The following is a 55134-nucleotide window of genomic DNA, read 5'->3' as shown; positions in this document are numbered from 1 at the left end:
TGAACCGTTTCGAATCGCCTTCGGCGACCCACCGCAGGTAGGCGCCGGCAAAGCAGTCGGCCTGTTGCTCGGCGACCAGGGTGGGCGTGCCCTTCTTGTTGAGCTTGGACAGTTTCTGAATCGCATGCCCGTACTCGTGGGCCAGCACCATCGTGATCGCCATGTCGCCGTTGGCATGGCGCAAGGCGGGTAGCAGTACCCCACGATCCCACCCGATGGTGTTGTCGTCGTCGCAGTAGGCGGCGTTGATCAGGCCGACGGTGGACTCGTCGCAGAATTCACCGCTGTACGAGTCGGAGTCCCACGAGACGAGCTCCTTCACGGGTGTGAATTCGCCGTCGAAAGTACCGCTGTAGGCACCTTTCCAATATTCCTCGAGGTCGCTCACCGACTGTGCGGCGATCTCGTCGTCCTCGCCGCCGTCGGTGTCGGTGACGCGGCGGGACGGCTCCTCGGCGTCCGAGCGCAAGCCGCTGGGTCCGTCGACAGCCTGTAGGCCCCCGACCTTGAACGGGTCGTCGAACACCGAGACAGCCTTGCCCGAGATGGTGGTGCCACACCCGGCCAGCACCACCGCGGTGCCCGCGACGGCGAGCAGACGAGCGAGGTGTCGTCGTCGGTGCATGAGGGCCACCCTCCCCGAGGTGTCAGACCGGCGTATGTCGAAATTTGCTCCCACAATAGTGCCGTGCCCCCGCGCGCTTACCGATCCCAACTCACGACGTGGCACCGTCGCGTAGCCGCTGAAGTGCTTGTTTGACGCGCACCGGATCGGTGGTCGACCAGAACGGTGGCAGCGAGGCGCGCAGGTAGCCGCCGTAGCGTGCGCTGGCCATTCGCGAGTCCAGCACAGCGACGACGCCCCGGTCGTCGGCCCGGCGCAACAGTCGGCCCGCCCCTTGAGCCAGCAGCAGGGCGGCGTGTGCGGCGGCGACCGTCATGAACCCGTTGCCTCCCCGGGCGGCGACGGCCCGCTGCCGCGCGGTCAGCAGGGGATCGTCGGGACGGGGGAACGGGATGCGATCGATGAGGACCAGGGACAGCGACGGACCCGGCACGTCGACGCCCTGCCACAGTGACAGAGTGCCGAACAGCGATGTCTCCGGATCGGCGGCGAAGCGCTCGACGAGGGCGGCGGTGCCGTCGTCGCCCTGGCAGAGGATCGGGGTGTCGATCCGCGCCCGTAGCGCTTCGGCCGCGGTCTTGGCCGCACGCATCGACGAGAACAGTCCCAGCGTGCGGCCACCGGCCGCCTCGATCAGCCCGGTGATCTCGTCCAGTTGCTCGGGCGAGCCGGCGGTGTCGCGGCCCGGTGGCGGCAGGTGCGCGGCGACGTAGAGGATGCCGGACTTGGCGTGCTCGAACGGTGAGCCGACGTCGAGGCCTTTCCAGGTGGGCCCGTCGCCGAGTCCCCACGCGCCGGCCATGGCATCGAAAGAGCCGCCGACCGTCAGCGTCGCTGATGTCAAAACCGTTGTCGCGCTGTCGAACAGTCGCGTTCGCAGCAACCCTGCCACCGACAGCGGCGCCACCCGCAGCACCGGTCGCTGTGTCGATCCGCCGGTCGCTCCGCCCTTGATGTCCTCGTGATCGAGCCACACCACCTCGGTGCGGTCGGGGATCGCCGGCACGAACGAGTCCAGCACCCGTGCGGCGGTATCGCCGATATCGGTGAGCGCCGCGATCGCTTCGTTGCGGGCCGCGGCGGCCTTGGGGTCACGCGGCGACGGGTCGATGTCGCCGCGGGCGGCGGTGGCCGCGTCCCGCAGGGTGGTCAGGTAGGTGGCCAGTTCGTCGTCGAGATAGTCGAGCCGGCCGGGCTGGGCGTCGTGGATCGCCGACGAGAACGTCGCGACCGCCGCTTCCATCCGCTGGGCGAGCTGCGGGTTGACCAGCCGGGCGATACGCCGGGTGGCCGCTCCGAGCGGGGCCGGGGTCAGCTCGCCGGTGGCCACCGACGTCACCCGGTCCACCAATTCGTGCGCCTCGTCGACCACCAGATATTCGTGTTCGGGCAGCACTGCGGCGTCGGCGATCGCGTCAATGGCCAGCAGCGCGTGGTTGGTGACGATGATCTCGGCTCGCCCGGCCTCGGCCCGCGCGCGTTCGGAGAAGCAGTCGCTGCCGTACGGGCAGCGCGCCATGCCGAGGCACTCCCGCGCCGAGACGCTGACCTGCGACCAGGATCGATCGGGCACGCCGGGCGTCAGTTCGTCGCGGTCGCCGGTCTCGGTCGACGACGCCCACGCCGTCAGCCGGGCGACATCCCGAACCAACGCGGTGGCGGCGACCGGCTCGAACAGCTCCTCCTGAGCGGCGTCGCTTGCTTCGTCGCTCGTTCCGTTGTGGATCTTGTTCAAACACAAGTAATTTCGGCGCCCTTTCAGCAGCGCGAAACGCGGCCGTCGAGGTAGGGCGGCGGCGAGCGCGTCGACCAGCCGGGGCAGGTCGCGGTCGACGAGCTGGCGTTGCAGGGCGATGGTCGCGGTGGACACCACGACGGGGGTTTCCTCGGCGACCGCCCGGGCGATCGCGGGAACCAGGTAGGCCAGCGACTTGCCAGTGCCGGTGCCGGCCTGCACCGCCAGATGTTCGCCGCCGGCGAAGGCCTGTGCCACCGCCTCGGCCATCCGCACCTGGCCCGGCCGCTCGTTGCCGCCCAGCGTGGCCACCGCCGTCGCCAGTAACTCGGTCACCGGCGGGAGATCGGTCGCGTTCACCGCGGCTGCACCGGCACCTGACGGGTCGGGATCGCCGGCTCACCCGCCGACAGGGCCAAACCCTCCCACGGCAGGCTGTGAAGTCCGCTGACCACCAACTCTCGCGCAGCGGCCAGGCCGGGCGCGGGTTGGTGGTCAGCGGGCCGACCGCCCCGCATCAGCGGCACGGTCAGCGTGCGGGCGGGCTCGGTCACCTCAGGCGGTGTGGACACGGGGTGGACGACCTCCTCGATGATCGTGCCCGTCGGCCGGGACAGGCGCAGGGCCGCCTTGCGGCCGCCATGGGATTCCTTGTGGCTGCTGCGCTTCTGCACCGGAAGGCCGTCCACCTCGACGAGCTTGTAGACCATGCTGGCAGTGGGGGCGCCGGAGCCGGTGGCCACCGAAGTCCCGACACCGTAGCTGTTGACGGGATCGGCGCGCAGCGCCGCGATCGAGTATTCGTCGAGATCGCCCGAGACCACGATCTGGGTTCGGGTCGCGCCCAGCCCGTCGAGCTGAGCCCGCACTTGCCTTGCCAGGACACCGAGGTCACCGGAGTCGATGCGCACGGCACCGAGTTCGGTCCCGGCGACGGCGATCGCGTTGGCTACGCCCGCCGTGACGTCGTAGGTGTCGACCAGCAGGGTTGTTCCGACGCCGAGGGTGTCGACCTGCGCACGGAACGCGGCGCGCTCCCACTGATCCGGGCCATCGGCTGCCGACGCGTGCAGCATGGTGAACGCGTGCGCGCTGGTCCCCAGGGCGGGGATGCCGTAGCGGCGGCTGGCCTCCAGGTTGGAGGTACCGGTGAAGCCGGCAATGTAGGCCGCGCGGGCCGCGGCGACCGCCGCATATTCATGGGTGCGCCGCGAACCCATCTCGATCAGCGTGCGACCGGCGGCGGCGCTGACCATGCGGGCGGCCGCCGAGGCGATCGCGGTGTCGTGGTTGAGGATCGACAGCGCCAGCGTCTCCAGGAGTACGCATTCGGCGAAGCTGCCGGTGACCGACAGCACCGGGGATCCGGGGAAGTACAGCTCGCCCTCGGCGTAGCCGTCGATATCGCCGGTGAAGCGGAAGTCCCGGAGGTAGTCCAGCGTCGCGGGGTCGAGAAAGGACCGCAACGGCTCAAGGGCCTCATCATCGAAGACGAACTCGCCCAAGGCTTCCAGGAAACGCGCGGTCCCGGCCACCACTCCGTACCGGCGCCCGTCGGGCAGCCGACGCGCGAACACCTCGAAAGTGGTCCTGCGTCCGGCCGAGCCATCGCGCAACGCGGCGGCCAGCATGGTCAGCTCGTATTTGTCCGTCAGCAGGGCGGCGGTCACAGCGCAACCGTATCGGCCGCCCCACGGGCTGGATAGCGATTGATCCCGCTCGCTATCCTTAGGCGCATGGGCTCGCAAGCAGCTCCGACCCGACCGGACACCAGTGAACAGCAACGAACGGATTCCGTCGCTGCCCTGGACAGCCCCTGGGTCACGATCGTCTGGGATGACCCGGTCAATCTGATGAACTATGTGACCTACGTGTTCCAGAAGCTCTTCGGCTACAGCGAACCGCACGCAACCAAGCTCATGCTGCAGGTTCATCACGAGGGCAAGGCGGTCGTTTCGGCGGGAAGCCGGGAGTCCATGGAAGTCGACGTGTCCAAACTGCATGCCGCCGGATTGTGGGCGACCATGCAGCAGGACCGCTGAGCAAGGCCAACGAGTCCATCGGTCAGGATCAACGTGCGCAAATGGAAGCGGGTCGACACCGCTGACGGTCCCCGCTTCCGTTCGGCACTGGCTCCGCACGAAGCGGCGCTGCTGAAGAACATGGTGGCCTCGGTGCAGGGCATGCTCGACGAGCGGGAGGCCTCGACGCCATCGGATCCGCTGGAGCAGATCACCGGTATCCGCGCCGGCAACCCGCTCCCGCCGGAGGACTCCACCATGCGGCGGCTGCTGCCGGATTTCTTCAAGCCACAGCACGATCACCCGGCCGGCTCGGCGGCCGCCGAAAGCCTCAACAACGCCCTGCGCAGCCTGCACGAGCCGGAGATCATCGACGCTAAAAAGGCTGCGGCACAACGTCTTCTGGATACACTGCCCGACGGCGGAGGCAGGTTCGAAATCACCGAGGGCGATGCCAACGCGTGGATCTCCGCGGTCAACGACGTGCGGCTGGCCCTGGGGGCGATGCTCGAGATCGGGCCGCAGGGTCCTGACCGGCTGCCGCCCGATCATCCACTGGCCGGCCATCTCGACGTGTACCAGTGGCTGACCGTGCTGCAGGAGTATCTGGTGCTCGGGTTGATGGGCAAACCGATCCGATGAGTCGCGGCTCAATCACCGATGTCGACGGCATCTTGGTCGGTCATCACGGTCGCCTCGACGCCGACGCCACCCTCGGATCGGGCTGGGCCTGCGGCACCACCGTGATCGTCGCCCCTCCCGGGACGGTCGGGGCGGTCGATGTTCGGGGCGGTGCACCCGGCGGTCGTGAGACCGATCTGCTCGACCCGTCCAACAGCGTCCGCCACGTCGATGCGGTCGTCTTGACCGGAGGCAGCGCTTACGGGCTGGCCGCCGCCGACGGGGTGATGACCTGGCTGGAGGAGCGGGGCCGCGGTGTGGCGATGGAGGGCGGCGTTGTTCCGATCGTTCCGGCCGCGGTGATTTTCGACCTTCCGGTCGGTGGCTGGCGTTGCCGGCCGAGCGCCGAGTTCGGGTATGCGGCGGCACAGACGGCCGGTGTGGACGTGGCGGTCGGCACCGTCGGCGCCGGGATCGGCGCCCGCGCCGCCGTGCTGAAAGGTGGTGTCGGCACCGCGTCGACCACACTCGATTCGGGCGTCACCGTCGGCGCGATCGTCATCGTCAACAGCGCCGGAAACGTCGTTAGCCCGGCCACCGGACTGCCCTGGATGACCCACTTGACCGAGGAGTTCGGGCTGGTCAACCCGCCAGCCGAGCAGATCGCCGCACTGAGCGCCCTCGATGCGGAGGCCAGTCCGTTGAACACGACCATCGCTGTGGTGGCCACCGACGCCGCGCTGTCACCGACGGCGTGCCGGCGTTTGGCCGTCGCGGCCCAGGACGGCCTGGCGCACACCATCCGCCCGGCGCACACCCCCCTGGACGGGGACACCGTCTTCGCGTTGGCCACCGGCGCGGTCGAGGTCCAGCCAGCCGCGGATACCCCGGCACAGATGGCGCCGGAGACCAAGCCGCTTGCGGCGATCGGCGCGGCCGGGGCGGATTGTCTGGCGCGCGCGGTGCTGGTCGCGGTGCTGGCCGCCGAGTCGGCTGCCGGAATACCGACCTACCGCGACATGTTGCCTGGTGCGTTCGGCGCATCTGGCCGCTGAGCTCGATCACAGGAGGAAACGCCACCGTGCTGGTGATCCGTGCCGACCTGGTCGACGCCATGGTCGCCCATGCCAGGACCGACCACCCCGACGAGGCGTGCGGAGTGCTGGCCGGGCCAGCGGGGTCCGGCCGGCCCGAGCGGCACATCGCGATGGTCAACGCCGAGCGGTCCCCGACGTTCTACCGGTTCGACTCCGGCGAGCAGCTCAGGGTGTGGCGCGCCATGGACGAGAACGACGAGGCCCCCGTCGTCATCTACCACTCGCACACCGCCACCGAGGCCTACCCCAGCCGCACCGACATCGCGTATGCCGCAGAGCCCGATGCGCACTATGTCCTGATCTCCACCCGGGATCCCGACGGGCACGAGCTGCGCAGCTACCGGATCGTCGACGGTGTGGTCACCGAAGAACCCGTCACCATCGTCGATCAACACCAGAGCTGAAGAAGGAGCCACCCATGTCCGTTGAGGTATCCATCCCGACCATCCTGCGAACCCACACCGGCGGCGAGAAACGCGTTAATGCCGACGGCGAGACCCTGCAGGCCGTGATCGCGGACCTGGAGGCCAACTACGCCGGGATCGCCGAGCGGTTGGTGGATAACGGAAAGCTGAACCGGTTCGTCAACATCTACGTCAACGACGAGGACGTTCGCTTCTCCGGTGGGCTGGCCACCGAGATCGGCGAGGGTGATTCGGTGACGATCCTGCCCGCCGTGGCAGGCGGCTGAGCGGGAGGCCACTTGACCCGGTATGGCTCGCTGGTCCAGGCGGTCGGAGACACCCCGTTGGTCGGGTTGCCCCGACTGTCGCCGCGCTGGGATGAGTGCGATGACGGTCCGCACGTGCGGCTGTGGGCCAAACTCGAAGACCGCAACCCGACCGGATCCATCAAGGATCGACCCGCCCTGCGGATGATCGAGCAGGCCGAACGCGACGGCCTGCTCACGCCGGGAACGACCATTCTGGAGCCCACCAGCGGCAACACCGGCATCTCGCTGGCGATGGCGGCGCTGCTCAAGGGCTACCGGTTGATCTGCGTGATGCCGGAGAACACGTCAGTCGAGCGCCGGCAGCTCCTCGAGCTCTACGGAGCCCAGATCATCTATTCGCCCGCCGAGGGCGGCTCCAATACCGCGGTCGCGCGCGCTAAGGAACTGGCCGCCGAACACGCCGACTGGGTGATGCTCTACCAGTACGGCAATCCGGCAAACGCCGACGCGCACTATTACGGCACCGGGCCCGAGTTGCTGGCGGACCTGCCCGAGATCACCCACTTCGTCGGCGGCCTGGGCACCACCGGCACCCTGATGGGCACCGGCCGCTACCTGCGTGAGCACGTTCCCGGCATCGTGATCGTCGCCGCCGAACCGCGCTACGGCGAGGGTGTTTATGCGCTGCGCAATATCGACGAGGGATTCATCCCCGAGCTCTACGACCCGGACGTGTTGACGACTCGCTTCTCGGTCGGCTCGGTTGACGCGCTGCGCCGCACCCGCGAACTGATCCGGATCGAAGGGATCTTCGCCGGCATCTCCAGCGGCGCGATCCTGCACGCCGCGTTGGGAGTGGCGGCCAAGGCCGTCAAGGCTGCTCAGCGCGCTGACATCGCGTTCACCGTGTGCGACGCGGGGTGGAAGTATCTGTCCACCGGTGCCTACGCCGGTAGCCTGGACGAAGCCGAGGAGGCTTTGGAAGGCCAGCTCTGGGCGTAGACGCGGAGGCGCCGGTGAGACACAGATGACCCAGCCATTGGGCTATTCCGCGACCCCACCGCCGCCCAAGAAGCCGGCGGCCTGGAAGGTCGGCGGCGCCACCATCGTGTCGTTCGTGGTGTTGCTCTACGTCATCGAGCTCGTCGACCAGCTCTCCGGACACTCACTGGACCGCAACGGCATCCGGCCGTTGGAAACCGACGGCCTGTGGGGCGTGGTCTTCGCGCCGCTGCTGCATGGCAATTGGCAGCACCTGGCCGCCAACACGGTGCCGGCTCTGGTGCTCGGTTTCCTGGTGACGCTGACCGGCATGGCCCGCTTCGTCTGGGCCACCGCGATCATCTGGATCGTCGGCGGCCTGGGCACCTGGTTGATCGGCAACGTGGGTTGTGGGCTGGAGACCAATCACATCGGCGCTTCCGGGCTGATCTTCGGCTGGTTGACGTTCCTGCTGGTGTTCGGTTGGTTCACCCGGCACATCTGGTGGATCGTGACGGGCATCGTCGTGCTGTTCGTCTACGGCAGTGTCCTGTGGGGGGCGTTACCCGAGTTGAACCGCTGCGGCGGGGTGTCCTGGCAAGGGCACCTGTGCGGGGCCATCGCCGGGGTGCTGGCCGCCTACTGGCTGTCCGGCCCGGAACGGAAGGCCCGGGAACGCAAGAAGGCCGGCCAGTTTCCCGGGCTGACATCATGAGCGACCGTTTCGCGCCGATCGGCATCTTCGATTCCGGAGTGGGTGGGCTGACGGTCGCTCGCTCGATCGTCGACCAGTTGCCCGACGAGGACGTGATCTACGTCGGCGACACCGCCAACGGGCCGTACGGTCCGCTGAGCATCCCGGAGGTACGGGCACATGCCCTGGCCATTGGCGACGATCTCGTCGAACGCGGGGTGAAGGCTCTCGTCATCGCCTGCAACACCGCGTCGTCGGCCTGTCTGCGCGATGCGCGCGAGCGTTACGACGTACCGGTCGTCGAAGTGATCCTGCCGGCGGTACGGCGGGCAGTGGCCACCACCCGAACCGGGCGCATCGGGGTGATCGGCACCCAGGCCACCGTCGCGTCCGGGACCTACCAGGACGCGTTCGCCGCCGCCCGCGATGTCGAGGTCACGGCCGTGGCGTGTCCGCGGTTCGTGGACTTCGTCGAGCGTGGCGTCACCAGCGGCCGTCAGGTGCTCAACCTGGCCGAGGGGTACTTGGAGCCGTTGCAGCGCGCGCAGGTGGACACGCTGGTTCTGGGCTGTACGCACTACCCGCTGCTGTCCGGGCTGATTCAGCTGGCGATGGGGGATTCGGTCGCCTTGGTGTCCAGTGCCGAGGAGACGGCCAAGGACTTGCTGAAAGTGTTGACCGAGCGCGATCTTCTGCGGCCGCATGAGGACGACGGCCGCTCCGCCGGCCACTACGCGTTCGAGGCGACAGGCGATCCCGAGGCGTTCACCGCCTTGGCGGCGCGCTTCCTGGGGCCGGCGATTACCGGGGTCCACCCTGTTCAGCGTCACGTCGGCGCGGCGAAGTGATTCTCATGTCGAAACCCGTGATGTTTTCCTCTTGCGGCATCCGGGCATGGCAAGCTAGTGACTGTGCGAATCACCATCCTTGGTTGCTCCGGCAGCGTTGTCGGACCTGATTCGCCGGCGTCCGGTTACCTGTTGACCGCACCCGACACGCCCCCGCTCGTTCTCGATTTCGGCGGCGGGGTGCTTGGTGCGCTGCAGCGCTATGCCGACCCCAATGACGTCCACGTCCTGCTGTCGCATCTGCACGCCGACCACTGCCTGGATCTGCCGGGGTTGTTCGTGTGGCGTCGCTACCACCCGACCCCGGCCAAGGGCCGCGGGGTGATGTACGGCCCCAGTGACACCTGGAGCCGGTTGGCCGCGGCCTCGTCGCCGCTGGGCGGAGAACTCGATGACTTCTCCGACATCTTCGAGATCCACCATTGGCAGGACAACCAGCCGGTTCAATTCGGTGCGTTGACCGTGCTGCCGAGGTTGGTGACCCACCCGACCGAGTCGTTCGGCATGCGGATCACCGACCCGACGGGCACCACGCTGGTGTACAGCGGCGACACCGGTGTGTGCGAATCGCTTGTCGAGTTGGCCAGCGGCGCAGACGCCTTTTTGTGCGAGGCGTCGTGGACTCACGCGCCGGACCGTCCGCCGCATCTGCATCTGTCGGGTACCGAGGCGGGACAGATGGCCACGCGAGCCGGCGTCGGTGAATTGTTGCTGACCCATATCCCGCCATGGACCTCACGTGAGGACGTGATCAGCGAGGCCAAGGCGGAGTTCGACGGCCCGGTCCACGCAGTGGTGTGCGGGGAGACCATCGACGTCCGTCGGCACTGAGTCTGTTGCCGGCGACCGTGCGTGTCGCCACGCCGACACGCCGCCGTGGCGGGCACTCCGCGCACCCTCGACCGTTCTGATCGCTCGGACTCAGGTGTGATTGCCGAACCCCTCCTCGGGCCACTGGCCCGCATCGTCGCTCGGCTAGTGTTGCGGCGTGTCCAGACGACAAGACGGCAGGCTTGACGACGAGCTGAGGCCGGTCACCATCGCCCGAGGCTTCACCTCCCATCCGGCCGGCTCGGTGTTGATCACCTTCGGCGAGACCCGGGTGATGTGCACGGCCAGCGTCACCGAAGGCGTGCCGCGCTGGCGGAAAGGATCGGGGGAGGGCTGGCTCACCGCGGAATACGCGATGCTGCCCGGCGCCACCCACACCCGATCGGATCGCGAATCGGTGAAGGGTCGTCTCGGCGGGCGCACCCAGGAGATCAGCCGGCTGGTCGGCCGCTCGCTGCGGGCCTGCATCGATCTGGCTGCCCTCGGTGAGAACACCGTGGCGATCGACTGTGATGTGCTGCAGGCCGACGGCGGGACCAGGACCGCCGCGATCACGGGTGCCTACGTCGCGCTTGCGGATGCGGTCACGTATCTGGCCGCGGCCGGCAAGCTGTCCGATCCACGCCCGCTGTCGTGTGCCATCGCCGCCGTCAGCGTCGGCGTGGTCGACGGCCGGGTTCGGGTCGACCTTCCCTACGAGGAGGACTCGCGCGCCGAGGTGGATATGAACGTCGTCGCCACCGACACCGGAACACTCGTCGAGATCCAGGGCACCGGGGAGGGGGCGACGTTCCCGCGCTCGACGTTGGACAAGATGCTCGACGCCGCCTTGGGCGCGTGCGAGACCCTCTTCAGCGTGCAGCGTGAAGCGCTCGAATTGCCCTATCCCGGTGTGCTGCCGGAAGGCGCACCGGCGAAGAAGGCGTTCGGCTCGTAGCTATGCGACTACTCGTCGCCAGCCGTAACGCCAAGAAGCTGGCCGAACTGCGCCGCGTCCTCGACGCCGCCGGAGTGTCCGGTCTGACCCTGGTGTCGCTCGACGATGTGCCACCGTTCGACGAGGCTCCCGAAACCGGTGCCACGTTCGAGGAGAACGCCTTGGCCAAGGCGCGCGACGGGTATGCGGCCACCGGTCTGCCGACCGTCGCCGACGATTCCGGGCTCGCCGTTGCCGCCCTCAACGGAATGCCAGGTGTGCTCTCGGCGCGCTGGGCCGGTACCCACGGTGACGATGCCGCCAACAACGCATTGCTGCTATCCCAGTTGCGAAACGTGCCCGACGAACGGCGTTCGGCGGCGTTCGTGTCGGCGTGCGCGCTGGTCTTCGGCCCCGCCGACGCCGACAGTGCGGTCGCGCGTGGTGAGTGGCCCGGGGTGATCGCCCGGGAGCAGCGGGGTGCTGGCGGCTTCGGCTATGACCCGCTGTTCGTCCCGGACGGGGAGACCCGCAGCGCTGCGGAGCTGAATCCCGAGGAGAAGGATGCGGCGTCGCATCGCGGTCGCGCGCTGGCGCTGCTGATCCCGTCGTTGCGTGCGCTGTCCTGAGCATCAGCAAAATTTTTCTAGCGCATCTAATGTGTCATGATGCTCGGGTGGGTCGTCATGCGGTCCGGGCGGCGCACCCCGGTGTCCTGATCGCCGTTCTGGCGGCTGCCGGCATCAGCGTGTCGTTGATGCAGACGCTGATGATCCCGCTGATTCCCGAACTTCCGACGCTGCTGCATACCAGCGCGTCGAATGCGTCGTGGGCGATCACCGTGACGCTGCTGACGGCGGCCGTGACGACGCCGGTGTTCGGCCGACTGGGCGATATGTACGGACCCAAACCGATCCTCATGGTCTGTGCGGCCACGTTGACCGTCGGATCGTTGATCGCGGCGACGACCAGCTCGCTGCTGCCTTTCATCGTCGGCCGTGGGCTACAGGGCCTCGGCATGCCGATCATCCCGTTGGCGATCAGCGTGTTGCGCGCCGCGGTGCCGACCGACCGGGTCGGCTCGGCGATGGGTTTGATCAGCGCGTCGCTGGGTGTCGGCGGTGCGTTGGGTCTGCCGTTGTCGGCGGTGATCGCCGAGAAGTCCGATTGGCACACGCTGTTCTGGTTTGCTGCCGGACTCGGGATCTGCTCGGTGCTGCTGTTCTACTTCCTCGTGCCGCAGATCCCGGCGACCTCACACGACCGGCTCGACCCGCTCGGCACGGCATTGTTGGCGGCCGGTTTGGTGACGCTGTTGCTGCCGATATCCAAGGGCTCGACGTGGGGGTGGACCAGCACCACGACGGTGTCATTGTTGGTCACCAGTCTGGCGGTGTTCGCGGCCTTCGCGCTGTGGCAGTTCCGGGTGTCCTCGCCGATCGTCGATCTGCGCACGACACTCAAACGACCGGTTCTGACCACCAACGTGGCCTCGGTCGCGGTCGGTTTCGCGCTGTTCGCGATGTCGTTGATCGGACCGCAGATTCTCGAGCTGCCCGTCGAGACCGGGTTCGGGCTCGGCCAGTCCATGCTGCAGGCGGGTCTGTGGATGGCTCCCGGAGGTCTGGCGATGATGGTCGCCGCGCCCATCGCCGCCCGGATCGCAGCCAGGCGCGGGCCGAGGTTCACGCTCGTCGTCGGGGCGGTGACCATCGCGGGCTCGTACGTGGCGGGATCTTTCCTGCTGACCGGCCCGGCTCAGGTGATGGTGTTCAACACCTTCATCAGCTTTGGTGTCGGTTTCGCGTTCTCGTCGCTGCCGGCGTTGATCAACGCTGCGGTGCCGGTATCAGAGACGGCCGCCGCCAACGGAATCAACGCGCTGGCACGCTCCCTCGGAACGTCGATCTCCAGTGCGGTCATCGGGGCGGTGTTGTCCTCGATGACAATCTCGTTCGCCGGGCACCTGGTGCCCTCGCTAACCGGATTCCGCGTCGCACTGCTGGTGGCGGCCGGTGCCGCGGCGCTGGCGGCGGTGATCGCGATGACGCTGCCGACACCGGCCGCCGCCGCGGTCGAGGACTGGTCGCCCGAGGAACTCGAACTCGAGGGCGATCCGATCAGAGGTTGAACCGGGTCTTCAGTTCCCGGGTCTGCACCTGCTCGACGATGATGCCCAGCAGCGGGATGGTGCCGGCCAGCAGCACACCGATGGTCTTGGCGATCGGCCAGCGCACCTTCACCGCGAGGTTGGCGGTGAACAGCAGATAGATGAAGTAGACCCAGCCGTGCACGATGCCGATCCAGGTCGGCGGGTCGTCGACCTTCACGATGTACTTCACCACCATCTCGTAACACAGCGCGATCAGCCAGATACCTGTTGTCCAGGCCATCACCCGGTAGCCGTTGAGGGCTTTGCGGATCGTCTCGATCGGGACGCCCGTGGAGGCTTCGGGCGACTCGGGTGCACTCATGCGGTGGTCCTGTTCTGATCGTCTTCAGCCTTGTCGGCCCGGGCGAGCTCGGCGAGGTAGTTGTTGTATTCGCGCATTGCGGGATCCAGCTCATCGGAAGTGGTTTGGGCCGTGGGACGTTCGGGAAGCAGTCCGGCGGGAATCTCGGTGACTGATCCGGTGGCCGACGGCGGCGGTGGCGGGTCGTCCTCGTAGTGGATGAACTTGCGGTAGGCGTACACGCAGAACGCGGCGAACATCGGCCACTGCAGCGCGTAGCCGAGGTTCTGGAAAGTGCCCGACGTCGACTCGAATCGGCTCCACTGCCACCAGCCCAGGGCCAGGCAACCGCTGGCGGCGATGATCACCCCGATGATCAGCGCGAACCTGCGGCGACGGGTCGTGGACACACCACGACGGTACCCTGCCAGCGGTTATGGGTTCACCCGCGCGTGACGCTCAGCATTTCGGGCCGACGAATTCGTCCAGGCGTGCGGTGGCCGCTTTGCGGTCGATCGAGACGACGTATTTGGTCGAGCGGGTCCACGTGATGCCGAGTTTGTCGAGGGTGTCGGTGAACACTCCGAGGATGTCCTCGGAGTGGTTGGTGAAGTGATAGCGGATGCTCGTGACGCCGCGGTCGTTGGCTATGACGCGGCAGCCGTCGCTGTGGATGAGGCCCCGAATGAAATCCTCGGGCGCTTGGTCCACGAGTTCTTGCTGCCACGGCTCTAACTTGATTGGCCTTCGGTGCTTGAGGCCGGGCCGTGCTGAGGGAACAGGCATGGCCAGTGTTTCGAGTAGAGGCAGACGTTGACGCAACCTTGGGGGTGCCGACCTATCCAGGCGTGCTGTCCGGGCATCACTGCGTCGATGGCCGCGCGGCAGCTCTCGATGATGCCCGGGTATTTCTTGTCCAACGCAATTCTCAACCGCCAAGCGCGTCCGGCGTTCGATATGCAGCCGTCTCCGAGGTAGAGGCCGAGCAGATAGGCGTATGCCGTTACCGGGAGCGTGTTGAAGTCGTGTGCCGTCCCGCAGGGCGCGTCAGCAGTCGGGCGCCGACTCATTGCGGGCGACTGGTGGCGCCAGTCCTTGATCGTCGCACGGGGTATGCCCGTGCGACGAGCGATCTCGCAGTCGTTGACACCAGCGGCTATGAGCCGCTGAGCATCCGCGAACTCTTCATGCGAACGGATCGTGCCGACCTTTCTGCGCTGCGGTCGACGCTAGGGCTGCCCACCGACAGATTCGGGGCGGCGTTCGCGGTAGACTCAGCCGTCTTGCGGGCGTGGCGGAATTGGTTTACGCGATGGCTTTAGGTGCCATTGCTCGAAAGAGCATGGGGGTTCGAGTCCCCCCGCCCGCACAATTTCTAGGAACTGTCGTACGTCCGGGTTAGCGTCGGGTCACTCAAGACCGAGAACATCACGTTCGACACCACCGATCCCGAAGGCCTGGCCGCGTGGTGGGCACGTGCGCTCGACGGTGAGGTAACCCCGATCGCCCCACCCTTCTTCGTCGTCGTCAGCCGTCCTGGAGGGCCGGGCCTGGCCTTCCAACAGGTCCCCGATCCGACGCCGGGGAAGAACAAGGTGCACCTGGACTTCTCGACCGATGACGTCGAGGCAGAGGTCGCGCGACTGGTCGAGCTCGGCGCGACCGAGACGGGGCGCAACAATTTCGGTGACTTCGCCTGGGTCGTGCTGGCCGACCCCGACGGAAACGCGTTCTGCGTGGCGCCGCACACCTAGCGGTGCCCGTTCGTCCTGGTTCGGCTAACTGCTTGTAGGGCTGACCACTCAGTATTCCAAGCCGGGTCAGGAGCCCCGGCCCTGCGGGAAGTAACAGTATGAATGCCGCTGCGCTCTAACGGAATTGGCTCCGAGGCAGGGTTACGAAACCGAAACGGCGTAGTCACATCTCGACATCGAGCCGTTGTTCAGAAGCCGGCCGATCTGCTGGGCCGCTCCGGGCGCGCGACGTGAGCTTGGTGTGGATCACCATCGTGACCTGCGCCACAGGCGCTGTCGTACCGGACACAGCTAACGATAACGACAGTGCAAAGCTACTAGCTCAACTAACTTTTGAACTCTAAGGTCGGTCTCAGGTACTTGTTGGAGATCGGAGCTACGGTGATTGAGTTGGGCAAAGTCGTATACGTCGGTTTCTGCGTAATCGCGGCGCTGTGGCTCTGCCTGACGGCCGAAAGTGAATAGCACGCACCGAGAGCGAGCAGGAACATCGATGAGCGATTCCATGATGACTTCGGTCGATCTGATCCGCTACGCGATTGCCGATCAGGTGCGTGAGCTCGGCGGGGATGCTGACAAGATCGACCAGATCGCGATGTCCGCGGCGTATGCCGTGTTCATCGGCGCAGCCGCCGACGCCCTCCGGCCTCGCTAGGTCCACAGTTCGCCACGCCGGTGGCCGGATCGATTGCTTTTGGCCCGACTTTTCCGGCGCGATAGCCACCATTTCTCAACCGTGGAATTTCTCCGTTTCACTCTTGCGGGTTCGATCGAGATTCGCTGCGTCGCACGTCATTAATGAGCAGGGCTCGACGCTCGGCTCCGCGGGTATCGCCGTGGGCTCAGATCATCTCCTTGGCGGTGAGCCACCGCATGATGGGCCAGCCGGCGAACACCGGCAGCCAACAGGTCAGCACCCGGTAGAGCAGCACTGAGGGCACGCCCACTGCCGCGGGCACGCCGAAAGCGGCAAGCCCGCCGATCAGTGCCGCCTCCACCGCGCCGACACCGCCGGGCGTCGGCGCCGCCGACGCGAGAGTGCCGCCGACCATCGTCACAATCGTGACGGTGACGAAGTTGGTGTCGCCGCCGAAAGCTTCGATACTGGCCCATAGCACCAGCGCTAGGCCCAGTGTGGTTGTGGCGCAACCTAATACGATAATCGCCAACCGCTTGGGCTCGCGGATGAGATCGAGCAGCTCGCCGCCGACCTCCTGGACCCTGGGGCGCACGGACGTGCCGAGCCATCGGCGCGCGCGCGGCACCAACAGGAATGTGCCGAGCATGCCGAGCGTGACGCCGCCGACCAGGTACAGCAACGTGGTGCTCGGCACGAAATGGGACAGGTCCGCGGTGGCCCCGGCGGCGACGCTGAAAAAGATCAGCAGGGTCACATGGGTGATCACCTGTACGGACTGTTGCAGCGCGACAGCCGCGGTGGCCCGCAGCGCGCCGAGCCCGCCCTTCTGCAGGAACCGTGTGCTCAGCGCCAGGCCGCCGACACCCGCCGGGGTGGTGGTGGCGGCGAAGGTGTTGGCGAACTGCATGATGAGCAGGTTGCCGAAGCTGACGAGCCCGGAAGCGCACGCCCACAACGCCGCCGCCGCACCGACGTAGGTCAGCGCTGACACCGCCAGCCCCAGCAGCGCCCACCACCAGTTCGCGCTGCGCAGCTCGGTGAAGAAGGTGGGCACCGTGCTGATGAACGGATAGGCGACATAGACCAGGGCGACCAGCAGGACCAACTGGATCACCTGCTTGCGCGTGAACCGGGTGATGGTCTCGGACTTGATCTCGTCGGCCCCGGTCTGCCGCTTGACCTCGTCCCGGGCGGCAGCCATCACGGACTTGGGATCGTTGACCGACTTGCGGATTCGGGCCGGCACCGCGGCCCTGATCAGCCGCGGCGACGCAGTGAGGACGGTCTCCTTGCCCAGCGTGTCGACGGCGGCGCGCACCGCCAATTCGGCCCCGAACCGATCGGCCGTCGTCACGAGCAGCTGCGCGATATCGGACTGCAGCTGTTCGTCGGTCGCTCCGTACTCGGAGTTGCCGAAACCGCCGAACATCACCTTGCCGGCATCGATCGTCATCTCTTTGAACCGCAGATCACCATGGGCGATCTGGTGCTGGTGCAGCACACCGAGCGAACCCCAGATCGCGGTCACCGACGTCTTGTCGGCTGTGCTGCCGAGCGGGGCGCCGACCGGCGGGGTGTGTGCATACAGTGTCCAACTGCGCTCCAACGCCGCGACCGCCATCGTGGTGGTGTTGGACACCCCGAGGTCACCGACCGCGATCGTCATCAGTGCCCGATGTTCGACGGCGCGGCGCATCGACGCCTGCAGGGGAGCGGTCTCGGTGTCGCGCAGAATCAGCCATCGCCAGAACTGGCGCAGTGCACCGCCGCTGCGCTGATTGGGCCCGTACATCTCGACGACCGCTCGCGTGCCGGCGTCATCGGCGGCCACCAACTCCAACGGCCCGGCGCCGGCCGGGCGGACCACCGTCAGCGAGGTGACCAGAAATCCCCGCCGAGACAGCGCGCGCACCGCCCCGTCGAGCGGGACTTCGAGGCCCGGCGTGCCCACCACCCAGACGGTCAGCGCGCCGACGAACCAGCCGACCGCAAGTCCGAGCAGCGATCGGGCCGGGACGACGGCACTGACGACCAGATGAATCGGCACGAACGCCAGCAGCAGCGTCCACCACCAGCGGCGCCAGCGTGACGGCAGCCACGGCCCGGAGACGGTCAGGACGGCGGCGAGCATCGCGATCCAGCGGGGATCGTCGAGGAACTGCGACAGGGTGGTCGACAGCCGTTCCGAGAGATCGAAATGCCAGCGTGGTGCGGCGATACCGTTGCCGGTGATGGACAGGGAGAACACGGCGAGGAACCCGGCCGCCGCGTAGGCCGCGAACAGCTTCCACTGCCGCGCGGCGATCAGCCCGATCAGGATGACGAACGGCAGCGCCAGGATCGCGACACCGTAGGCCAGGTACACCAGGTTGGACTGGGTGGGTGTCAGCACGCCGACGATCCGCGACACCGATTTCTCCAGCCCGACCCAGTCATTGCGGGTGATCAGCGAGCTGGTGATGATGACGGCCAGCACGACGGTCGCCACACCGAGGCGCACGATGTCGTTGGTCCGGTGGGTCAGCGGGAGCAGCACGTCGCCGGAAACGGCAACCTCGCGCCCGTCAACTCGCATCGGGAAAACCTATCCCGAGTTGTCGCGGAGAAGTCTCATTGACCGGTCTCGATGTGGTTGTCGGGCTTCTGACGCCCAGCGGCTCAGAGAAAGCCTGCGTAGCCGAGCAGGGCGGCCGCGCCCACCACGATCAGCGGGTTGGTCTTGGTCCGCACGAAGATCAGGGTCGCGACACCGGTGATCAGATAGGCCCGCCAGTCGTGGTCGGCGGCCCGGCTCATCACCAGTGAGGTGGCCAGGATCAGCCCCACGGTCAGCGGAGCGAAACCCTTCTCCACGGCGACGCGCAGCTTGGACTTTTGGGCCTTCTGCCATGACACGGTGATCAGGTACATCAAGGTCGCTGCGGGCACCACCATCGCCACGGTGGCGAGCACGCCGCCGACGATGCCGCCGATGACGCCCGCGACGCCCAACCCGGCCGCGTAGCCGACGAGCGTCACGATGAGGATGCTCGGCCCCGGTGCGGATTGTGAGATCGAGAAGATGTCGGCGAACTGGGAATTCGTCAACCAGTGGTGTTCGGTGACGGCCTGCAGGTGCATGTCGGGTAGCACGGTGTTACCGCCACCGATCGACAGCAGTGACAGCGAGCCGAACATGCCGATGAGCACGAGGAAGGTTTTCATGCCTCGGCACGCTTCCTGCGGGGCCACGCCCAGATCAGGCTCAGCGGTGCCAGGATCGCCAGCGTCTGCAGCAGCCCCCAGCGCAGCAGGCCGTTGAGCACGAAGGCGGCCAGGAAGAAGGCGATCGGCATCACGCCGGTGAGGCACTTCTTGCCGGTCTGGATCACCATCGACAGAGTCAGCGCCACCGCGGCGGCCGACGCGCCGTGCAGGGCTCCCTTGACGGCGGGCACTTCCTTGAAGGTGAAGTAGACGAAGCCGAGCACGAGGATGATCGTCACGGGCATCAGGCACAGACCGATCAATGCGGCGATCGCTCCAGCGAGGCCCTTCATCTTGGATCCGACGAAGACCGCCAGGTTGACCTGATTGGCACCGGGCACGATCCGGCACATCGTCATGGCGGACAGGAACTCTTCCTCGCCCATCCACTCCTTCTCGACGACGACGACTTCCCGCGACCACGCCGACAGCCCACCGCCGAACGACGCCAGCGCGATGTGGTTGAACGTGCGGGCGATCTCCAGCAAGGAGACCTTCTGCAGGGTCGGCCCCGGCTCACTCATGGACTAGGTCTTTGTCATGGGGGAAGTCGTCCTCGACGGGACGGTTCTGTTCCAGCGGGTCCGGCGGCTCGTAGTGGTTGGACAGCTGCCAATCACTTTTGAAGACCTCTTTGAGTCGCGTCACGACAGTGGGGTCGTCGGTGGTGATGCCGAGCTCGCGGCGTAGGTCGAAAGCACTGCGGTCGATGTTCATCGATCCGACCAGAACCTGCTTGCCGTCGACGATCAACAGCTTGGCATGCACCCTGAGGTTCTTCTGCTTGCGTACCTCGACGCCGAACCGGCGCAGCGTCCGCAGTGAGGCGAACGTATCGAGGATGTCCCATTCGCTGATACCGTGCCTACCCCCGCACAAGACCCGCACCCTAACCCCGCGGTGGGCGGCGGCCGCGATGTGGTCGAGGATGACGGCGTCGACGTACTTCGGGTGCTGGATGTACAGCTTGTGCTCGGCGGTGTCGATGAACCGCGCCATGTGGTAGCGGGAATTGGAGTTGCTCCACAGCAGACCTTCATATCTGGGCGGTGTGAAGTCGCGGTGCTCCCAGTCGGCGTCGAACACATCGATGATCTGCGCCACGTGCAAGGGGTCGTGGGTGATGATCCCGTAGTCGCGGGTGAGCGTGAAGTACTTGGTCATCAGGTTGTAAGTGGCGACCATCGCCGCGTTCTCGTCGACAACGATCGACTTCTCATGCGTCACATAGAATTTGGGACTCGACCATCTGACATCGATGCCGGCGTCCCTGAACGCCTCGTAGCTCTCGTCGTTAGCCCGGTCGCCCCCCGAGCGCTGCGGATTCAGCATGATGCGCACGTCGACGCCGGCCTTCTTGCGGTCGATCGTGGCCTCCATCAAGCTGGGCTCGGTGAAGGTGAATTGCTTTATCAGAAGCGATCTTTGCGCGCTCATGATGAATTCGTGGACTGGGTCCAAACCGTCGTCTGGTTCGACGATCACGCACGGGGCGTTAGCGGGCATAAGTTTCGGATGCTAGCACCAGGAAGCCCCTGGCACTTTGCCGTTGGATCAACGTTCGGTTGATCTTCGCCGGGGCTATCGCGGCGGCTGGGGCGGGGTGTGTCCAAGGCCGGGCGGGAGATACGTGCCGGGCCCGGGCGCGGTGCCGGGCAGTGGTTGGCCGAGCTGTTCGTCGGGAACCTGGCCCAGTAGCGCGCCGGTGAGGTCGCCGCCCTGATACATCTCGTGTAACCGTCGCAGAAAGGCCAGCCGGCCGGTGCTCGGGTCGGCTGGCGACGGGCCCATGCCGACGTCGGCGACTCCCCGTCCGGGGGCGGCCGGCTCGACGTTCTGCGGGAGCAGGTATTGACCGGCGAAGGCCCGGAGGTCGGGCGCGGTGACGGTGGTTGGCTCGCCCGGCGCCGAGGGCACCGCGTTCTGGCCAAGCAGCAGCCCGGGTGCATACCCGGCCAGATCCGGTATTCCCAACGGGCCGACCGCTTCGGCGCCGTTCTGACCCAGGGCGGTACCGATGCTCGACGGCGGTGAGATCGGTTCGACCGGCGCAGCGGAGTCGGCCAGGGCGGGTGCCGAATAGGCCACGGCAACCCCGAATGCCAGGGCCGTGAGCGTGCCGACCGTCAGGCAGCGACCCCGTTCGGCCATTCTGGCGTCTCCTTCGACTCGACCTCGTCACACCGTAGTACGTGAGGGCGAGCCTTGTTGGCCGGTCCGCGGAGTGCGGCTCATCCCGGCGGCGGGATGACCCCGGCCGGGTCGGGCAGGAACTGTTCTGGTCCTGCCGGGATGTTGGTGCCGGGTGGCGGGGCGGTACCGGGGAGCGGATCGCCGAGCTGGTCGCCCGGCATCCGGCCCAACGCGCCGTGCAGCAGCGCGTGCACACCCTTCATCGCGTCGACGCGGGCGAACGGGCCGGGCGGGGTGCCCTCGGTCAACAGATAGGGCGACTCCAGGTCGGGCGTCGGCATCCGGTAGTTCTGCGGCAGCAACAGCTCGACTGGGGCCAGCGGATCGCTGGGCGGGGGTGCCGACAGACCGAACACCATGTTCGGGTCGGACAGCGTGTCGGCGATCGTTGTCAACAGCTGGTTCTTGGTCTCCGAGGACAGCGCGTACGGCGATTCCGGTGCCGGTGCCGCCGGGGGTGGCGGCAGCGCCTGCGCGTCGGCGGCCGGCACGGGGACGGGCTCGGGCAGCACCGGACCCGGATCGGCGGTCGCGGTGGCCGTTTCGGCCAGCGCGGCCAGCCCGAGTCCGGCTAGTGCCGCAGCTACGGTCAGCGAAGTGCGCAGGGCGCCAACGGGATAGCGTGCCATGTCGATCAGAACACCTTGGTGACGCCGTAATACGCGACGATGTCGTCGTCGTCGTCGGTCGAACTGGTCAGCACCGCATACGAACGCAGCGATGACGCCCCGACGCAGTTGTCCACCTTGACGTGGATATCGCGGAGGGTGATCCGCGCCCACGTTCCTTTGAACGACTTCTTGTCGACCGCGACGTTGGTGATGGTGCCGGGCCGTGGCTCCACTTCGACCTGCCCGGTGATCGGAAAGGAGATGGTGCCCGGCGCGCCGATGCCGCTTTGGCCGATGTTGGTGGAGCTGATGCTGACACCGCCCTGGCCGTTCAGCTTGACCTTGTCCATCTCGATGCCGCAACCGATCTGGTAGCCGACCTCCAATGTCCCGCCCGCCACCGATCCCGTCGTGTTGCCGAAGAAGGTGCCTCCCACCAGCCAGTCGCGTGAGGACAGGGACGTCGTCAGTGGCGCCACCGGCAGCTGCGTCTCGTCCTTGGCGGCCACCGTCAGCGTCCGGCCGTCCGGGGTTTTCGCTACGCCGGGCACCTCGGACGGGACGACGCCGTTGTCAAGCGGCGGGGCGGAGTCGGCGACCTCGGCCAGCGGTGCCGCGGCTGGGTCCGCCGGTGGCGGCGGATCGGCGGAGGGGTCGGCCAGCGCGACCGGCGCATTGCCCGCCGCGATGACCAAGGACGTCACTGCCACCGTGGCGAGCCGATGCAACATATCGTGTCGATGCCTCTCTCGAGAAGGCCGCTGTTCGACGGGGAGCGCGACCGCTGGGCAGGACGTGTCGGGCCGATTCACTACACGGCCTTCGTCACGCCGAGGTAGGTCACCACGTCGTCGGTGTTGTCAGTCGAGCTGGTGAAGGTGGCATAGGACCGGATGAACGATTGACCGGCACATCCGTCGATCTTGACCCGAAAACCGGTGATCGACACGCGAGACTTGGTGCCCTTGAACGACTTCTTGCCGATCGGCACGATGTTCACCGTCCCGGGCTTGAGGTCGATCTTGATCTGCTGGGTCACCGACGGGGAGATGAAGACCGGGAGGATGGTGCCGGAGACGAAGGGGATCCCCAGCCCCGGCGTGATGCCCGCAGACGTTATCGATTCGATGTCGTCCTGGATGATGCCGCAACCGATCTGATATCCGGCCTCCAGGGTGCCGCCGGCCAACTTGGTGGTGCCCGATCCCGACACCTCCCCGACGAAGGTGCCGTCCACCAGGTACTCGCGGGACCAGGGGGAGTTAGTCAGCGAAGCCACCGGCTCGATGGATTCGCCGCTGGCCCCCACCGACAGTTTCCAGCCGTCCGGGGTGGTCAGATTGCCCGCCGTTCCGGACGGAAGGGGGGCGTTCGGCGGGGGCAGCGGGGGTGCGGCGTCGGCGGCCGCGACGACGTCCGGGTCGGCGGGCGGGTCGGCAAGGCACTGGGGGGCCGTCCCGGTGGCGATCAGCAGGCATACGCCGAGCGGGACGGCAATCCGAGGCAACATGGCCGACAGCCTCTCTGTGTATGGGTTTGGGATCTGATCGTGACGCCTTCGCGATGTTTCGGTTTGCAGGTTTCGTACCGGCAAACGGATGACCAACTCCAGTCGCCTGTTTGCGGTCCAACGTGGATCGGCCGACGCCAGGCGCCCGCCGGCCCGCGGCTCGCCCGGTAGTGTCGGCCCGGTCGATCCGGTAGCCGAAGATCGAGGAGACATTCGTTGAGCCGCTCACACCCCTGCGCCAGGCGGTTTGGAGTGGTCGTGCTGGCGGCGCTGCCCATCATCGCCGCCACGCCGGTCGCATGGGCCAATCCGGCCGAACCCGACGTAACCGACCCCTCGGCGCCGACCGCGCCCGACCAAGGTCCGGCGCCCGCCGCCCTAGCGGCAGATCCCGCCGCCTCGAGCAGCGTAGTTTCAGACGCTTGCCGGCAGTTCGGTTCGGCCCTCGACCTCGCCGCGTCGAACTACGAGGATTTCGCCTATGCCACCGCTGGCAACGGGAACAGCGTCGACTATCAGAACCCGGAGGTCTGGCGATCCAATGTCATCGGCCGAACCGCCTTGCGGGAGGCCGCGCACGCTGCGCTGACCGCGTCGCGGAGCCCGGGGCTACCGCCGGACGTGGCTGACTCCATGCAGACCTGGTCGTTGCACGCGACCAAGCTGCTTCTGATCATGGGGCTGCGCGGTGGTGGCGACTCACTCAACTCGGCGGCAAGCGACCTGAACACCGACGCGCGGAACGCACAGATGGCCTGTGCGCTCGAAGGGGCGAATTGACGCCCGGCGTCACGAACGCCAAGCGCAGCCCCCTCGGCGCCGGACGCGCCCAGGGGGGTGCACTATGTCTAGCCCGGCGCTCAGCCGCCGGCGCCGCCCGCACCGCCCTTGCCGGGGATACCGCCCAGCGAAGCGCCGCCGAGATGTCCGGGCGCGCCGGGATTCACGCCGCCTTTTCCGCCGCGGCCGCCGTCGCCGCCGTCGCCGCCGATCAGGACGCTCGTCCCGCCGGTGCCGCCGGTGCCGCCGGTCCCGCCGGTGCCCGCTACGGGGCCGTCGCCGCCGTCGCCGGCCGTGGCGCCCTTGCCGCCCTCGAGGCCGCCGAACTGGCCGTGACCGCCGTTCCCCCCGTTGCCGCCCTTCGTGGTGCCGGACCCGCCTTTGCCCCCGTGGCCACCGGAGCCGCCTCGGGTGCCCGCGAGTCCGCCGTGGCCGCCGTGGCCGCCCGCACCGCCTGCGCCGTCGGCTGACGCGCCGCCGGCACCACCGGTACCCCCGTTTCCGCCGCTTACCAATATCCCGCCGGTGCCGCCGTTGCCGCCGTCGCCCCCGGCGCCGCCGTCGCCGGCACTCCCGGCGCCGCCCGCACCGCCGGCACCGCCGTCGGCACCCGTGCCGCCAACCAGACCGCCCCCGCCGCCGTTGCCGCCGTCGCCCCCGTCGCCGCCTGTGGATCCGCTGCCGCCCGGTCCGCCGTCACCGCCGGTGCCTCCGGGTTCCGAACCCCATAGTCCACCGGACCCGCCGTCACCGCCGTTTCCACCCGCACCGCCGGGTCCGGTCGGGTTGTCGTAGCCGGCGCCACCTTGTCCACCGGTGTGGGTTTTCTGTCCGGGGTCGAGCAGCGGCATCAGGGCCGAGTGGCCGGCGTCGCCGCCGTTGCCGCCGGCGCCGTTGTTGACGCCGGTCACGTTGTCTCCCCCGTTGCCTGCCCCGCCACCGGTGCCGGAGAAGAGCCCGGCGTTGCCGCCGTTGCCGCCGTCGCCGCCGTCGATACCGTCACCGCCGTGGCCGCCGCCGGCCCGGAAGGGCGTTCCCTCCTGGTCGGTGCCACCGAACAGGCCGCCGCGGCCCCCGTTGCCGCCGTCGCCGTTGTTGACGCCGGTGATGTTGTCACCGCCGTCGCCACCGTGACCGTAGAGGAAGGCGTCGCCGCCGCTTCCGCCGTTGTAGCCGTTGCCCCCGTCACCGATGAGCAGGCCGGCCCGACCACCCTGACATGCCGCACCACTCTGGCAGTAGGTCGACTTGTCGACATCGACCTCGCTGAAGCTGTAGCCGTCGCCGATCAGCAGGCCGGCGTTCGGGTTGTCGGCGGTGCCGTTGCCGACGAAGATCCTGATGAAGTCGGTGATCGGGTTGGCCGTAGCCGATGCGAACACGCCCGTCGCGGTCGCCGAGGCGGTCCCCGACACCGAGCTGAGGTTGTCGCAGCCGGCCGAGCCGAGCGGGCATTCGACCGACGTCAACGCAAAGACGGGACTGGCCACGGGTTTGGGCGCGTTGGTACCGGCGAGCAAAACTCCCGCGCCAACCATCGCCGCCCCCGCGACACCCGCCGTGACGAAGGCAGGTGCGGCGACGCGTGGTGACTTCTTGCGATGTTCGGCCACGGGTGAATCCCTTCGCGAAGTTCCTGCCGGTGAGTCCGGCAAATTTGCGTTGCGAACCGAATCCAAGGAGATGAGCGTTTCCCGCGACTTGCAGCCATCCGGCCCTGCACCGAACATCAGCCAAACGCCGGATGAACTCGAGTTTGCCCGGAATCTGCGAGCGTGACCGCGGTTACCGGCAGAGCTCGGCGATCCGGCTGTTCGCGGTTTCGGCGTCGCGAAGCCGGGTGGATTGGGTCGGGTCGCTGTTGGGTACTCCGGCCAACGCGTTCATCGAAATGTCCTGCAGCCCAGCCGCAAACGTGCGAATCGCGTCGGCCAGGTCCGCCGGCGTTCCGGGATTCAGGTGGGCCAGCAGGTAGGTTGCACCGCCGGACATGGCCAGTCGGGCGTTCGCTGCCACGCCCTGCACCTCGGTGCCCGCGTTGGCGTGGGTCTGCAACGACACCGCCGAACTCACCGTCCGGTAGGCGTCGCAGGCGTTGGTCTTGGCGTCGCCGCCCTGCGGTGCGTTGGCGGGTGAGGCGACCGGCGGTGCAGGCCGCAGCAAGGCCCAGCCAGCCGCGGCCCCGGCGATCAGCGAGATCACCAGCGCGGCGAGGGCGATCCAGCGCCACGCACCCGCTTGGCCGGCGGGTGTTTGATTCGACGCGTCGTTGGCCTCCGGCATGACGACGATAGTAATCACGCGCCCCAGCAATCCCTCAGGGGCGTAGTCTGGCTGTGGAAAGGCTGTGAGGTGATGATGACGTGGATCGGGCAAGTCGTCGCGGGCGCGATGCTGGCGACGGGGTTGTTCGTCGCCGCGCCGGTCTCGGCTCAGAGCTGCCCGCCTGGACACGTCAACAACGAGTACACCGGCCAGTGCTATCTGCAAGGAAGTGCCCCCACCATCAACGGTGTTCCGTGCGTGGCGAGCAATCTTGGTCTGTGCCAATCGTTTAGGCAGAACCAGCAGCCGCCGAAACGCCCCTACACCTCGATCGGGTGAATTGATCCCGCTGAGTTAGGCTGGGGCGCAGGGATTTCTGCGGCTACGTCCGCGTCAGGACCTTCGTTATCAACCGCTGCATCCAGTTGGGGCTCACCTGTGACATAGCGGCGAGCACGCTGGTTTGGCGGCCGACGGGGTAGTGCACCTTGGTCAGCCGACGGCGGCGGTGGGTGGCCGCGTAAACGGCGGCGGCCACGTCCTCGGGTGAAAGGTTGACACCCAGCGACTTGGTGCTGCCGGTCTCCACTCCATCGGTCATGGCGGTCTTGACGAACAGCGGCCACATCGCCAGGACTCTGATGTCGTAGCGCCGCCATTCCAGTTCGAGCGCCTCCGTCAACGCGCGAAGTGCGAACTTGGTGGCCGAGTAGGTGGCGAGCTCCGGTTGACCGTAGAGCGCCGAGGCCGAGCACATGTTGACGACCTGTGCGTGTGCGGTATCGCGCAGGTAGGGGAACGCCGCGTGCAGTCCTGCCAGCGCACCGTAGAAGTTGATGTCGATCATCTGGCGGTGTACCGGCAGCGGGACGTCGGAGAACGCGCCGGCAGTCAGTACGCCGGCGTTGTTCACCAGGATGTCGAGTTTTCCTGCCGCGCCGGTGAATTCGCGCAGCCGTGCGGACCAGGCGGCGGCGTCGGTGACATCGAGCGCGCCGATCGTCACGTCGCCGCCGCGCTCGCTGATCTCGTCGCGCAGCACACCCAGTCCATCGAGGTCGACGTCGTAGGCGCCGACGCGATAGCCCTGGCGGGCGAAGTTCAGGGCGGTGGCCCGGCCGATACCCGCAGCGGCTCCGGTGATGAAGACGCCAGGACCACTCACGTCACACGACCTTCAGCTTCGGCGTTCCGACCGCCGGCTCGGCCGCGATGCGGTCGTTGGCCGCGGCCATCGCCGTGTCGACCCGCACAGCGGCCGTCTGACATGCCGATGTGGCCTTGCGGCCCAGGCCGTCGAGGTCGTCGGCGGCGTTGCGCAGGTACGCGGTGAGCGTGACGCGCAGCCGTTCACCGGTGCGCGCGATGCGGTTGCGGAACCGGTCGTCGAGCGTCACGGTGAGGTAGGGCAGTTCGAGCTTGATCATGGTGCGCCTCCAGAACCTTCTCAGTCGAATGTAGACGCTCTGCTCGCCGATGCCGAGACACGCACGGCCGTGGGTCCGCGCACGGCGTAGTTGGTGCCGAAGTCGACGGGTGCTTGGACCTGCCAGTCCGGCAGTGCGTCGAGGAGCTGCTCGAGGAAGATCTGGGCTTCCAAACGGGCGAGGTTCATGCCCAGGCAGCTGTGCAATCCGAAGGCGAAGCCGAGGTGGGACAGTTTGGGGCGGGATACGTCGAATTGATCGGCGTGCTCCCACCGGCTGGGATCGCGGTTGGCCGCACCCAGAAGCAACGTGATGCGCGCGCCGGCCGGGATGGCGACCCCGGCCACGGTGACGTCATCGGCGATCACATCGCGGAACACCGAGTGGGTGATCGTTTCGTATCGGTGCACTTCCTCGACCGCTGCGGCAATCAGCGATCGGTCCTCGCGCACGGCTCGGCGCTGCTCGGGATCCTCACCCAGTGTCACGACGATCTGGGCGAGCAGTTTGGCGGTCGTCTCGTTGCCGGCGAATACCAGTTGGGTGTTGCCGGCGACCACTTCCTGCTCGGTCATGTGGTTGCGTGCGTACTGGTGGCGAACCATCGCCGCGATCAAACCCGGCTCGTCCGCCGCGGAATGCCGGAGCCGGGTTATTTCCTCGCGCAGGTAGGCGTTGAGTTCGGCGGTCGCCCGCTGTCCGGCGGCGATCAGATCCTGGCCACGTTGCCCGGGATTCGTGTACCCCTCCGCGGAGGCGCCCATGGCATCGCTCCATGCCGAGAACTGGTCGACCATCGTCGCCTCGATGCCGAGCATGCGTGCGATCACCTCGGTGGGGATGCCGCGGGTCAGCTCGGAGACGATCTCGACCGTGTCGCCGTCGCGCAGTCGCGCCAGCACCGGCTCGAGACGACGGCCGATGATGTCGGCGATCATCGGTCGCAAGCCGGCCAGGTCCTTGGCCCGGAAGTCGTGCGACCAGATCGCCCGGATCCGGTCGTGGTGCGGGCCGTCGTAGAACTCCATGGTGGGCCCGCCGAAGACGCCCGCCTGCTCGGCTTGCCCCTTCTCCGACCCGAACCGTTCGGTATCGGTGAGGATCATCTTGGCCGGCGCGAAGTCGCTGACCATCCAGCGGTTCACCCGCTCGTTGAAAACGACCCCGCCGCGGGCCCGGATCTCCTCGTAGCGCGCCCACGGCAGCCGGACGAAAGCCGGGTCGGAGGTGTCGAACGCGAGCAGCGGGGGGCTGAGCGCGGTCATCGGGCAGATGGTCCCTGCATTGACAACATTGTGCAATTCTGTAACGCGTGACTGCTGACTTCAAGGACCTCGGCGCCGAACTGTCCAACTGGGGCCGGTGGGGTCCCGACGACCAGCTCGGCACCCTGAACCTGATCGGTCCGCACCACGTGCGGGCTGCCGCCGCCGAGGTCGCGAGCGGTCGGGTCTTCCAGCTCAGCATCGCGGTCGGCAAGGACGGTCCGCAGAGCGGACTCGGTGGCCGGCTCAACCCGGTGCACCTGATGTCGATGCAACCGCAGGACTGGGATCCGCACGGGCTGCAGGTGTCCGACGACTGGATCATCATGCCCCTGCAGTCGGGCACCCAATGGGATGGCCTGTCCCACATCGGCTATGACGGCAAGTTGTACAACGGCTATTCCGTCGACGATGTCAGCACCCGCTTCGGGGCGCGCCGGCTGGCCGTCGATGCGATGACCGACCGGATCGTCGGTCGCGGTGTGCTGCTCGATATCGCCAGGCTGCACGGCGTCGACTGGCTCCAGTCCGGAACGCCGATCACCTCGGCGGATCTGGAGGACGCCGAACGGGCTCAGGGCGTCACCGTGGGGGAGGCCGATTTCCTCCTGGTCCGGACCGGTTGGCGGAATCGCTTTCTGGCCGAGGGGCGCGACGGCTGGATGGCCGGGGAGCCGGGCCTGGATCTGGACTGTGCTGGCTGGCTGCACCGGCGCGGGGTGGCCGCGGTCGGTTCCGACAATTGGGGGGTCGAGGTCATGCCCAGTGGGATCGCCGGAGCGATCATGCCGTTGCACTGTGTGCTGATCCGCGACATGGGGATGCCGCTGGCCGAAATCCTCGACCTCGAGGCCCTGGCTGAGGACTGCGTCGCCGACGGGCGGTGGAGTTTTCTGTTCGTCGCGCCCCCGCTGCACATCAGCAACGCCGTCGGGTCGCCGACCACGCCGATCGCGATCAAATGAGTCCGGCTTTCCAGTATCGGCTCCGAACCAGGCAACCGCTGGTCTGTGTCGAGGACTACCGGCAGGCGGCGCTGCGTGCGTTACCCAAGATGGTGTGGGCCTACCTCGACGGCGGTGCCGAGGACGAACGGACCGTGCGGGCCAACCGGGATGCATTCTCGAAATGGGCTTTGCGGCAACGTGTTCTGGCTGGCAATGCGGGAGTAGATGCGTCGGCGACGCTCAATGGCGAGCGGCTGGCTATGCCGGTGGTGCTGGCGCCCACCGGGCTGGCGGGCCTCGCGCACTGGTCCGGGGAACTCGGCGCCGCCCGCGCGGCGGAGCGTGCCGGAACCCGGTTGATCCTGAGCACAGCGTCGTCGTATTCGATCGAGGAAGTGGCCGCGGGGACCGAAGCCGATCACTGGTTCCAGCTCTACCCGTGGGGTGACCGGGTCGTGCCGGGTTCGTCGTTCATGGATTCGATGCTCGACCGGGCGCGCGACGCCGGCTATCGGACGGCGGTCGTCACCGTCGATGTTCCGGCGCAGGGCAACCGAATCGGCGAGCGACGCACCGGCATGGGTCATCCGCCGATCCTCACCCCGCGCCGGATCGCCGACGCGGCGATCCGGCCGCGATGGTGGTACGGGCTGTTGCGATACCGCCGGATGACGATGCGCAGCATCACCGACACCCGCGGCGCGGCCGGGGCCGTGGAATCGGTGGCCCTGCACAGCAGGCAGATCCGTCCGGACATCAGCTGGCGCGATGTGGCGTCCTTGCGGGACAGCTGGGATGGTCCGTTCCTGGTCAAGGGCATTCTCGATCCCGCCGACGCGGTCCGTGCGGTCGATGAGGTGGGCGCCACCGGCGTGGTCGTCTCCAATCACGGTGGGCGTCAGCTCAATGCCGCCACCGCATCACTGGACGCGCTGCCGGCTATCGCCGACGCGGTCGGAGACCGGGCGACGGTACTGCTCGACGGAGGAATCCGTTGCGGCACTGACGTTGTCACCGCGCTGGCGCTGGGTGCCGACGCGGTGATGATCGGGCGGCCCTTCCTCTACGGCCTCGCTGTCGCCGGTTCCGCCGGGGTCGGTGCCGTCCTGGACATCCTGGGGGCCGAGATCAGACAGACGCTGCTGTTGATGGGTGTCGCGACCGTGCGGGACCTGAACCGCGACCACGTTTTCTTGTGATTTCGGCGCGAAAACCGCCGCTGAGCGAACGAAAACGCGCCGAAATCGCAGGCGGCTAGGGCCGCACGCCGATCGTCTTCATGTTGAGGTACTCCCGGTAGCCCTCGTCACCGTTGCGGTGCCCCAGCCCGCTCTGCTTGGTGCCGCCGAACGGGCTGGTGATACCGAAGAAGGAATGGCCGTTGGTGGTGACGCTGCCGGTACGCAGGCGAAGGGCGATATTCAGCGCGCGTTCGTCATCGCCGCTGGTGACATCGCCGGAGAGTCCGTAGATGGTGTTGTTGGCGATCGCGATGGCCTCGTCGTCAGTGTCGTACGGGGTCACGGTGATCACCGGCCCGAAGATCTCGGTCTGGGCGATCTCCGACGTGGGGTCGACGTCGGACAGCAGGGTCGGCTGCACGTAGTAGCCGGTCGGCAGGTTCTCCGGAATGCCGCCCCCGGTGACGAGGGTGGCGCCGTCGGCGATGCCGGACTGGATCAGGCCCAGCGTCTTCTCGCGCTGGGCGGCACTGATCTGGGGCCCCTGCATGATGCCGGGAGTCCACGGGTCGCCGACCGGGAAATTCTCCATCATGGTCTTGAGCATCTCGATGCCTTCGGCATAGCGGCTGCGCGGTAACAGCAGTCGGCTCGACAAGATGCAACTCTGGCCGGACATGACGCAGGCGAACATCGCTGCCATCGGCAGGCAGGTATTGAAATCGGCGTCGTCGCAAACGATGTGGGTCGACTTGCCGCCGAGCTCGAGCAAGGTCTTCTTCACTGTCGGTGCGGCGGCGGCCAAGATCGCCCGGCCGGTCGCGGTGGAGCCGGTGAAAGTGATCATGTCCACCCGCGGGTCGGCCGACAGGGCCGCGCCGACCTCGTTGGCGTTGGAGGTGACGACATTGAATACACCGGCAGGGATGTCGGTCTTCTCGGCGACAATCCGGCCGAGTTCGGTGCCCGACCACGGGGTGAGTTGCGCCGGCTTGAGTACCACGGTGTTGCCGGCCATCAGCGCGGGGACCGTCTCGGCGATATTGAGGTAGAACGGGACGTTCCACGGCGTGATCGCGCCGACGACACCGACCGGGTCGTATTGGATCTTGCGGCGCGCCGGGCCGAGCTGGGTTTCGTGGATCCCGGTGTCGACCAGGTAATCGAAGTTGCGGCCGTGCTCGGCCCAGTGCCGGACCTCGGCGATCGGGCTCTCGATCTGGGAGCCGCTGACCGAGACCGGGCACCCGACCTCGGTGATGACGATGCGCCGCAGCCGTTCCTGCTCGGCGGTCAGCGCCTCGTGCAGCTGGCCCAGGCAGTGGTAGCGGAACTCGAGGTCGCGGGACCAGTCGGTGGTGTCGAACGCCCGCCGCGCCGCGGCCGTCGCCCGCTCGATGTCGGTGACGGTGCCGTCGGTGGCCTGGCCGACCACTTCCTCGGAGGCGGGATGGACGACGTCGAACGCCGCCCCAGAGTCGGTGAAACGAAGCTCCCCATCGATGAGCATCCGCTGCTCGCCGGCCAGCACACCCGTGTCAGCGTCGACATTGGTCATTGCATTTACCCCTGTTGCCGTGGAAATCTGTCACTCGAAATACGAGAACCTGATTCTCACACGAGAGGAACCGCATGGCCAAGGGGTATGTCATCTTGACAGAGGAAATTCATGACCCCGAGGGGATGAAGGCCTACGGCGAGGCTGCCGGCGCGGCGATGGGCGGCGTCAAGGTCCTCGCCGTGGACGCCAAACCGCAAGTGCTCGAAGGCAACTGGCACGGCCATCAGACCGTCGTGCTGGAGTTCGAGTCGGTCGAGGCCGCTCAGGCCTGGTACGACTCGGAGGCTTACGGCAAGGCGCGAGCGCTGCGCCACGCCGCGGCCGACACCAACGCGGTAATTCTGTCGGGGTTTTAGCCCCAGCTGTGGTTGGCGCCCTGTTCGCGATACCAGTCGATGAGGTCCGGGTTGTCGATCGAGCGGGGGTCCAGCGACACGTCGGTATGGCCGGCCATGATCGCCGTCACCGGCACCTCGAGCTTCTTGCCGGTGCGGGTGTGCGGTATCCCCGGCGCGCAGATGATCTCGTCGGGGACGTGGCGGGGTGAGAGTTTGGTCCGGATCGCCGAGCGGATCGTCCCGACCAGCTCGTCGTCGAGCTCCCGGCCCGGCGCGAGCGTGACGAACAGCGGCATCCAGTAGGCGCCGTCGGGGCCGTCGATGCCGAGGACGAACCCCTCGGTGACCGCGTCGATCGCCTCGACCACTTCGTAGATGTCGGCCGAGCCCATCCGGATGCCGTGCCGGTTGAGGGTGGCGTCGCTGCGTCCGTGGATCACCAGCGAGCCCCGGTCGGTCACGGTGACCCAGTCGCCGTGCCGCCACACGTGCGGTGCCGGACCGTCAGCCCAGTGGTGATCGAAATACGCGGCGCGATAACGGGACCCGTCCTCGTCGTTCCAGAAACTCACCGGCATGGACGGCATGGGAGCGGTGATGACCATCTCGCCCACTTCGCCGACGAGCGGTTCACGGTGCGGCGACCAGCTATGCAGCGCCACCCCCAGATAGCGGGTGGTGAGCTCACCGGGTACCACCGGCACCCCGGCCGTGCCGCCGGCGAACGCGGTCACCACGTCGGTTCCGCCGCTGATCGAGGAGACGGCGACATGCTCGGCGACCTCCTCGCGCACCCAGTCGAAGAGGTCGGCCGGCAGTGGGGAACCGGTGCTGCCGATGGTGGCCAGCCGATGCAGGTCATGGGAGGCGCCCGGATGCAGCCCGGCTTTGCGCGAGGCCAGCAGGTGGCCGGGGCTGGTGCCGAAGTACGTCACCTTCTCGTCCTCGAGTAGCTGCCAGAGCCGGTCGGCATCGGGATAGAGCGGGTGGCCGCTGTAGCACACCACCGTCGAGCCGCACATCAGGCCGGCGATCCGGAAGTTCCACATCATCCAGCTCAGTGCGGTCTGCCAGAAGAAAACGTCGTCGGGCCCCAGATTGCCGTGCAGGGCAGCCGCTTTGAGGTGTTCCAGGATGACACCGCCGTGCCCGTGCACGATGCCCTTCGGTTTGCCGGTGGTGCCGGAGCTGAACAGCACCCACAGCGGGTGATCGAAGGCGACCACGGTGACCTCCGGGGCGGCCGGCCGGGCGATCAGGTGGCGGTAGCGCTCGCCGTCCAGCACCAGCAGATGGGGTTCATCGGGCAGCAGGTCCAGCAATTCCTTGGTGTCGGCGCGTTTGTCGAACCAGCGTCCGCCCAATTGGTAGCCGTCGGCGCTGAACAGCACCTTGGGCTCCAGTTGGGCCAGCCGCGACGCCGCACCCTGGGGCGCGTAGTCCTGCCCGCACGCCGACCACACCGCACCGATCGACGCCGTCGCCAGGAACGCGACCATGGCGTCGGCGACATCGGGGAGATATCCGGCCACGCAGTCACCGGTCTGCACGCCGAGTCGGCGCAGTTCAGCGGCAACCGCGCCGATCCGCCCACCGAGTTCCGCCCAGCCGATCTCGGTTCGGGTGCCGTCCTCGCCGATCCCGACGATGGCCGCTCCGGTGCGGTCCGTGTGCCGCAGGATCTGGTCGACGTAGTTCAGCCGGACGCCGGGGAACCAGTTCGCGCCCGGCATCGACGCGTCGGCGAGCACGCCCGCCTCGCCCGGAGCGGGATCGACCTCTGCTACCACGCCGAAGTGTTCCCACAGCGCCCGCCAGAACCGGGCCGGGTGATCGACCGACCACTGCCACAGCTCGGCGTAGCCGCCCGACGGCGCTTCATGCTGCGCGGCCGTGGTGGCGGCGAACTGTTTCCACTGGGGTTGCGTGCCCGGCACTGTGTTCCTCTCGTCGGTCCGCCTTCGGACGCATGTCATTGTGCCGCCCCACCGCGCCCCGAGTGCGTCTACCTCCGGTTTCACCCGATTCTGCACACGGCTTGCTCAAAGCGGTATTGGCATTCTCCAAAACTGCAAGTACGGTATCCAGCGATGGACCACCAATTCCAAACGTCGTCGGGAATCCCACTGCAGCCGGTGTATGGGCCGGCTGACCGTAGTGGTGATCCTCCCGCTCCGGGTGCTTTTCCGTTCACCCGGGGCAACTTCTCGAGTGGTTACCGCGGTCGGTTGTGGACTTTCCGTCAGTATTCCGGTTTCGGGACCGCCGAGGAGTCGAACAGCCGCTATCGCTATCTGCTCGAGCAGGGCGGTACCGGGCTGTCGGTGGCGCTGGATCTGCCGACTCAGTGTGGTTATGACTCTGATGATCCTGAGTATGGGGAGGAGGTGGGACGGGTCGGTGTCGCGGTGGACACTTTGGCTGATGCGGAGATTTTGTTCGACGGGATCCCGTTGGATGCGATCAGCACGAGTTTCACGATCAACGGCACAGCCGCGATTCTGCTGGCCTTCTACGTCGCGGCTGCGGAGAAGAAGGGTGTGCCGCGGGAGAAGTTGACCGGCACGATTCAGAACGACATCCTCAAGGAGTACGCGTCGCGTGGTACCTGGATCTGGCCGCCGGAGCCCTCGTTGCGGCTGATCGCCGACACCATCGAGTTCTGCGCGGCCGAGGTGCCGCGGTTCAACGCGATCTCGGTCGCCGGGGCGCATTTCCGCGATGCGGGCGCCAACGCCGTGCAGGAGATGGCGTTCACCCTTGCCGACGGTGTCACCTATTGCGACACCGTCGTCGAACGCGGCCGGATGAGCATCGACAAGTTCGCCCCGCAGATCTCGTTCTTCTTCTATACCCACGGTGACTTCTTCGAGGAGATCGCCAAATACCGTGCCGGACGGCGTCGGTGGGCGACGATTGTGCGGGAGCGCTACGGCGCGCAGACCGACAAGGCCTCGATGTTCCGGTTCGGCTGTGTGTCTGGTGGTGCGTCGTTGTACGCCCCGCAGGCGCAGAACAATCTGGTCCGGGTGGCTTACGAGGCGCTGGCCTCGGTACTGGGCGGCGTTCAGTCGATGTTCACCGCGGCCTGGGACGAGCCGTTCGCGCTGCCCAGCGAGGAGTCGGCGACGCTGGCGCTGCGCACCCAGCAGATCCTGGCCTATGAGACCGGGGTCGCCCGGGTGGCCGATCCGCTCGGCGGCTCGTACTTCGTCGAGGCGCTCACCGATGCGACCGAGGAGCGCATCATCGAGATCATGGCGGATCTGGAAGCCCACGGCGGCATGGTGCGCTGTATCGAGGACGGCTATCTGCAGGGTCTGATCGCTGATGAGGCCTTCAAGATTCATCAGGAGGTCGAATCCGGTGAGCGTCCGGTGGTGGGTGTGAACAAGTTTGTTGTCGATGAGCCCGCGCCGGACCTGGCGACCTATGAACTGGATGCCGAGGGCCGCGACAAGCAACTGCAACGGCTGGCCAAGGTCAAGGCCGACCGCGACGGGGTCGCGGTGAAGGAAGCTCTTGCTGCGCTGTCCACAGCCGCCGAGGGCGAGGACAACCTGATGCACAAGCTGATCGACTGCGCCAATGCCTACTGCACCGTGGGGGAGATGGTGTCCACGCTGAAGTCGGTCTGGGGCGAGTTCCAGCAGCCGGTGGTCTTCTGATGAGCGCTCGCATCCTGGTTGCCAAACCCGGTCTGGACGGGCACGACCGGGGCGCCAAGATTGTGGCCCGCGCGCTACGCGATGCCGGATTCGAGGTGATCTACACCGGAATCCGGCAACGCGTCGAGGACATCGTGTCGATCGCTCTTCAGGAAGACGTCGCCGTGGTCGGACTCTCCATCCTGTCGGGTGCGCACCTGGCCCTCACGCAGCGCACCGTCGACGCGCTGCGCGCCGCCGACGCGGGTGACATCGCGGTCATCGTCGGGGGCACGATTCCGCTCAGTGACGTACCCAAACTGATGGAAGCCGGTGCAGCCGCAGTGTTTCCGACCGGAACATCGCTGGAAACCCTAGTCCGTGACGTCCGGGCACTGACCTCGGGACAGGTGGTCGAGTAATGCGTCTTGGCGTGATGATCGGTGCCGAGCGCGGCGACATGACCCGCAAGGTGAAGAAGCTGATCGCTGACATCGAGTGGGCCGACTCCGCGGGACTGTCGACCGCGTGGATGCCGCAGGTGCCCGACGATTTTGATCTGCTGAGCATGGTCGCGTTGATGGCGTCGCACAGCACCCGCATCGAACTCGGCACGGCCGTGGTTCCGTTGCAGCCGCAGCATCCCATTGCACTTGCCCGCCAGGCGCTTTCGGTGCATGCCATCTCGAACGGGCGGCTGGCGCTGGGCGTCGGCCCGTCGCACCACTGGATCATCCGCGACATGCTGGGCCTGCCCTACGACAAACCTGCCGCCTACACCCGCGACTACCTCGAGGTGCTCAATGCGGCGATCTCGGGGCCTGGGCCGGTGGACGTCGAGAACGACAGCTTCACTGTCCACAACCCGACCGCGCTCGGCGCCGAGACGAAGATGCCGGTGCTGGTGGCTGCGTTGGGCCCGGTGATGCTGCAGATCGCGGGTGAGCATGCGGACGGCACCACGCTCTGGATGGCCGACGAGAAGGCCATCGGCGAGCACATCGCTCCCAAGATCAATAAGGCCGCCGCCGACGCCGGCAAGCTCGCGCCGCGCATCGTCGCCGGTATCCCGGTCACCCTCTGCGCGAATTCCGAGATCGCTACCGCCAAGGACCGGGCCAACCGCATTCTGGCCGAGGCCGAGACGTCGCCCAACTATCAGCGACTGCTGGATCGGGGTGACGCCCGCGATGTCGGTGACCTCTGTGCGGCCGGCGATGAAGAGTCGATCCTCAAGCGGTTCCGCGCGTTCGCCGATGCCGGCGTGACCGATCTCTCGGTGCGGCTGCTGCCGATCGGGGAGACGCGCGACGAATTGGTGGCATCGAAATACCGTACGCGCGAGGTGATTTCACAGCTCGCCACCGAAGTTCGATGAAGGGGCCGCTCGCCGGCGTCCGCATTCTCGAGGTCGGCACCATGCTGGCCGGCCCGTATGCCACCATGCTGCTGGCCGACCTCGGTGCGCAGGTGATCAAGATCGAGCCACCCGGCGGGGAGATCTCCCGCCAGGTGGGGACGAGCTATTTCGCCAGTCTCAACCGCAACAAGCGCAGCGTGTGCCTGGACCTGGGGTCCGAAGCCGGACAACAGCGGCTGGCTGAGCTGGCCGCGGAATCCGATGCGCTGCTGGTCAACATGAAGCCCTCGGTGATCCGTCGCTTCGGGCTCACCTACGACGCACTGCGTCGACACAACGAGAAGATCGTGTGCGTCGCGCTGACCGGCTACGGACTCGACGGCGGGGACGACCCAGCTTTCGACTACGTGATCCAGGCGGCGACCGGGGTGGCGGCGATGACCGGCGATCCCGACGGTCCGCCGACCTTGCCCGGCTACTCGTCGGCCGACAACTCCACCGGGTTGACCGCTGCACTGGGACTTCTCGCGATGATCGTCTCCGGCCAGGGTGGGCAGGTGGACGTGTCGCTGCGCGACGTGATGTTCTCCCAACTGAATTACCGTGCCTCGGCATACCTCAACGACGGTGTGCGCCCACGCCGGTATCCCTTTGGCGCGCACTCGTTCTACGTTCCCGCCCAACTATTTCCGACGGCGGACGGGTACCTGGCGCTGTTCGTCACCCACGACGGTTTCTGGAACGCATTCGCCGCCGAGGCCGGCATCGAGGGTTTTCCGACGATGGCCGAGCGCGCCGAACGTCGCGATGAGGTCCTCGCCGTGGTGACCAAAGCGCTGGCCGAGGACACCGCCACGGGGTGGGAGGCCCGGTTGCGCCCGCTGGGCATTCCGGCCGCCGCCGTGCGATCGCTTCCCGAGGCTATCGAGGCGACCCCGGAGGTCACCGTCACGGCCGGGGATTTCCATCTGGTCGGCAGCCCGGTGCGGGTGCTGGGGTATCAGCCCGAGTACCTGCCGCCGCCGGAACTGGACGAGTTTCAGTCGTCGTAGCTGACGGTCACATCCGTCTCGGGCATGCCCTGGCAGGTGAGCACGAGCCCTTCGTCGATCTCGCTGTCGTCGAGCACCTCGTTGACCCGCATCTTGACGTTGCCTTCGGTGACCGTCGCAATGCATGTGCCGCAGTTGCCCGCCTCGCAGCTGTAGGGCGGGGTCAGGCCGGCCCGGCGGGCGGTCTCCAGGATCGTGTCGCCGTCGTTGACCGGCACCGTCACCGTCTTACCGTCCAGCGTGATGGTCGCCGTGGCCATCTACTTCTCTCCTCGCGTTCTGAGCACTATCATTCTACCCAGACGAGAATACAGTTCTCTGCTGGCGATAGTATGTTCTCGTCTTGCCGACCTGTCGATGGGATTGTCACTGACCATGTGCGAGCGGACCGCGCCGTGAGCGACGTGAGGGTGCTTGCCTTCGAGGACCGCATCTACACACGATCCCAGGTCGAGGCGCTGTCCGCCGGGTTGGCCGACACCCTGGCGAGCCGCGGGGTGCAGGCCGGACAGCGGGTCGCCCTGATGTCGTCGAACCGACCCGAGTTCATCTTCGCGGTGCAGGCGATCTGGCGCCTCGGTGCGTCGGCGGTGCTGATCAGTCCCAGCTGGAAAGACGCCGATGTCGGTCATGCTCTTGAGGTGGCGAGGGTCGACCACGCCGTCGGCGACAGCCCGGTGCTGGCCGACACGCTGCCGATGCTGAGCCTCGACGAGCCGATCAACCCGGCGGATCCGGTCGCCTGGGAGCCGGCGCCCGAGACCGATGCGGTGCTGGTCTTCAGTTCGGGCACCACGGGAATGCCGAAGGCGGTGCGGCACACCCACCGCTCGCTGGCCGCGGGGGTGCGGCACTGGCGCCGGGCACTGGGCCTGACGGCCGTCGACCGGATGCAGATCGTCACCCCTCCGTCGCACATTCTGGGCCTGCTCAACATCCTCACCGTGCTCGACGCCGGTGCGTGGATGCGTCTGCACCGCAGGTTCGACGTCGACAGCATGCTGGCGCACATCCAGGAGGACCGCATCACCATTGAAATGGCGGTGGCCCCAATCGCACTGGCGATCGCGTCGCATCCGAAACTGGAGACATTCGATCTTTCCTCGCTGCGTTTCATCATGTGGTGTGCCACGCCGGTCACCGTGAGTGTGGCCGACGAAGTGACCCGGCGCGCCGGCGTCGGGTGGATCTCGGCGTACGGCACCAGCGAGGTGCCGGTGATCGCCTGCTGTCCGCGCGACGACGTCAGGCTGGACACCGTGGGCAGACCGATTCCAAAGGTGCGCATCGTGTCGACGGACACTGGTGAGCCGGTCGAATCCGGTCAGACGGGGGAGATCCAGGTCTGCTCGGAGTCGGCGATGGCCGGCTATTTGCCCGAGGTGGCCACCGCCGACGCGTTCAGTGACGGCTGGTACCGCACCGGCGACATCGGCTACCTCGACGACGGTTGGTTGCGAATCACCGACCGGCTGAAGGAGATGATCAAGGTGCGCGGGTTCCAGGTCGCGCCGGTCGAGATCGAGTCGGTACTGCACGGGCACCCGGCCGTACGGGACTGTGCGGTGTTCGGGGTGCCGGACCCGGCCGACGGCGAGGCGGTCATCGCCGCGGTGGCCGTCACCGAGCCGGTGAGTTCCGACGAGCTGGACGCTCTGATCGCCGGTCGGCTGGCGTCCTACAAACGCCCTCGTGACATCGTGTTCGTGCCCGAAATCCCGCGCCTGCCGTCGGGCAAGGCGCTGCGGCGAATTCTCAAGGAGCAGTATGGACGTACGTCTGACCAGTGAGCAGCAGCAGCTGCGCGACGCCGCGGCCCGGTTGGCCGACGACTTCGGTCCCGGGTCCGTCGCGGACCTTGATGACGAGTCGCGGCGGGCGCGGCTGGCCAAGACCGTCGACGCGACCGGCTGGCGCTCCCTTCGCACCGACGGTGCCAGCGGGGTCGAAGTCGCCTTGGTCGCCGAGGAATTCGCCCGCGGCCTGGTCGACGTGCCGTTCCTGGGACCGGCCCTTGCCGACGATCTCTACCGCCTGCTGGGGGCCGAGCCGCTGCCGGCGAGTATCGCCGTCGGTGAGGTCGTTCTCGACGCCGACGGTGTCGGTGCGGCGTTGCGGCTGGCCGACACCACCGTGGAGTCGGTCGGCGTGGGTGACGTCCGCGTTGCCGCAGATCTGACCAGGATCACCGCCGCGGTCTCCGGCTCGGCCGAGGCGGTGGGGGAGTTGACGGCCCAGGACGCGCAGCGCTGGTATGCGCTGGCGCTGGCGGTGACGACGGCCGATCTGGTCGGTGCCGCCCGCGGCGCCCACTCGCTGGCAACCGAGTACGCGAAAGTGCGTGAGCAGTACGGGTCGGCGATCGGCTCGTATCAGGCTGTGGCGCACATGCTGGCTGAGGGGCTGGCCCTCATCGAGGGGTCGGTCAGCGTCCTGCGGCATGCGGCGTGGGCTGTCGACGAGCTGCCCGCGGATAGCGCGGTGGAGGCTGCCCGGATCGCCAAGATCTATTGCGCACGAGCCGCATTGGCGGTCTGCGAGATGTCGATCCAGGTACACGGAGGAATCGGCAACACTTGGGAGTGTCTCGCCCACATCTACCTGCGTCGGGTGCTGGCAGCCACCGAGGCTTGGCCAGTCAAGTTGGAGGAGTTGACCATTGGACTTTCGTGATTCGCCAGCTGAGGCCGCCTTCCGGGAGCGGCTGCGTGGCTGGCTGAAAGAACAGAAGGGCAAGTTCCCGACGTCGGGTGACGCCTACTGGGCCAAGGCCGGGGAGTGGCATCAGGCGCTGTACGCCGCCGGCTTCTTCGGTACATCGTGGCCGAAAAAGTACGGCGGCCAGGGCTTACCGACCGTCTTCGACGTGATCGTCGACGAGGAGATCGCCAAGGCCGGCGCACCGGCCCGGCCGAGCCTGGGCTATCTGGTGGTGGGCTTGAGTCACCACGGCAGCGAGGAACTTGCCCAGCGTTTCCTGCCCGGCATGATCAACGGCACCGAGCGTTGGTGCCAGGGCTTTTCGGAGCCCGGCGCCGGCTCGGACCTGGCCTCGCTGACGACGACGGCAACCCGAGACGGTGACGAGTACGTCATCAACGGCCACAAGATCTGGACCAGTTACTCCGATTGCGCAGACTGGTGCCTGGTGCTGGCGCGCACCGACAAGGATGTGCCCAAGCACAAGGGCATCTCGGCGTTCATCATCTCGATGCACCAGCCCGGAATCGTCCAGCGACCACTGAAGATGATCAGCGGTGTCACCAAGGAGTTCGGCCAGGTCGGGTTCGACGGTGCCCGGGTACCGGCCGCGAACATGGTGGGCGCGCCGGGCGACGGCTGGAAGCTGGCCATGACCGTGGTGAGCCACGAGCGCGAGCCCTCAACCCTGGGCTTCTCGGCGCGCTACGGAAAGCTGGTGCGTCAGATGGCGTCCCGGGTCGACGGCCCGGCGCCCGACGAACTGTCTTGGGCCTGGGTGCAGACCGAGATGTTGCGCCTGCACGTGCGGCGGCGGCTGTCCGAGCAGCTCGACGGCATCAAGCACGGCCCGGACGGCTCGCTGGACAAGCTGCTGATGACCTGGACCGAGCAATCGGTCGGCCATGCCGCGCTGGCCACCGTCGGCACCGGCGACGAGGAGTTGTTCGGCGCTTACCTCTACAGTCGCGCCCAGAGTGTGATGGGCGGAACGTCACAGATTCAGAAGAACATCATCGCCGGCCGCATCCTTGGACTAGGAGTCTAGATATGTACGACATGCCAGACGAAATCGACGTCAAGGCCGACGGCCCGCTGCGCATCATCACGCTGAATCGTCCCGACGAGCTGAACGCCGTCAACGACAACCTGCACGTGGGGCTGGCCAAGATCTGGGAGGCGCTCAACGAGGATGCCTCCGCGCGGGCGGCCGTCATCACCGGCGCGGGCCGGGCGTTTTCAGCCGGCGGTGACTTCAACTATCTCGACGAACTGCGCAACGATGAAGCGTTGCGGCAGAAGACGATCAAGCATGGTCGCGATCTGGTGATCGGCATGGTCCGCTGTCGGATTCCGGTGATCGCGGCGGTCAACGGACCGGCCGTCGGTCTGGGTTGCAGCCTGGCCGCGCTGTCGGATGTCGTGTACATGGCCGAGACCGCGTTCTTCGCCGATCCGCACGTGTCCATCGGCTTGGTCGCCGCCGACGGGGGCCCGCTGGTGTGGGGATCGCAGATCTCTCTGCTGCAGGCCAAGGAGTTCGCCCTGACCGGCGTGCGCATCAAGGCACAGCGTGCGGTGGAGCTCGGGCTTGCCAATCACGTTGTCGCCGAACCCGTATCGGAGGCTATTGCCTGCGCCAAGAAGCTCGTCGAGCTGCCGCAGCAAGCGGTCGAGGCGACCAAGCGGCTGATGAACATCCAGCTGGAGAAGTCGGTGATGGCCTCGCTGGACTACGCGAACCTCGCCGAGTACGTGTCGTTCGGCACCGCCGACTTCAACAAGATCGTCGACGGATTGATCGCCAAGAAGTAGCGCGACAGTAACGCCACGGCGGAGATTCGATGGAATTCTCGCCGTGGCGTTACTGTCGGCGCCGCTACTTCGGCGGGAAGCGCAACGCGCCGTCGAGCCGGATGGTTTCGCCGTTGAGGTAGTCGTTCTCGGCGATCGAGAGCGCCAGCGCGCCGTACTCGACCGAGCGGCCCATCCGCTTGGGGAACGGCACCTGCGGACCCCAGTAGGCCTCCAGCTGGTCGGCCGCCTTACCGTAGGCGGGCGTGTTGATGGTGCCGGGCGCGATCGACATCACCCGGATCCCCAACGGCGAAAGATCGCGTGCAGCAACCAGTGTCATCGCGACGACGCCACCCTTGGCCGCCGAGTAGGGCAGCTGGCCGATCTGGCCCTCGAACGCGGCGATCGAGGCGGTGTTGATGATGACGCCACGGGCGCCGTTCTCGTCGGGTTCCTGGCGCGCCATCGCGGCGGCGACGTGGCGCATGACGTTGAACACCGCGGTCAGGTAGAAGGTGATGGTCTTGGTGAACGCCTCCATCTCCATAGGCGAGCCGTCCTTGCCGACCAGCCGCCCGCCGCCGGCCGGGCCGCCGTGGGTATCCACCGAAACCCGCAGTGGTCCGAGCTCCTCGGCCGCGGCGATGGCCGCCAGTACGTCGTCGTCATTGGTGACGTCGGTGCGCACATACGGAATGCCGAGCTCGGCGGCGAGTTCCTTGCCCTTGTCGTCGGCCAGGTCGGCGATCACGACCTTGACGCCCGCCCCGTGCAGCTTGCGCACGGTTGCCTCACCCAGGCCGCCCGCGCCACCGAAGACGACGGCCGAACTTCCACTGATCTGCATAGCGTTACCCTTCTTGCAACTGACGCTCTCTACTTGAGAGAATAGTATTCTCATGCCGTCTGAAATAGGTCAACCCGAACTGGTGGCGACGTCCGCGCTAGCGTTGCGCTCCATGGATGTCGCCGAACTGATCACCGCGGCCCGGGGCGGCAACACCCGCGCGGTGGGGCGGCTGTTGAGCCTGGTCGAGAGTGATCGGCGTGACGAGGTGCTCGCCGAGCTCGGTCCGGCGGCGATTCCGGTGGTCGGCGTGACGGGTCCGCCCGGTGCGGGCAAGTCGACGACGATCGCGGTGCTCGTCGCCGCGTATCGCGAACGCGGACAGCGAGTCGCGGTGCTGGCGGTGGACCCCTCGTCGCCGTACAGCGGCGGGGCCTTGCTGGGCGATCGGATCCGGATGGCCGCGCATATCAACGACCCCGATGTGCTGATCCGCTCGGTGGCCACCCGCGGGCATCTCGGCGGCCTTGCCGCCGCCGTGCCCGCGGCCATCCGGCTGCTGGGTGCGCTGGCCTATGACGTCGTGCTGCTGGAGAGTGTCGGGGTCGGACAGTCCGAGATCGAGATCGCCGCCGTCGCCGATCCCACCATCGTGATCCTCAACCCGGGTGCCGGCGACGCGGTCCAGGCTGCCAAGGCCGGCCTGCTCGAGGTCGCCGATCTGGTGGTGGTGAACAAGGCCGACCGCGAGGGCGCCGCACAGACGGTTCGCGATCTCAAGTTCGAGACCCACGTCCCGGTGTTGACATTGATCGCCGCCAGGGCGGAGGGGGTGGGGGAGCTCATCGAGGCGATCGAGGCGCACCGGCGGGCCGACACCCCCGCCCGGCGCGCCGCGAGGGCCCGCCAACAGGTGCTGTCGCTGGCACAGACCCGACTGCACGGCCACCCGGATCTCGATGCGCTGGCCCAGGCCGTCGCCGACGGCCGCCTCGACCCCTACAGCGCGGCGGAAATGCTCATCGCCCAGCGGGTTTCGCCGGATGTCGAATCACGGTGAGCCGGTGGCCTACTTGCGGGCGAAGCCCTGGGAGCAGAAGGTCCACACTTCCTCGCCGCTGATCGGCGTGTGAACGTCCTCCTCGTCCTCCACCGAACTCGACTGGGCGATGAACATGATGGTCTGCATCGTCATGGCCGCGAGCCGGCGGGGGTTGGCGTCTTCGCGCAGTTCGCCGGCCTGCGAGGCCTGCTCCATCAGCTCGGCGAACAGCGCGACCAGCGGCGCGTGGGCGACCTTGACTTCGTTGGGATGCGAGATCAGCAGTTGCGGGGCGAAGTCGGTGAACAGCGGGCGCCGCGCGGTGGGGTCGGGCCGGGACAGCTCGAACAACAGGGTGACGGCCACCTTGAGGCGATCCAGGGGATCCTTCTGGGCCGACGTGGCCGCCCGGATCTGATCGGCTGCGCGGCTCAGGGCGTCCTCGAACAGCGCCAGCAGCAACTCGTGCTTACCGTCGAACTGCAGGTAGAAGCTGCGCAGGGACTGACGAGACCGGTCCACCACTTCCTGCACGGTGAAGTCGGTGCTGCCCTTCTCGGTGATGATGGCCTGTGCGGCATCCAGAAATCGCTGCACGCGCTGCCCGGCGCGCACCTTGGCGGTCCGGATGGACCGCTCGACGGCGCGCTGCTTCCAGGCAGGCTCTTCGCTTGGGCTGTTCACTGCGGGGCTCTGAACGAGCGCGTGTCAGCGGTTCGGATGTTGCTCACGGTAAGAGAGTACTACTCTCAGCGAAGAGAATTACGTTCTCAATCCAATACGAACGAAATTTTTCGCCGACAACAGTCTAAACGGTGACCAGTGCATTCGCCGCGATGGTGTATCTCACAGATTTCCCAGCCGGGGCGCGTGCCCGAGCGAGCGGACGATCGCGCCCGCCTCCCGGGTCAGGTCACGCGCCGAACCGAGCAGCCCGTCGAGCACGAAGACCCGCTTGACGTGCCGGTGCAGGTCATGCTCCGCGGTGAAGCCGATGCCGCCCAGCACCTGCTGACAGTGCTTGGCCGCGGTCAGCGCGGCCTGACCGGCCGCAGCCTTGCCCAGTAGACAACCCAGTTCGTCGGGGTTCTCCCGGGCCGCCAGCAGGGTCGCCTCCGCGCCTTCGATGGCCACCAGGGTCTCGGCGAGCCGATGGCGCACCGCCTGGAACGATGCGATCGGGCGGCCGAACTGCACCCGATCGACGGCGTGTTGGCGGGCCAGCATCAGCATCGTGCGAGCCGACCCCACCAGCCACCAGCCCAGTGCCAGACGCCCCCGTGCGAGCGGGACGTCGTCGCCGGCGTCGGTGACACGGACGGGCAGTTCGGGATCCATCGCCGAAGCCACACCGTCGGTGCGTTCCCACATCACCCAACGTCCGCCGGTGTATGGAAGTGCGACGGTGCCACCGGGCGGACGTCCGGCCGCCGTGAGCACGACGTCATTGATCACACCGGCATGAGTACCGGTCGTACCCAGCAGGCCGAACACCAGAGGTGTTGCCTCGTCCGGGATTTCGTCGAGCATCTCGAGCCAGCCGAGGTCGGCCAGCACGTCCTCGACGTTAGGTGTTCCGGCCGCCGCGGCCGAGGTCATCGACTTCTCCAGCGTGTCGGCCAGCATCCCGAGTTCGCCGTCGTCCACGTCTCACTCCTTCCCGAGGTCGAGGAGCCGGCGGGCGATGATGTTGCGCTGGATCTCCGCGGTGCCGCCGTAGATGGTGGCCGAGCGGGAATAGAGGAACTCCGAACGCCATGGCGTCTCGTCGAGTTCGAGGACGCCCGGCAGCGCATCGCGCGCGGTCTCGTAGAGGCGCTGTTCGGCGCCGGCCAGCAACACCTTGTCGATGGAGGTCTCCGGTCCCAGCTTCGCCCCACCGGCGAATCGCCGCTGGGTGCCCGCCGAGCGGGAGCGGACGGTGTGCAGGGCGAGGTAGGCGGCGCCGAGTTCAGCGTCGCCGACGTCGGTGCCGTCGCCGATCAGCCGGTCCAGCCGGGTGAACAGATAGGAGATGCGCTGCCAGAAACAGGTCGACCGCTCGAACGGCAACAGGTCGTTGGCCAGTCGCCAGCCGTCTCCGGGGTTGCCGAGCATGCGGTCGGCCGGGACGACCACGTCGTCGAAGTAGACCTCGCAGAACTCGTCGACCCCGTGCATGGTGTGCAGCGGCCGCACGGTGATGCCCGGCGAATCCATGTCGATGAAGAATGCGGTAATGCCTTCATGCTTGGGTGTTTCCGGCGTCCCGGTACGGGTCAGCAGAACGCAGCGCTTCGAGAACTGGGCGAAGCTGGTCCACACTTTCTGGCCGTTGATGACCCATTCGTCGCCGCGCTGGGTCGCCCTGGTGGACAGCGATGCCAGGTCGCTGCCCGAGCCCGGCTCGGAGAACCCCTGGCACCAGTGTTCCTCGCCGCGCAGGTAACGCGGCACCATCTCGGCTGCCAGTTCGGGCCGCGCATACGAGATCATGGTCGGCACAAGGACTTCCATCATCGAGTACGGTCCCGGCTCGGCGATGTTGCGGCCGAGCACCTCCTCGGCGACCACCATCCGCGTGATCACCGAACCGCCTAGGCCGCCCACTTCTTCGGGCCAGCCGTAACGCATCCACCCCGCGTCGTACAGCGCTTTGCGCACCCGGCTCATCTGCGCAATATGGCCCGGCAGCGAATGATCATCGCCCGGAGTCAGATCGTTGTCTTCGAGCCAGGCAATCAGGCCGCTGCGGAACTCTTCGACCGTCATCCCGGATTCGGCCACCGTGGTCATCCGCCCGCCGGCCGGCCGATCGCGTGCGGACGGCCCGAATCGTGAACGCCGGTCCGCCGGATGAACGTCATCGCGCGGGTCCGCAGCCGCCAGCCCTGCTCGGTTCGCAGGTAGGTATCGCGGTAGTAGCCGATGCGCATGTCGTGTGCGGAGTGCTCGATGAAGCACAACGGCTGGGTGCCGGTGGCCGAGTCGGGGTCGCTCTGGTCGAACTCGACCAGCGACTCACCGGTCATGAACAACCCCTTCGGGGCGGCGTCGACCAGCTCGGGAAACCGAGCCAGCGAATAGGTTTCACCGAAAGCGCTGTACGTACCGTCCTCGGTGAAGACCTTGACCAGGCCCTCGATGTCCAGCTGGGTGATGGTCACCGCGTAGCGGGCCAGTAGCTGCTGGATCTCGACGATGTCGTCAGTCCGCTTTGTGGACATAGACCCTTCCGCCTTTCATGACGAATCGAACGTCCTTGGTCACGGTGATGTCGGTCAACGGATCACCGGGCACGGCGATGATATCGGCGAGCAGGCCCTCGGCGATCCGCCCCCGGTCGGTGGCGTTGATCAGGTCGGCTCCGACCACGGTGGCCGCCCGCAACACCGCGGCCGGGGGCATGCCCCATTCCACCAGGGTGACCAGCTCGTCGGCGTTCTTGCCGTGCGGGATGGCCGGTGCGTCGGTGCCGACGGCGATCTTCACCCCGGCCTCGTACGCGGCCTTGATGGACGTTTCCGCCTTGGGGAACATCTCGGCGGCCTTGTCCTGCAACACCTTCGGTGCGTGCGAGACATCCATCGCCTGGGCCAGCCTGCGGGTGGTCACCAGGAACCGGTCGTTGTCGACGAGCATCTGGATCGCCTCGTCGTCCATCAGGAACCCGTGCTCGATGCAGTCGATCCCGCATGCCACCGCATGCTTGACCGCCTCGGCCCCGTGGGTGTGTGCGGCCACCCGCAGCCCGCGGCGGTGCGCCTCGTCAACGATGACGCGCAGCTCTTCGTCCGAATAGTGTTGCGCGCCGGCTTCGCCGGTCAGCGACATGACACCGCCGGAACAGCACACCTTGATCAGCTGGGCGCCGTACTTGATCTGGTAGCGCACCGCCTTGCGGATCTCGTCGACGCCGTTGGCGATGCCCTCCTCGACGGTCAACTCGAGCACGCCGGGCATGAAGGCCGCGAACATCGTCGGGTCCAGATGTCCGCCGGTCGGGGTGATGGCGTGGCCGGCCGGAACGATGCGCGGACCTTCGATCAAGCCGGCGTCGATGGCCTTGCCCAGCGCCACGTCGAGCAGGTAACCCCCGGTCTTGACGAACAATCCGAGATTGCGAACCGTCGTGAAGCCGGCATGCAGCGTGCGACGGGCATTGCCGACCGCGCGCAGCACCCGGATCGGTGGATCGTCCTGAACCTGGGAAAGGCCGGGGTTTTCACCCCGGCCACCCATCAGGAGGTTGACCTCCATGTCCATCAGACCGGGCAGCAAGATGTTGTCACCTAAATCGAGCACAGTCGATGACTCCGCGTCGACTTCGCCGCCGACGCCGACGATCCGGTCGCCGTCGACTTTGACAATTCCGGGTCGGACGAGTTCGCCGGAGTCGACGTCGACCAGACCCGCCGCTTTGAGGGTCGTCACGGACAAGTCAGACCACCGGCTCCTTCGTGCATTCGATATACGCCGCGCCGCTGTCGAGCACGCGCGGCTGCTTCCACACCTCGATCGGGAAGGACACCGTCACCAGCGACTGCATCATGTGGATGAGTGCCTTTGCGTCCTCGGGCATTCCGTCCAACGGGAACCGGGAGTCGCAGTAGGCCATGACATCGTCGAGGCGGGGCATCGCCGTGTCGTAGAAGTCCTGCATCTCGGCCATCGTCGAGGACAGGCGCTTCTGATAACGGTCGGGCTCGTGGGGCAGGCACCAGTCGGTGAACCGCTCGAGGTCAGCGAATTCCTCCGGCAACTTCGGCGAAGCCGAATCAGACGAGTTCAGTGGCATTGATCGAATCCTTCTCGGTCTTGGTGGCGTGGCCGTTCGTTAGACCCTTTTCCTTCTTATACGCGTCCACGTAGTCGTGCGCCGTCTTGTGCAGATGACGAAGCAGGATCTCCTGATCGCACAGCGGGAAGTCGGTGACCACCCGGGTGCCGATCTGAGTCTGGGTGGCTTCCAGGGTATTGGCGTCCTGGAATGCGTACTCCTTGAACGTGACCGCCGCCAGCTCGTGGGCGAGCCGCTCCCGGGTATTGGTCGCCGGGACGAAGTAGAGCGTGCATTCGAAGATGTGCTTGTCCACGTCGGTCGGCCAGTAGTGGTAGGTCAGGTACCAGCCCGGAGCCCAGAGCAGCAGGGTGAAGTTGGGGAAGAACTCGAACGAGTCCTGGCCCCAGGCGTGATGGCGCGACGGGTTGACCGCGGGCGGCAGCTCATCGGGCAGGATGCCCTTGATCTTGGGCCGGTCCCACGGTCCGAAGAGTCCGCTGTGCAGCACCCGTTCGATGGGCTTGACCATGCTCTCGTCCTTCGGCGGGCTCATGCCGCCCCAAGACGAGATCATCGAATGCTGACCCTTGATGTCGTAGTGCAGCGCCTCGAAGCCGTAGCCGGCGAGCTTGTCGGCCTCCTCCTTGACCGCCTGCTTCATGTGCAGGATCGGTGCGTGGTAGAACTCGACGAACGCGTCGATGAACAGCTTCCAGTTCGAGCCGACCTCCGCCCGATAGGTGTAGGTCTCCGTCATCTCGTGGAACGGGTAGCCCTCGAGGCCCTTCGCGAAGTCGCCGAGGTAGTCGGTCAGCGGTTCGGCGTTGTCGTCGAAGTTGACGAAGATGAAGCCCTCCCACACCTCGCAGCGCACCGGGACCAGCCCGTAGTCCGCCTTGTCGAGGTCGAAGAATTCGCCTTCCTGCTGCACGAAGGTGAGGTCACCCTTGAGCGAGTACCGCCAGGCGTGGTACTTGCAGGTGAACTGACGGCAGCTGCCCGACACCTCCTCGCCGGGATAGTCGTTCCACACCAGCTTGTTTCCCCGGTGCCGGCACAGGTTGTAGAAGGCACGGACCTCGCCGTCGTTGTCCTTGACGATGATCACCGACGTGCCGGGGCCCGCCGAGGGCATCTCGCGGGTGAAGTAGCTGCCCTTCTTGGGCAGTCGCTCCACACGCCCGAGGTTGAGCCAGCACTTGCGGAAGATGGCCTGCTGCTCCAGCTTCCACTGCTCGGGGTCGATCGAGTCGGTGTAATCGACGGGCGCGGTGCCCAGTTCGGGCCAGTTCTCTGTCCAGCTGCCAGCAGCCGGTTTCGGGAAAAATGCCAACGTACTTACCTTTCGTTCTCGAGTTGTACGCCGAAAGTGTTGAACGCCATGGCCAACATGCCGTAGGCGCCGACGGTGAAGACGAAGTCCATGCGCTGACGCTCGGTGAGGTGCTCGCCGAGTGCGGCCCAGGTTTCGTCGGTGAGATTGGATTTGTCCTCGAGTTCGTCGGTGGCCTGGAGAACCAGCCGGTCGACCTCGTCGTCGGCCTCGCCGCGCCGGACGGCCTCGACGTCGGCGTCGGTCAGTCCCTCCGCCTTGGCCATGTCGACGTGGTGTTCCCACTCGTAGGTGCAGTCCCGTCGATGGGCCACCCGCAGCACCGCCACCTCCCGCAGCCGAGCCGGCAGCGTCGAGCGGAAGAGAAGGTAGACGTTGAATCCCAGGTACGCCTTGGTCAGATCGGGATGGCGCACCAGGGTGGACAGCGCCGTTCCGGCGCCCTCGGGGTTCTGCCGGTCGCGGGGCAGCATGCCCTTCAGTGCGAGCTGCACCTCGTCGTCCCATTGTTCGGCTGGTAGCGGCGTCAGGCGCACCGGTAACCCCCTCTCAAGGTGGAGAATCTCATTCTCATATCCGGATAACAGGTTTCCACGATCTTGCCGGAAGGTCAATCCCCGCACCTGAGCAGGGCGGAAAATTCGAGGTCGGGAGGGTGTGTCGGGGTGTCAGCCTACGGTCGCGACCTCCCGGTAAGGCGATTACCAGATGTTGATTCTCGCGGAATGAGAAGCTAGTTTCCATATTGAGGGCAGCCACGGAAGGAACCGCAATGCGCAAAGAGGACATGATCCTGATCAGCGTCGACGACCATATCGTTGAGCCGCCCGACATGTTCAAGAACCATCTGCCGAAGAAGTACGTCGACGACGCGCCCCGGCTGGTCCACAATCCCGACGGCTCGGATGCGTGGCGCTTCCGCGACACCGTCATCCCCAATGTCGCGCTGAACGCGGTGGCCGGCCGACCCAAGGAGGAGTACGGCCTGGAACCGCAGGGCCTCGACGAGATCCGGCCCGGCTGCTACAACGTCGACGAGCGGGTCAAGGACATGAACGCCGGGGGCATCCTCGGGTCGATGTGCTTCCCGTCGTTCCCGGGCTTCGCCGGCCGGTTGTTCGCCACCGAGGATCCGGAATTCTCGCTGGCACTGGTGCAGGCCTATAACGACTGGCACGTCGAGGAGTGGTGCGGGGCCTATCCGGCGCGCTTCATTCCGATGACACTGCCCGTGATCTGGGATCCGGTGGCATGTGCCGCCGAGATCCGACGCAATGCCGCCCGAGGTGTGCATTCGCTGACGTTCAGCGAGAACCCGGCGGCGATGGGCTACCCGAGCTTCCACGATTTCGAGCACTGGAAGCCGATGTGGGATGCGCTCGTCGACACCGACACCGTGCTCAACGTGCACATCGGATCGTCGGGCAAGCTGGCGATCACGGCGCCCGATGCGCCGATGGACGTGATGATCACCCTGCAGCCGATGAACATCGTGCAGGCCGCGGCGGATCTCTTGTGGTCCCGGCCGATCAAGGAGTACCCCGACCTCAAGATCGCCTTGAGTGAGGGCGGGACCGGGTGGATCCCGTATTTCCTGGAGCGCGCCGACCGCACCTACGAGATGCACTCGACGTGGACCGGTCAGGACTTCGGCAAGAAGAAGCCGTCGGAGATCTTCCGGGATCATTTCCTGACCTGCTTCATCTCCGATCACGTTGGTGTGCAGTTGCGTAACGACATCGGCATCGACAACATCTGCTGGGAAGCCGACTACCCACACAGCGACTCGATGTGGCCCGGCGCGCCTGAACAGCTCGATGAGGTCTTGAAGAAGCACGACGTGCCCGATGACGAGATCAACAAGATGACCTACCAGAACGCGATGCGCTGGTATCACTGGGATCCGTTCGCTCATATCGCGAAGGAACAAGCCACCATTGGTGCACTGCGCAAGGCGGCCGAGGGCCACGACGTGTCGATTCAGGCGCTGAGCCACCACAAGAAGGGCGAGCGGGGCGGCAGTGCCTTGATGGACGCCGCGAAGGCGAACAGCGGTAGCTAGTCCCGCGGTGTAATCGTTGATCGTCGGTGCGAGTGCGCCTCGCACCGACGATGGCGGGTGTGGTCTCGGCGACCACTGAAAGGAACTGGAGGACAACATGTCTTCAGGCATGAGCTTCGAGCTGACCGAAGACCAGGAACTCATCCGCAAGTCGGTGCGGGAGTTGTCGGCTCGCTTCGACGACCAGTACTGGATGGAGAAGGACCAGGCGCACGAGTTCCCTTTAGCGTTCTACGACGCGATTGCCAAGGGCGGCTGGCTCGGGATGACCATCCCGGAGGAGTACGGCGGCCACGGGCTCGGTATCACCGAGGCGACGTTGCTCGCCGAGGAGGTCGCCCGGTCGGGCGGCGGGATGAACGCCGCCAGCGCGATCCACATGTCGATCTTCGGCATGCAACCGGTCGTGGTGTTCGGCTCCGACGAGATGAAGGCGGCGACATTGCCGCGGATCGTCAACGGTGATCTGCACGTCTGTTTCGGTGTCACCGAACCCGGCGCCGGACTGGACACTTCGCGTATCACTACGTTCGCCAAACGCAGTCGCGACAATTCCGGCGAACATTACATAGTCAACGGGCGCAAGGTGTGGATCTCCAAGGCGCTGGAATCCGAGAAGATCCTGTTGCTCACCCGGACCGAGAGCCGCGAGGACGTTGAAAAGCGGGGAGGCAAGCCGACAGAAGGTCTCTCCCTGTTCCTCACCGACCTCGACCGGGACCACGTCGATATCCGTCCCATCAAGAAGATGGGACGCAACGCGGTGAGCTCCAACGAGCTGTTCATCGACGATCTGCGGATCCCGGTCTCCGACCGCATCGGCGACGAGGGCAAGGGCTTTTCCTACATCCTGCACGGGCTGAACCCGGAGCGAATGCTGATCGCCGCCGAGGCGCTGGGCATCGGGCGGGTTTCGCTGGATCGCGCGGTCAAGTACGCCAACGAGCGCGTGGTGTTCGACCGGCCGATCGGGATGAACCAGGGCATTCAGTTCCCGCTGGCGGATTCGCTGGCACGTTTGGACGCAGCTGAGCTGATCCTGCGTAAGGCGACCTGGCTCTACGACAACGGAAAGTCGTGCGGCCGCGAAGCCAACATGGCCAAATACCTGTGCGCGGATGCCGGGTTCGCGGCGGCCGACCGCGCGCTGCAGACCCACGGCGGCATGGGCTATTCCGAGGAGTACCACATCTCCCGGTTCTTCCGGGAGGCGCGCCTGATGAAGATCGCGCCCGTCAGTCAGGAGATGATCCTGAACTTCCTCGGCGCGAACGTTCTCGGCCTGCCCAAGAGCTACTAGTGGCCAGTGTCTGCGCCGACCGTATGGTGATCTGATGAGTTCTGCGCATGGACCGGCCGCCCCGCTGGCCGGTATCACC

62 protein-coding genes and 1 tRNA gene (2 of these 63 running past the window's edge) are annotated in these 55134 nt (G+C 66.8%); 32 read left to right on the top strand and 31 right to left on the bottom strand.

Translation table 11 applies throughout. The annotated features are described in order from the left end of the window. The 3 genes from ORI27_RS15430 to ORI27_RS15420 all read right to left on the bottom strand — a co-directional run. Window positions 1-625, bottom strand: partial view of a neutral zinc metallopeptidase gene (locus ORI27_RS15430; protein ID WP_265997606.1) — the 5' portion only. The gene continues 821 nt to the left of window position 1, outside the view; the window shows 625 of its 1446 coding nt (coding positions 1-625); it begins with the start codon at window positions 623-625; its stop codon lies off the left edge, out of view. 91 nt (window positions 626-716) lie between these two features. Then, window positions 717-2720, bottom strand: a complete 2004-nt coding sequence (locus tag ORI27_RS15425) for an ATP-dependent DNA helicase (RefSeq protein WP_265997607.1) — start codon at window positions 2718-2720, stop codon at window positions 717-719. After that, entirely contained in the window at window positions 2717-4030 is a 1314-nt protein-coding gene (locus tag ORI27_RS15420) for a nicotinate phosphoribosyltransferase (protein WP_265997608.1), read from the bottom strand. Before ORI27_RS15420 ends, ORI27_RS15425 begins: the two co-directional genes overlap by 4 nt. A 66-nt stretch (window positions 4031-4096) precedes the next feature. Between ORI27_RS15420 and clpS the strand changes: the two genes are divergently transcribed. The 12 genes from clpS to ORI27_RS15360 all read left to right on the top strand — a co-directional run bounded on the left by clpS (window position 4097) and on the right by ORI27_RS15360 (window position 13173). Next, complete coding sequence (gene clpS / locus ORI27_RS15415) at window positions 4097-4402, top strand: ATP-dependent Clp protease adapter ClpS (protein WP_265997609.1); 306 nt, start codon at window positions 4097-4099, stop codon at window positions 4400-4402. A gap of 33 nt (window positions 4403-4435) precedes the next feature. Beyond that, a complete protein-coding gene (aosR, locus tag ORI27_RS15410) occupies window positions 4436-5023 on the top strand; it encodes an oxidative stress transcriptional regulator AosR (RefSeq protein ID WP_265997610.1) in 588 nt (195 codons plus the stop codon). Then, window positions 5020-6057, top strand: a complete 1038-nt coding sequence (locus tag ORI27_RS15405) for a P1 family peptidase (protein WP_265997612.1) — start codon at window positions 5020-5022, stop codon at window positions 6055-6057. The genes aosR and ORI27_RS15405 overlap by 4 nt, the downstream gene beginning before the upstream one ends. 5 nt (window positions 6058-6062) lie before the next feature. Then, on the top strand, window positions 6063-6503 hold the full coding sequence (locus ORI27_RS15400) for a M67 family metallopeptidase (RefSeq protein WP_407666318.1): 441 nt from the start codon (window positions 6063-6065) through the stop codon (window positions 6501-6503). A 14-nt stretch (window positions 6504-6517) separates the two neighbouring features. Further along, window positions 6518-6790 carry a MoaD/ThiS family protein gene (locus tag ORI27_RS15395; RefSeq protein ID WP_265997615.1) on the top strand — a complete coding sequence of 91 codons (273 nt, stop codon included), beginning with the start codon at window positions 6518-6520 and terminating at the stop codon, window positions 6788-6790. 12 nt (window positions 6791-6802) lie between these two features. After that, on the top strand, window positions 6803-7774 hold the full coding sequence (locus ORI27_RS15390; RefSeq protein ID WP_265997616.1) for a cysteine synthase: 972 nt from the start codon (window positions 6803-6805) through the stop codon (window positions 7772-7774). Window positions 7775-7799: 25 nt separating this feature from the next. After that, complete coding sequence (locus tag ORI27_RS15385; protein ID WP_265997617.1) at window positions 7800-8468, top strand: rhomboid family intramembrane serine protease; 669 nt, start codon at window positions 7800-7802, stop codon at window positions 8466-8468. Then, a complete protein-coding gene (murI, locus tag ORI27_RS15380; protein ID WP_265997618.1) occupies window positions 8465-9295 on the top strand; it encodes a glutamate racemase in 831 nt (276 codons plus the stop codon). The genes ORI27_RS15385 and murI overlap by 4 nt, the downstream gene beginning before the upstream one ends. A 57-nt stretch (window positions 9296-9352) precedes the next feature. Further along, a complete protein-coding gene (locus ORI27_RS15375; RefSeq protein ID WP_265997619.1) occupies window positions 9353-10126 on the top strand; it encodes a cyclic nucleotide-degrading phosphodiesterase in 774 nt (257 codons plus the stop codon). 157 nt (window positions 10127-10283) lie between these two features. Beyond that, window positions 10284-11063, top strand: coding sequence for a ribonuclease PH (gene rph, locus ORI27_RS15370; protein ID WP_265997621.1), 780 nt, complete (start codon window positions 10284-10286; stop codon window positions 11061-11063). Between the two features lie 2 nt (window positions 11064-11065). After that, on the top strand, window positions 11066-11671 hold the full coding sequence (rdgB, locus tag ORI27_RS15365) for an RdgB/HAM1 family non-canonical purine NTP pyrophosphatase (protein ID WP_265997622.1): 606 nt from the start codon (window positions 11066-11068) through the stop codon (window positions 11669-11671). 47 nt (window positions 11672-11718) lie between these two features. Next, complete coding sequence (locus ORI27_RS15360) at window positions 11719-13173, top strand: MFS transporter (protein WP_266073987.1); 1455 nt, start codon at window positions 11719-11721, stop codon at window positions 13171-13173. Here the strand turns inward: ORI27_RS15360 and ORI27_RS15355 are convergent. The 3 genes from ORI27_RS15355 to ORI27_RS15345 are packed head-to-tail and all read right to left on the bottom strand — an operon-like array spanning window position 13163 to window position 14206. Further along, the gene (locus tag ORI27_RS15355; RefSeq protein WP_265997624.1) at window positions 13163-13516 is read right to left on the bottom strand and encodes a DUF3817 domain-containing protein; all 354 of its coding nucleotides are present in this window, start codon (window positions 13514-13516) and stop codon (window positions 13163-13165) included. The genes ORI27_RS15360 and ORI27_RS15355 overlap by 11 nt on opposite strands. Next, window positions 13513-13905, bottom strand: coding sequence for a hypothetical protein (locus ORI27_RS15350; protein ID WP_265997625.1), 393 nt, complete (start codon window positions 13903-13905; stop codon window positions 13513-13515). Before ORI27_RS15350 ends, ORI27_RS15355 begins: the two co-directional genes overlap by 4 nt. A 49-nt stretch (window positions 13906-13954) precedes the next feature. Further along, window positions 13955-14206, bottom strand: coding sequence for an LAGLIDADG family homing endonuclease (locus ORI27_RS15345; protein ID WP_265997626.1), 252 nt, complete (start codon window positions 14204-14206; stop codon window positions 13955-13957). Between the two features lie 574 nt (window positions 14207-14780). Here ORI27_RS15345 and ORI27_RS15340 point away from each other — a divergent pair. The 3 genes from ORI27_RS15340 to ORI27_RS15330 all read left to right on the top strand — a co-directional run bounded on the left by ORI27_RS15340 (window position 14781) and on the right by ORI27_RS15330 (window position 15904). After that, window positions 14781-14864, top strand: a tRNA-Leu gene (locus tag ORI27_RS15340). A 13-nt stretch (window positions 14865-14877) separates the two neighbouring features. Continuing rightward, the gene (locus tag ORI27_RS15335) at window positions 14878-15249 is read left to right on the top strand and encodes a VOC family protein (protein WP_265997792.1); all 372 of its coding nucleotides are present in this window, start codon (window positions 14878-14880) and stop codon (window positions 15247-15249) included. Between the two features lie 493 nt (window positions 15250-15742). After that, complete coding sequence (locus ORI27_RS15330) at window positions 15743-15904, top strand: hypothetical protein (RefSeq protein WP_265997628.1); 162 nt, start codon at window positions 15743-15745, stop codon at window positions 15902-15904. A gap of 187 nt (window positions 15905-16091) precedes the next feature. On the opposite strand, the gene ORI27_RS15325 is transcribed toward ORI27_RS15330, so the two are convergent. The 8 genes from ORI27_RS15325 to ORI27_RS15290 all read right to left on the bottom strand — a co-directional run bounded on the left by ORI27_RS15325 (window position 16092) and on the right by ORI27_RS15290 (window position 23449). After that, on the bottom strand, window positions 16092-18464 hold the full coding sequence (locus ORI27_RS15325) for a lysylphosphatidylglycerol synthase transmembrane domain-containing protein (RefSeq protein WP_265997629.1): 2373 nt from the start codon (window positions 18462-18464) through the stop codon (window positions 16092-16094). An 83-nt stretch (window positions 18465-18547) separates the two neighbouring features. Next, on the bottom strand, window positions 18548-19093 hold the full coding sequence (locus tag ORI27_RS15320; RefSeq protein ID WP_265997630.1) for a chromate transporter: 546 nt from the start codon (window positions 19091-19093) through the stop codon (window positions 18548-18550). Then, window positions 19090-19659: a chromate transporter gene (locus tag ORI27_RS15315; protein WP_265997631.1), complete on the bottom strand. Its 570-nt coding sequence runs from the start codon at window positions 19657-19659 to the stop codon at window positions 19090-19092. The genes ORI27_RS15320 and ORI27_RS15315 overlap by 4 nt, the downstream gene beginning before the upstream one ends. Further along, window positions 19652-20641 (bottom strand): phospholipase D-like domain-containing protein, encoded by a 990-nt coding sequence (locus tag ORI27_RS15310; RefSeq protein ID WP_265997632.1) that lies wholly within the window; start codon window positions 20639-20641, stop codon window positions 19652-19654. The genes ORI27_RS15315 and ORI27_RS15310 overlap by 8 nt, the downstream gene beginning before the upstream one ends. A gap of 75 nt (window positions 20642-20716) precedes the next feature. Next, window positions 20717-21286: a hypothetical protein gene (locus ORI27_RS15305; RefSeq protein WP_265997633.1), complete on the bottom strand. Its 570-nt coding sequence runs from the start codon at window positions 21284-21286 to the stop codon at window positions 20717-20719. Window positions 21287-21366: 80 nt separating this feature from the next. Next, window positions 21367-21957, bottom strand: coding sequence for a hypothetical protein (locus tag ORI27_RS15300; RefSeq protein ID WP_265997634.1), 591 nt, complete (start codon window positions 21955-21957; stop codon window positions 21367-21369). Between the two features lie 5 nt (window positions 21958-21962). Further along, on the bottom strand, window positions 21963-22670 hold the full coding sequence (locus ORI27_RS15295) for an MspA family porin (protein WP_265997635.1): 708 nt from the start codon (window positions 22668-22670) through the stop codon (window positions 21963-21965). Between the two features lie 80 nt (window positions 22671-22750). Continuing rightward, the gene (locus ORI27_RS15290; protein ID WP_265997636.1) at window positions 22751-23449 is read right to left on the bottom strand and encodes an MspA family porin; all 699 of its coding nucleotides are present in this window, start codon (window positions 23447-23449) and stop codon (window positions 22751-22753) included. Window positions 23450-23707: 258 nt separating this feature from the next. Here ORI27_RS15290 and ORI27_RS15285 point away from each other — a divergent pair, with 258 nt between their 5' ends. Then, entirely contained in the window at window positions 23708-24229 is a 522-nt protein-coding gene (locus tag ORI27_RS15285) for a hypothetical protein (RefSeq protein ID WP_265997637.1), read from the top strand. An 80-nt stretch (window positions 24230-24309) separates the two neighbouring features. Here the strand turns inward: ORI27_RS15285 and ORI27_RS15280 are convergent, their stop codons facing one another. Together ORI27_RS15280 and ORI27_RS15275 are read right to left on the bottom strand one after the other, a co-directional pair. Then, window positions 24310-25842 (bottom strand): hypothetical protein, encoded by a 1533-nt coding sequence (locus tag ORI27_RS15280; RefSeq protein WP_265997638.1) that lies wholly within the window; start codon window positions 25840-25842, stop codon window positions 24310-24312. Between the two features lie 172 nt (window positions 25843-26014). After that, window positions 26015-26512 carry a hypothetical protein gene (locus ORI27_RS15275; protein WP_265997639.1) on the bottom strand — a complete coding sequence of 166 codons (498 nt, stop codon included), beginning with the start codon at window positions 26510-26512 and terminating at the stop codon, window positions 26015-26017. A gap of 69 nt (window positions 26513-26581) precedes the next feature. On the opposite strand from ORI27_RS15275, the gene ORI27_RS15270 reads away from it, so the two are divergent. Continuing rightward, window positions 26582-26833, top strand: coding sequence for a hypothetical protein (locus tag ORI27_RS15270; RefSeq protein ID WP_410174321.1), 252 nt, complete (start codon window positions 26582-26584; stop codon window positions 26831-26833). Between the two features lie 43 nt (window positions 26834-26876). Here ORI27_RS15270 and ORI27_RS15265 read toward each other — a convergent pair whose 3' ends face one another. The 3 genes from ORI27_RS15265 to ORI27_RS15255 are packed head-to-tail and all read right to left on the bottom strand — an operon-like array spanning window position 26877 to window position 29186. Beyond that, window positions 26877-27659: an SDR family oxidoreductase gene (locus ORI27_RS15265; RefSeq protein ID WP_265997642.1), complete on the bottom strand. Its 783-nt coding sequence runs from the start codon at window positions 27657-27659 to the stop codon at window positions 26877-26879. A gap of 1 nt (window position 27660) precedes the next feature. Continuing rightward, complete coding sequence (locus ORI27_RS15260; protein ID WP_265997643.1) at window positions 27661-27921, bottom strand: hypothetical protein; 261 nt, start codon at window positions 27919-27921, stop codon at window positions 27661-27663. A gap of 20 nt (window positions 27922-27941) precedes the next feature. Continuing rightward, on the bottom strand, window positions 27942-29186 hold the full coding sequence (locus ORI27_RS15255) for a cytochrome P450 (protein ID WP_265997644.1): 1245 nt from the start codon (window positions 29184-29186) through the stop codon (window positions 27942-27944). Window positions 29187-29233: 47 nt separating this feature from the next. Between ORI27_RS15255 and ORI27_RS15250 the strand changes: the two genes are divergently transcribed. Both ORI27_RS15250 and ORI27_RS15245 read left to right on the top strand, forming a co-directional pair. Then, window positions 29234-30151: a cyclase family protein gene (locus ORI27_RS15250; protein WP_265997645.1), complete on the top strand. Its 918-nt coding sequence runs from the start codon at window positions 29234-29236 to the stop codon at window positions 30149-30151. Further along, complete coding sequence (locus ORI27_RS15245; RefSeq protein ID WP_265997646.1) at window positions 30148-31332, top strand: alpha-hydroxy acid oxidase; 1185 nt, start codon at window positions 30148-30150, stop codon at window positions 31330-31332. Before ORI27_RS15250 ends, ORI27_RS15245 begins: the two co-directional genes overlap by 4 nt. A gap of 55 nt (window positions 31333-31387) precedes the next feature. Here ORI27_RS15245 and ORI27_RS15240 read toward each other — a convergent pair whose 3' ends face one another. Next, window positions 31388-32872 (bottom strand): aldehyde dehydrogenase family protein, encoded by a 1485-nt coding sequence (locus ORI27_RS15240; protein ID WP_265997647.1) that lies wholly within the window; start codon window positions 32870-32872, stop codon window positions 31388-31390. A 74-nt stretch (window positions 32873-32946) separates the two neighbouring features. Between ORI27_RS15240 and ORI27_RS15235 the strand changes: the two genes are divergently transcribed. Further along, on the top strand, window positions 32947-33231 hold the full coding sequence (locus tag ORI27_RS15235) for a DUF1330 domain-containing protein (RefSeq protein ID WP_265997648.1): 285 nt from the start codon (window positions 32947-32949) through the stop codon (window positions 33229-33231). On the opposite strand, the gene ORI27_RS15230 is transcribed toward ORI27_RS15235, so the two are convergent. Further along, entirely contained in the window at window positions 33228-35189 is a 1962-nt protein-coding gene (locus ORI27_RS15230; protein ID WP_407666313.1) for an acetoacetate--CoA ligase, read from the bottom strand. The two genes, ORI27_RS15235 and ORI27_RS15230, sit on opposite strands and share 4 nt — an antisense overlap. 114 nt (window positions 35190-35303) lie before the next feature. Here ORI27_RS15230 and ORI27_RS15225 point away from each other — a divergent pair, with 114 nt between their 5' ends. Genes ORI27_RS15225 through ORI27_RS15210 form a run of 4 tightly spaced genes read left to right on the top strand, consistent with a single transcriptional unit; the run spans window position 35304 to window position 39272 of the window. After that, window positions 35304-36881, top strand: a complete 1578-nt coding sequence (locus tag ORI27_RS15225) for a methylmalonyl-CoA mutase family protein (RefSeq protein WP_265997650.1) — start codon at window positions 35304-35306, stop codon at window positions 36879-36881. Further along, window positions 36881-37282 (top strand): cobalamin B12-binding domain-containing protein, encoded by a 402-nt coding sequence (locus ORI27_RS15220; RefSeq protein ID WP_265997651.1) that lies wholly within the window; start codon window positions 36881-36883, stop codon window positions 37280-37282. The genes ORI27_RS15225 and ORI27_RS15220 overlap by 1 nt, the downstream gene beginning before the upstream one ends. Then, window positions 37282-38238 carry an LLM class F420-dependent oxidoreductase gene (locus tag ORI27_RS15215; RefSeq protein ID WP_265997652.1) on the top strand — a complete coding sequence of 319 codons (957 nt, stop codon included), beginning with the start codon at window positions 37282-37284 and terminating at the stop codon, window positions 38236-38238. Before ORI27_RS15220 ends, ORI27_RS15215 begins: the two co-directional genes overlap by 1 nt. Continuing rightward, entirely contained in the window at window positions 38235-39272 is a 1038-nt protein-coding gene (locus tag ORI27_RS15210; RefSeq protein WP_265997653.1) for a CaiB/BaiF CoA transferase family protein, read from the top strand. The genes ORI27_RS15215 and ORI27_RS15210 overlap by 4 nt, the downstream gene beginning before the upstream one ends. Here ORI27_RS15210 and ORI27_RS15205 read toward each other — a convergent pair. Beyond that, on the bottom strand, window positions 39260-39532 hold the full coding sequence (locus tag ORI27_RS15205) for a 2Fe-2S iron-sulfur cluster-binding protein (RefSeq protein ID WP_265997655.1): 273 nt from the start codon (window positions 39530-39532) through the stop codon (window positions 39260-39262). The two genes, ORI27_RS15210 and ORI27_RS15205, sit on opposite strands and share 13 nt — an antisense overlap. Before the next feature lie 135 nt (window positions 39533-39667). On the opposite strand from ORI27_RS15205, the gene ORI27_RS15200 reads away from it, so the two are divergent. From ORI27_RS15200 to ORI27_RS15185, 4 genes are read left to right on the top strand one after another with little or no spacing between them, the layout of a single operon-like run. Next, complete coding sequence (locus tag ORI27_RS15200; RefSeq protein WP_265997656.1) at window positions 39668-41062, top strand: class I adenylate-forming enzyme family protein; 1395 nt, start codon at window positions 39668-39670, stop codon at window positions 41060-41062. Further along, window positions 41040-41945: an acyl-CoA dehydrogenase family protein gene (locus ORI27_RS15195; protein ID WP_265997657.1), complete on the top strand. Its 906-nt coding sequence runs from the start codon at window positions 41040-41042 to the stop codon at window positions 41943-41945. The genes ORI27_RS15200 and ORI27_RS15195 overlap by 23 nt, the downstream gene beginning before the upstream one ends. Next, window positions 41932-43020: an acyl-CoA dehydrogenase family protein gene (locus tag ORI27_RS15190; RefSeq protein WP_265997658.1), complete on the top strand. Its 1089-nt coding sequence runs from the start codon at window positions 41932-41934 to the stop codon at window positions 43018-43020. Before ORI27_RS15195 ends, ORI27_RS15190 begins: the two co-directional genes overlap by 14 nt. Before the next feature lie 2 nt (window positions 43021-43022). Then, window positions 43023-43787 carry an enoyl-CoA hydratase/isomerase family protein gene (locus tag ORI27_RS15185; RefSeq protein WP_265997659.1) on the top strand — a complete coding sequence of 255 codons (765 nt, stop codon included), beginning with the start codon at window positions 43023-43025 and terminating at the stop codon, window positions 43785-43787. 64 nt (window positions 43788-43851) lie between these two features. On the opposite strand, the gene ORI27_RS15180 is transcribed toward ORI27_RS15185, so the two are convergent. Then, complete coding sequence (locus tag ORI27_RS15180; RefSeq protein WP_265997660.1) at window positions 43852-44616, bottom strand: SDR family NAD(P)-dependent oxidoreductase; 765 nt, start codon at window positions 44614-44616, stop codon at window positions 43852-43854. A gap of 112 nt (window positions 44617-44728) precedes the next feature. On the opposite strand from ORI27_RS15180, the gene meaB reads away from it, so the two are divergent. After that, on the top strand, window positions 44729-45616 hold the full coding sequence (gene meaB / locus ORI27_RS15175) for a methylmalonyl Co-A mutase-associated GTPase MeaB (protein ID WP_265997794.1): 888 nt from the start codon (window positions 44729-44731) through the stop codon (window positions 45614-45616). A 9-nt stretch (window positions 45617-45625) separates the two neighbouring features. Here meaB and ORI27_RS15170 read toward each other — a convergent pair whose 3' ends face one another. The 8 genes from ORI27_RS15170 to ORI27_RS15135 all read right to left on the bottom strand — a co-directional run bounded on the left by ORI27_RS15170 (window position 45626) and on the right by ORI27_RS15135 (window position 52229). Then, window positions 45626-46282: a TetR/AcrR family transcriptional regulator gene (locus ORI27_RS15170; RefSeq protein WP_265997661.1), complete on the bottom strand. Its 657-nt coding sequence runs from the start codon at window positions 46280-46282 to the stop codon at window positions 45626-45628. A gap of 162 nt (window positions 46283-46444) precedes the next feature. Then, window positions 46445-47224: an acyl-CoA dehydrogenase family protein gene (locus tag ORI27_RS15165; protein WP_407666319.1), complete on the bottom strand. Its 780-nt coding sequence runs from the start codon at window positions 47222-47224 to the stop codon at window positions 46445-46447. Window positions 47225-47248: 24 nt separating this feature from the next. Continuing rightward, window positions 47249-48349, bottom strand: coding sequence for an acyl-CoA dehydrogenase family protein (locus tag ORI27_RS15160; protein WP_265997798.1), 1101 nt, complete (start codon window positions 48347-48349; stop codon window positions 47249-47251). A 20-nt stretch (window positions 48350-48369) separates the two neighbouring features. Next, window positions 48370-48804, bottom strand: a complete 435-nt coding sequence (locus tag ORI27_RS15155; protein WP_265997662.1) for a nuclear transport factor 2 family protein — start codon at window positions 48802-48804, stop codon at window positions 48370-48372. Then, window positions 48785-50011, bottom strand: a complete 1227-nt coding sequence (locus tag ORI27_RS15150) for a metal-dependent hydrolase family protein (protein WP_265997800.1) — start codon at window positions 50009-50011, stop codon at window positions 48785-48787. Before ORI27_RS15150 ends, ORI27_RS15155 begins: the two co-directional genes overlap by 20 nt. 7 nt (window positions 50012-50018) lie before the next feature. Further along, entirely contained in the window at window positions 50019-50375 is a 357-nt protein-coding gene (locus ORI27_RS15145) for a hypothetical protein (protein ID WP_265997663.1), read from the bottom strand. Beyond that, the gene (locus tag ORI27_RS15140; protein ID WP_265997664.1) at window positions 50356-51693 is read right to left on the bottom strand and encodes an aromatic ring-hydroxylating oxygenase subunit alpha; all 1338 of its coding nucleotides are present in this window, start codon (window positions 51691-51693) and stop codon (window positions 50356-50358) included. The genes ORI27_RS15145 and ORI27_RS15140 overlap by 20 nt, the downstream gene beginning before the upstream one ends. A 5-nt stretch (window positions 51694-51698) precedes the next feature. Continuing rightward, window positions 51699-52229: a carboxymuconolactone decarboxylase family protein gene (locus ORI27_RS15135; RefSeq protein WP_265997665.1), complete on the bottom strand. Its 531-nt coding sequence runs from the start codon at window positions 52227-52229 to the stop codon at window positions 51699-51701. Between the two features lie 236 nt (window positions 52230-52465). Between ORI27_RS15135 and ORI27_RS15130 the strand changes: the two genes are divergently transcribed. The 3 genes from ORI27_RS15130 to ORI27_RS15120 form a co-directional block, all read left to right on the top strand. Continuing rightward, window positions 52466-53755 (top strand): amidohydrolase family protein, encoded by a 1290-nt coding sequence (locus ORI27_RS15130; protein ID WP_265997666.1) that lies wholly within the window; start codon window positions 52466-52468, stop codon window positions 53753-53755. 109 nt (window positions 53756-53864) lie between these two features. Further along, window positions 53865-55055, top strand: coding sequence for an acyl-CoA dehydrogenase family protein (locus tag ORI27_RS15125; RefSeq protein WP_266073986.1), 1191 nt, complete (start codon window positions 53865-53867; stop codon window positions 55053-55055). Window positions 55056-55089: 34 nt separating this feature from the next. Then, window positions 55090-55134 carry the 5' portion of a CaiB/BaiF CoA transferase family protein gene (locus ORI27_RS15120; protein WP_265997668.1) on the top strand. Its footprint extends 1170 nt past the window's final position, so 45 of the gene's 1215 nt are visible here — the first part of the coding sequence; the start codon lies at window positions 55090-55092; the stop codon falls past the right edge of the window.

This window comes from Mycobacterium pinniadriaticum (assembly GCF_026242045.1).
Classification (GTDB): domain Bacteria; phylum Actinomycetota; class Actinomycetes; order Mycobacteriales; family Mycobacteriaceae; genus Mycobacterium; species Mycobacterium pinniadriaticum.
Note: the sequence above shows the minus strand (reverse complement) of the source record. Positions and strands in the feature narration are given on the sequence as shown.

Bases quoted from the DNA above. Each gene is read 5' to 3' on its own strand.
- ORI27_RS15290 (WP_265997636.1), bottom strand. From the start codon at position 23,449: ATGTTGCCTCGGATTGCCGTCCCGCTCGGCGTATGCCTGCTGATCGCC.
- ORI27_RS15405 (WP_265997612.1), top strand. From the start codon at position 5,020: ATGAGTCGCGGCTCAATCACCGATGTCGACGGCATCTTGGTCGGTCAT.
- ORI27_RS15160 (WP_265997798.1), bottom strand. From the start codon at position 48,349: ATGACGGTCGAAGAGTTCCGCAGCGGCCTGATTGCCTGGCTCGAAGAC.
- ORI27_RS15305 (WP_265997633.1), bottom strand. From the start codon at position 21,286: ATGGCCGAACGGGGTCGCTGCCTGACGGTCGGCACGCTCACGGCCCTG.
- ORI27_RS15205 (WP_265997655.1), bottom strand. From the start codon at position 39,532: ATGGCCACGGCGACCATCACGCTGGACGGTAAGACGGTGACGGTGCCG.
- ORI27_RS15125 (WP_266073986.1), top strand. From the start codon at position 53,865: ATGAGCTTCGAGCTGACCGAAGACCAGGAACTCATCCGCAAGTCGGTG.
- ORI27_RS15245 (WP_265997646.1), top strand. From the start codon at position 30,148: ATGAGTCCGGCTTTCCAGTATCGGCTCCGAACCAGGCAACCGCTGGTC.
- ORI27_RS15155 (WP_265997662.1), bottom strand. From the start codon at position 48,804: ATGTCCACAAAGCGGACTGACGACATCGTCGAGATCCAGCAGCTACTG.
- ORI27_RS15165 (WP_407666319.1), bottom strand. From the start codon at position 47,224: ATGCTGGCCGACACGCTGGAGAAGTCGATGACCTCGGCCGCGGCGGCC.
- ORI27_RS15240 (WP_265997647.1), bottom strand. From the start codon at position 32,872: ATGACCAATGTCGACGCTGACACGGGTGTGCTGGCCGGCGAGCAGCGG.
- ORI27_RS15225 (WP_265997650.1), top strand. From the start codon at position 35,304: ATGGACCACCAATTCCAAACGTCGTCGGGAATCCCACTGCAGCCGGTG.
- ORI27_RS15275 (WP_265997639.1), bottom strand. From the start codon at position 26,512: ATGCCGGAGGCCAACGACGCGTCGAATCAAACACCCGCCGGCCAAGCG.
- ORI27_RS15215 (WP_265997652.1), top strand. From the start codon at position 37,282: ATGCGTCTTGGCGTGATGATCGGTGCCGAGCGCGGCGACATGACCCGC.
- murI (WP_265997618.1), top strand. From the start codon at position 8,465: ATGAGCGACCGTTTCGCGCCGATCGGCATCTTCGATTCCGGAGTGGGT.
- ORI27_RS15220 (WP_265997651.1), top strand. From the start codon at position 36,881: ATGAGCGCTCGCATCCTGGTTGCCAAACCCGGTCTGGACGGGCACGAC.
- ORI27_RS15355 (WP_265997624.1), bottom strand. From the start codon at position 13,516: ATGAGTGCACCCGAGTCGCCCGAAGCCTCCACGGGCGTCCCGATCGAG.
- ORI27_RS15130 (WP_265997666.1), top strand. From the start codon at position 52,466: ATGCGCAAAGAGGACATGATCCTGATCAGCGTCGACGACCATATCGTT.
- ORI27_RS15235 (WP_265997648.1), top strand. From the start codon at position 32,947: ATGGCCAAGGGGTATGTCATCTTGACAGAGGAAATTCATGACCCCGAG.
- ORI27_RS15325 (WP_265997629.1), bottom strand. From the start codon at position 18,464: ATGCGAGTTGACGGGCGCGAGGTTGCCGTTTCCGGCGACGTGCTGCTC.
- ORI27_RS15395 (WP_265997615.1), top strand. From the start codon at position 6,518: ATGTCCGTTGAGGTATCCATCCCGACCATCCTGCGAACCCACACCGGC.
- meaB (WP_265997794.1), top strand. From the start codon at position 44,729: ATGGATGTCGCCGAACTGATCACCGCGGCCCGGGGCGGCAACACCCGC.
- ORI27_RS15255 (WP_265997644.1), bottom strand. From the start codon at position 29,186: ATGACCGCGCTCAGCCCCCCGCTGCTCGCGTTCGACACCTCCGACCCG.
- ORI27_RS15330 (WP_265997628.1), top strand. From the start codon at position 15,743: ATGAGCGATTCCATGATGACTTCGGTCGATCTGATCCGCTACGCGATT.
- ORI27_RS15230 (WP_407666313.1), bottom strand. From the start codon at position 35,189: ATGACATGCGTCCGAAGGCGGACCGACGAGAGGAACACAGTGCCGGGC.
- ORI27_RS15210 (WP_265997653.1), top strand. From the start codon at position 38,235: ATGAAGGGGCCGCTCGCCGGCGTCCGCATTCTCGAGGTCGGCACCATG.
- ORI27_RS15260 (WP_265997643.1), bottom strand. From the start codon at position 27,921: ATGATCAAGCTCGAACTGCCCTACCTCACCGTGACGCTCGACGACCGG.
- ORI27_RS15295 (WP_265997635.1), bottom strand. From the start codon at position 22,670: ATGTTGCATCGGCTCGCCACGGTGGCAGTGACGTCCTTGGTCATCGCG.
- ORI27_RS15315 (WP_265997631.1), bottom strand. From the start codon at position 19,659: ATGAGTGAGCCGGGGCCGACCCTGCAGAAGGTCTCCTTGCTGGAGATC.
- rdgB (WP_265997622.1), top strand. From the start codon at position 11,066: ATGCGACTACTCGTCGCCAGCCGTAACGCCAAGAAGCTGGCCGAACTG.
- ORI27_RS15300 (WP_265997634.1), bottom strand. From the start codon at position 21,957: ATGGCACGCTATCCCGTTGGCGCCCTGCGCACTTCGCTGACCGTAGCT.
- ORI27_RS15195 (WP_265997657.1), top strand. From the start codon at position 41,040: ATGGACGTACGTCTGACCAGTGAGCAGCAGCAGCTGCGCGACGCCGCG.
- ORI27_RS15145 (WP_265997663.1), bottom strand. From the start codon at position 50,375: ATGCCACTGAACTCGTCTGATTCGGCTTCGCCGAAGTTGCCGGAGGAA.
- ORI27_RS15385 (WP_265997617.1), top strand. From the start codon at position 7,800: ATGACCCAGCCATTGGGCTATTCCGCGACCCCACCGCCGCCCAAGAAG.
- ORI27_RS15180 (WP_265997660.1), bottom strand. From the start codon at position 44,616: ATGCAGATCAGTGGAAGTTCGGCCGTCGTCTTCGGTGGCGCGGGCGGC.
- ORI27_RS15185 (WP_265997659.1), top strand. From the start codon at position 43,023: ATGTACGACATGCCAGACGAAATCGACGTCAAGGCCGACGGCCCGCTG.
- ORI27_RS15310 (WP_265997632.1), bottom strand. From the start codon at position 20,641: ATGCCCGCTAACGCCCCGTGCGTGATCGTCGAACCAGACGACGGTTTG.
- ORI27_RS15320 (WP_265997630.1), bottom strand. From the start codon at position 19,093: ATGAAAACCTTCCTCGTGCTCATCGGCATGTTCGGCTCGCTGTCACTG.
- clpS (WP_265997609.1), top strand. From the start codon at position 4,097: ATGGGCTCGCAAGCAGCTCCGACCCGACCGGACACCAGTGAACAGCAA.